This is a genomic window from Streptomyces sp. NPDC091272 (assembly GCF_044757485.1).
Lineage (GTDB): Bacteria > Actinomycetota > Actinomycetes > Streptomycetales > Streptomycetaceae > Streptomyces.
In genome coordinates, this window is sequence record NZ_JBIVVC010000015.1 from 27,408 (window position 1) to 82,613 (window position 55,206).

At 71.2% G+C, this 55,206-nt stretch carries 49 protein-coding genes and 1 tRNA gene (1 of these 50 cut by a window edge); 23 read left to right on the forward strand and 27 right to left on the reverse strand.

Going from position 1 to position 55,206, the window contains the following annotated elements; translation table 11 throughout:
* Nucleotides 1-181 precede the first annotated feature (181 nt).
* The 4 genes from ACIQM4_RS30820 to metH form a co-directional block, all read right to left on the reverse strand.
* Nucleotides 182-1,780: an ABC transporter substrate-binding protein gene (locus ACIQM4_RS30820; protein WP_401598324.1), complete on the reverse strand. Its 1,599-nt coding sequence runs from the start codon at nt 1,778-1,780 to the stop codon at nt 182-184.
* A 62-nt stretch (nt 1,781-1,842) separates the two neighbouring features.
* Nucleotides 1,843-3,447: an ABC transporter substrate-binding protein gene (locus ACIQM4_RS30825; protein ID WP_401598325.1), complete on the reverse strand. Its 1,605-nt coding sequence runs from the start codon at nt 3,445-3,447 to the stop codon at nt 1,843-1,845.
* A 441-nt stretch (nt 3,448-3,888) separates the two neighbouring features.
* Nucleotides 3,889-4,590: an HAD family hydrolase gene (locus ACIQM4_RS30830; RefSeq protein ID WP_401598327.1), complete on the reverse strand. Its 702-nt coding sequence runs from the start codon at nt 4,588-4,590 to the stop codon at nt 3,889-3,891.
* A 147-nt stretch (nt 4,591-4,737) separates the two neighbouring features.
* Nucleotides 4,738-8,250: a methionine synthase gene (metH, locus tag ACIQM4_RS30835; RefSeq protein WP_401598329.1), complete on the reverse strand. Its 3,513-nt coding sequence runs from the start codon at nt 8,248-8,250 to the stop codon at nt 4,738-4,740.
* 282 nt (nt 8,251-8,532) lie between these two features.
* Between metH and ACIQM4_RS30840 the strand changes: the two genes are divergently transcribed.
* The 6 genes from ACIQM4_RS30840 to ACIQM4_RS30865 all read left to right on the forward strand — a co-directional run bounded on the left by ACIQM4_RS30840 (nt 8,533) and on the right by ACIQM4_RS30865 (nt 15,592).
* Nucleotides 8,533-9,297 carry an IclR family transcriptional regulator gene (locus ACIQM4_RS30840; protein ID WP_401598331.1) on the forward strand — a complete coding sequence of 255 codons (765 nt, stop codon included), beginning with the start codon at nt 8,533-8,535 and terminating at the stop codon, nt 9,295-9,297.
* Nucleotides 9,298-9,510: 213 nt separating this feature from the next.
* The gene (locus tag ACIQM4_RS30845; protein WP_401598333.1) at nt 9,511-10,287 is read left to right on the forward strand and encodes an MIP/aquaporin family protein; all 777 of its coding nucleotides are present in this window, start codon (nt 9,511-9,513) and stop codon (nt 10,285-10,287) included.
* A gap of 50 nt (nt 10,288-10,337) precedes the next feature.
* Nucleotides 10,338-11,867 carry a glycerol kinase GlpK gene (glpK, locus tag ACIQM4_RS30850; protein ID WP_401598335.1) on the forward strand — a complete coding sequence of 510 codons (1,530 nt, stop codon included), beginning with the start codon at nt 10,338-10,340 and terminating at the stop codon, nt 11,865-11,867.
* Nucleotides 11,868-11,952: 85 nt separating this feature from the next.
* A complete protein-coding gene (locus tag ACIQM4_RS30855) occupies nt 11,953-13,563 on the forward strand; it encodes an FAD-dependent oxidoreductase (RefSeq protein WP_401598337.1) in 1,611 nt (536 codons plus the stop codon).
* Nucleotides 13,564-13,714: 151 nt separating this feature from the next.
* Nucleotides 13,715-14,386 (forward strand): FadR/GntR family transcriptional regulator, encoded by a 672-nt coding sequence (locus ACIQM4_RS30860; protein WP_401598513.1) that lies wholly within the window; start codon nt 13,715-13,717, stop codon nt 14,384-14,386.
* A 156-nt stretch (nt 14,387-14,542) separates the two neighbouring features.
* Nucleotides 14,543-15,592, forward strand: coding sequence for a PAC2 family protein (locus tag ACIQM4_RS30865; protein ID WP_401598339.1), 1,050 nt, complete (start codon nt 14,543-14,545; stop codon nt 15,590-15,592).
* Between the two features lie 308 nt (nt 15,593-15,900).
* Here the strand turns inward: ACIQM4_RS30865 and mshC are convergent, their stop codons facing one another.
* The 4 genes from mshC to ACIQM4_RS30885 form a co-directional block, all read right to left on the reverse strand.
* A complete protein-coding gene (mshC, locus tag ACIQM4_RS30870; protein ID WP_401598341.1) occupies nt 15,901-17,130 on the reverse strand; it encodes a cysteine--1-D-myo-inosityl 2-amino-2-deoxy-alpha-D-glucopyranoside ligase in 1,230 nt (409 codons plus the stop codon).
* A 116-nt stretch (nt 17,131-17,246) separates the two neighbouring features.
* Nucleotides 17,247-18,092 (reverse strand): SCO1664 family protein, encoded by an 846-nt coding sequence (locus ACIQM4_RS30875; RefSeq protein WP_401598343.1) that lies wholly within the window; start codon nt 18,090-18,092, stop codon nt 17,247-17,249.
* On the reverse strand, nt 18,056-18,646 hold the full coding sequence (locus tag ACIQM4_RS30880; protein WP_401598345.1) for a DUF3090 domain-containing protein: 591 nt from the start codon (nt 18,644-18,646) through the stop codon (nt 18,056-18,058). Before ACIQM4_RS30880 ends, ACIQM4_RS30875 begins: the two co-directional genes overlap by 37 nt.
* A 121-nt stretch (nt 18,647-18,767) precedes the next feature.
* Nucleotides 18,768-19,463: a histidine phosphatase family protein gene (locus ACIQM4_RS30885; RefSeq protein ID WP_401598347.1), complete on the reverse strand. Its 696-nt coding sequence runs from the start codon at nt 19,461-19,463 to the stop codon at nt 18,768-18,770.
* A 59-nt stretch (nt 19,464-19,522) separates the two neighbouring features.
* Between ACIQM4_RS30885 and corA the strand changes: the two genes are divergently transcribed.
* Nucleotides 19,523-20,515: a magnesium/cobalt transporter CorA gene (gene corA, locus ACIQM4_RS30890; RefSeq protein WP_401598349.1), complete on the forward strand. Its 993-nt coding sequence runs from the start codon at nt 19,523-19,525 to the stop codon at nt 20,513-20,515.
* Between the two features lie 73 nt (nt 20,516-20,588).
* Here the strand turns inward: corA and ACIQM4_RS30895 are convergent, their stop codons facing one another.
* Together ACIQM4_RS30895 and ACIQM4_RS30900 are read right to left on the reverse strand one after the other, a co-directional pair.
* Nucleotides 20,589-21,371 carry a ferritin-like domain-containing protein gene (locus ACIQM4_RS30895; RefSeq protein WP_401598351.1) on the reverse strand — a complete coding sequence of 261 codons (783 nt, stop codon included), beginning with the start codon at nt 21,369-21,371 and terminating at the stop codon, nt 20,589-20,591.
* A gap of 300 nt (nt 21,372-21,671) precedes the next feature.
* Nucleotides 21,672-22,721: an LLM class F420-dependent oxidoreductase gene (locus tag ACIQM4_RS30900; protein WP_401598353.1), complete on the reverse strand. Its 1,050-nt coding sequence runs from the start codon at nt 22,719-22,721 to the stop codon at nt 21,672-21,674.
* A gap of 129 nt (nt 22,722-22,850) precedes the next feature.
* Here ACIQM4_RS30900 and ACIQM4_RS30905 point away from each other — a divergent pair, with 129 nt between their 5' ends.
* Both ACIQM4_RS30905 and ACIQM4_RS30910 read left to right on the forward strand, forming a co-directional pair.
* Nucleotides 22,851-23,834: an aldo/keto reductase gene (locus tag ACIQM4_RS30905; protein ID WP_401598355.1), complete on the forward strand. Its 984-nt coding sequence runs from the start codon at nt 22,851-22,853 to the stop codon at nt 23,832-23,834.
* Nucleotides 23,831-26,317, forward strand: a complete 2,487-nt coding sequence (locus ACIQM4_RS30910; RefSeq protein ID WP_401598357.1) for a helix-hairpin-helix domain-containing protein — start codon at nt 23,831-23,833, stop codon at nt 26,315-26,317. The genes ACIQM4_RS30905 and ACIQM4_RS30910 overlap by 4 nt, the downstream gene beginning before the upstream one ends.
* 181 nt (nt 26,318-26,498) lie before the next feature.
* On the opposite strand, the gene ACIQM4_RS30915 is transcribed toward ACIQM4_RS30910, so the two are convergent.
* Nucleotides 26,499-27,146, reverse strand: coding sequence for a hypothetical protein (locus ACIQM4_RS30915; RefSeq protein ID WP_401598358.1), 648 nt, complete (start codon nt 27,144-27,146; stop codon nt 26,499-26,501).
* 47 nt (nt 27,147-27,193) lie between these two features.
* Between ACIQM4_RS30915 and ACIQM4_RS30920 the strand changes: the two genes are divergently transcribed.
* Complete coding sequence (locus ACIQM4_RS30920) at nt 27,194-27,382, forward strand: DUF5703 family protein (protein ID WP_030907692.1); 189 nt, start codon at nt 27,194-27,196, stop codon at nt 27,380-27,382.
* Nucleotides 27,383-27,501: 119 nt separating this feature from the next.
* Here the strand turns inward: ACIQM4_RS30920 and ACIQM4_RS30925 are convergent, their stop codons facing one another.
* The 3 genes from ACIQM4_RS30925 to ACIQM4_RS30935 form a co-directional block, all read right to left on the reverse strand.
* Nucleotides 27,502-28,299, reverse strand: a complete 798-nt coding sequence (locus tag ACIQM4_RS30925; protein ID WP_401598360.1) for a chaplin family protein — start codon at nt 28,297-28,299, stop codon at nt 27,502-27,504.
* A gap of 141 nt (nt 28,300-28,440) precedes the next feature.
* Nucleotides 28,441-28,674, reverse strand: coding sequence for a chaplin ChpH (chpH, locus tag ACIQM4_RS30930; protein WP_401598362.1), 234 nt, complete (start codon nt 28,672-28,674; stop codon nt 28,441-28,443).
* A gap of 167 nt (nt 28,675-28,841) precedes the next feature.
* Complete coding sequence (locus ACIQM4_RS30935; RefSeq protein WP_401598364.1) at nt 28,842-30,173, reverse strand: M20/M25/M40 family metallo-hydrolase; 1,332 nt, start codon at nt 30,171-30,173, stop codon at nt 28,842-28,844.
* A gap of 208 nt (nt 30,174-30,381) precedes the next feature.
* Between ACIQM4_RS30935 and ACIQM4_RS30940 the strand changes: the two genes are divergently transcribed.
* Nucleotides 30,382-30,469, forward strand: a tRNA-Leu gene (locus ACIQM4_RS30940).
* Nucleotides 30,470-30,590: 121 nt separating this feature from the next.
* Here ACIQM4_RS30940 and ACIQM4_RS30945 read toward each other — a convergent pair.
* From ACIQM4_RS30945 to ACIQM4_RS30980, 8 genes are all read right to left on the reverse strand, one after another.
* The gene (locus ACIQM4_RS30945) at nt 30,591-31,226 is read right to left on the reverse strand and encodes an MBL fold metallo-hydrolase (RefSeq protein ID WP_401598365.1); all 636 of its coding nucleotides are present in this window, start codon (nt 31,224-31,226) and stop codon (nt 30,591-30,593) included.
* On the reverse strand, nt 31,226-32,311 hold the full coding sequence (locus tag ACIQM4_RS30950; RefSeq protein WP_401598367.1) for an S-(hydroxymethyl)mycothiol dehydrogenase: 1,086 nt from the start codon (nt 32,309-32,311) through the stop codon (nt 31,226-31,228). Before ACIQM4_RS30950 ends, ACIQM4_RS30945 begins: the two co-directional genes overlap by 1 nt.
* Before the next feature lie 113 nt (nt 32,312-32,424).
* Complete coding sequence (locus ACIQM4_RS30955) at nt 32,425-33,900, reverse strand: amino acid permease (RefSeq protein WP_401598369.1); 1,476 nt, start codon at nt 33,898-33,900, stop codon at nt 32,425-32,427.
* The gene (locus ACIQM4_RS30960; RefSeq protein ID WP_401598371.1) at nt 33,893-34,708 is read right to left on the reverse strand and encodes a FadR/GntR family transcriptional regulator; all 816 of its coding nucleotides are present in this window, start codon (nt 34,706-34,708) and stop codon (nt 33,893-33,895) included. The genes ACIQM4_RS30955 and ACIQM4_RS30960 overlap by 8 nt, the downstream gene beginning before the upstream one ends.
* Before the next feature lie 180 nt (nt 34,709-34,888).
* Complete coding sequence (locus tag ACIQM4_RS30965; RefSeq protein WP_401598372.1) at nt 34,889-35,539, reverse strand: cytochrome b/b6 domain-containing protein; 651 nt, start codon at nt 35,537-35,539, stop codon at nt 34,889-34,891.
* Nucleotides 35,481-36,146: a molybdopterin-dependent oxidoreductase gene (locus tag ACIQM4_RS30970; protein WP_401598515.1), complete on the reverse strand. Its 666-nt coding sequence runs from the start codon at nt 36,144-36,146 to the stop codon at nt 35,481-35,483. The genes ACIQM4_RS30965 and ACIQM4_RS30970 overlap by 59 nt, the downstream gene beginning before the upstream one ends.
* 181 nt (nt 36,147-36,327) lie before the next feature.
* Nucleotides 36,328-37,917, reverse strand: coding sequence for an APC family permease (locus ACIQM4_RS30975; RefSeq protein WP_401598373.1), 1,590 nt, complete (start codon nt 37,915-37,917; stop codon nt 36,328-36,330).
* Nucleotides 37,918-38,051: 134 nt separating this feature from the next.
* The gene (locus ACIQM4_RS30980; RefSeq protein WP_401598374.1) at nt 38,052-38,999 is read right to left on the reverse strand and encodes a hypothetical protein; all 948 of its coding nucleotides are present in this window, start codon (nt 38,997-38,999) and stop codon (nt 38,052-38,054) included.
* A gap of 186 nt (nt 39,000-39,185) precedes the next feature.
* Here ACIQM4_RS30980 and ACIQM4_RS30985 point away from each other — a divergent pair, with 186 nt between their 5' ends.
* Complete coding sequence (locus ACIQM4_RS30985; protein ID WP_401598376.1) at nt 39,186-39,677, forward strand: ASCH domain-containing protein; 492 nt, start codon at nt 39,186-39,188, stop codon at nt 39,675-39,677.
* 174 nt (nt 39,678-39,851) lie between these two features.
* On the opposite strand, the gene ACIQM4_RS30990 is transcribed toward ACIQM4_RS30985, so the two are convergent.
* Nucleotides 39,852-41,528, reverse strand: a complete 1,677-nt coding sequence (locus ACIQM4_RS30990) for an FAD-binding dehydrogenase (protein WP_401598517.1) — start codon at nt 41,526-41,528, stop codon at nt 39,852-39,854.
* 181 nt (nt 41,529-41,709) lie between these two features.
* Between ACIQM4_RS30990 and ACIQM4_RS30995 the strand changes: the two genes are divergently transcribed.
* From ACIQM4_RS30995 to ACIQM4_RS31025, 7 genes are all read left to right on the forward strand, one after another.
* On the forward strand, nt 41,710-42,363 hold the full coding sequence (locus tag ACIQM4_RS30995; protein WP_401598378.1) for a TetR/AcrR family transcriptional regulator: 654 nt from the start codon (nt 41,710-41,712) through the stop codon (nt 42,361-42,363).
* Between the two features lie 14 nt (nt 42,364-42,377).
* Nucleotides 42,378-43,148: a glucose 1-dehydrogenase gene (locus ACIQM4_RS31000; RefSeq protein WP_401598380.1), complete on the forward strand. Its 771-nt coding sequence runs from the start codon at nt 42,378-42,380 to the stop codon at nt 43,146-43,148.
* Nucleotides 43,149-43,172: 24 nt separating this feature from the next.
* The gene (locus ACIQM4_RS31005) at nt 43,173-43,712 is read left to right on the forward strand and encodes an NUDIX hydrolase (RefSeq protein ID WP_401598382.1); all 540 of its coding nucleotides are present in this window, start codon (nt 43,173-43,175) and stop codon (nt 43,710-43,712) included.
* On the forward strand, nt 43,709-44,101 hold the full coding sequence (locus ACIQM4_RS31010) for a YidH family protein (protein ID WP_401598383.1): 393 nt from the start codon (nt 43,709-43,711) through the stop codon (nt 44,099-44,101). Before ACIQM4_RS31005 ends, ACIQM4_RS31010 begins: the two co-directional genes overlap by 4 nt.
* Nucleotides 44,098-44,433 carry a DUF202 domain-containing protein gene (locus ACIQM4_RS31015; RefSeq protein WP_401598384.1) on the forward strand — a complete coding sequence of 112 codons (336 nt, stop codon included), beginning with the start codon at nt 44,098-44,100 and terminating at the stop codon, nt 44,431-44,433. The genes ACIQM4_RS31010 and ACIQM4_RS31015 overlap by 4 nt, the downstream gene beginning before the upstream one ends.
* Nucleotides 44,434-44,634: 201 nt before the next feature.
* Nucleotides 44,635-45,699 (forward strand): phosphotransferase family protein, encoded by a 1,065-nt coding sequence (locus ACIQM4_RS31020; protein WP_401598386.1) that lies wholly within the window; start codon nt 44,635-44,637, stop codon nt 45,697-45,699.
* A gap of 5 nt (nt 45,700-45,704) precedes the next feature.
* Nucleotides 45,705-46,925 (forward strand): acyl-CoA dehydrogenase family protein, encoded by a 1,221-nt coding sequence (locus tag ACIQM4_RS31025; protein ID WP_401598387.1) that lies wholly within the window; start codon nt 45,705-45,707, stop codon nt 46,923-46,925.
* A gap of 98 nt (nt 46,926-47,023) precedes the next feature.
* Here ACIQM4_RS31025 and ACIQM4_RS31030 read toward each other — a convergent pair whose 3' ends face one another.
* The 3 genes from ACIQM4_RS31030 to ACIQM4_RS31040 are packed head-to-tail and all read right to left on the reverse strand — an operon-like array spanning nt 47,024 to nt 50,089.
* The gene (locus tag ACIQM4_RS31030) at nt 47,024-47,617 is read right to left on the reverse strand and encodes a TetR/AcrR family transcriptional regulator (RefSeq protein WP_401598388.1); all 594 of its coding nucleotides are present in this window, start codon (nt 47,615-47,617) and stop codon (nt 47,024-47,026) included.
* Nucleotides 47,618-47,657: 40 nt separating this feature from the next.
* Nucleotides 47,658-49,331 carry a class I adenylate-forming enzyme family protein gene (locus ACIQM4_RS31035; protein WP_401598390.1) on the reverse strand — a complete coding sequence of 558 codons (1,674 nt, stop codon included), beginning with the start codon at nt 49,329-49,331 and terminating at the stop codon, nt 47,658-47,660.
* Nucleotides 49,328-50,089 (reverse strand): SDR family oxidoreductase, encoded by a 762-nt coding sequence (locus ACIQM4_RS31040; protein WP_401598392.1) that lies wholly within the window; start codon nt 50,087-50,089, stop codon nt 49,328-49,330. The genes ACIQM4_RS31035 and ACIQM4_RS31040 overlap by 4 nt, the downstream gene beginning before the upstream one ends.
* 166 nt (nt 50,090-50,255) lie before the next feature.
* Here ACIQM4_RS31040 and ACIQM4_RS31045 point away from each other — a divergent pair, with 166 nt between their 5' ends.
* From ACIQM4_RS31045 to ACIQM4_RS31060, 4 genes are all read left to right on the forward strand, one after another.
* Nucleotides 50,256-51,512: an exo-beta-N-acetylmuramidase NamZ domain-containing protein gene (locus tag ACIQM4_RS31045; protein WP_401598394.1), complete on the forward strand. Its 1,257-nt coding sequence runs from the start codon at nt 50,256-50,258 to the stop codon at nt 51,510-51,512.
* A gap of 169 nt (nt 51,513-51,681) precedes the next feature.
* On the forward strand, nt 51,682-52,935 hold the full coding sequence (locus ACIQM4_RS31050) for an MFS transporter (RefSeq protein WP_401598519.1): 1,254 nt from the start codon (nt 51,682-51,684) through the stop codon (nt 52,933-52,935).
* Nucleotides 52,936-53,169: 234 nt separating this feature from the next.
* A complete protein-coding gene (locus tag ACIQM4_RS31055) occupies nt 53,170-53,781 on the forward strand; it encodes a hypothetical protein (protein WP_401598395.1) in 612 nt (203 codons plus the stop codon).
* Between the two features lie 153 nt (nt 53,782-53,934).
* Entirely contained in the window at nt 53,935-54,687 is a 753-nt protein-coding gene (locus tag ACIQM4_RS31060) for a 3-keto-5-aminohexanoate cleavage protein (protein WP_401598521.1), read from the forward strand.
* A 93-nt stretch (nt 54,688-54,780) separates the two neighbouring features.
* Here the strand turns inward: ACIQM4_RS31060 and soxR are convergent, their stop codons facing one another.
* A protein-coding gene (gene soxR, locus ACIQM4_RS31065; RefSeq protein WP_401598397.1) for a redox-sensitive transcriptional activator SoxR crosses the window boundary here: on the reverse strand, nt 54,781-55,206 show its 3' portion. It continues 39 nt past the right edge of the window; 426 of the gene's 465 nt are visible here — the last part of the coding sequence; the start codon falls outside the window, past its right edge; the stop codon is at nt 54,781-54,783.

Below are 55,206 nucleotides of genomic sequence, written 5' to 3' on the forward strand. Positions count from 1 at the left end.
CCCCGTGTGCGTTTTGCCGTTTGCCGTTTGCGGGTTGGGGCAGCCGTGGGCCGTTGGCCTTTGGCGGCCGCTTTGGGTGTTGGGGCCCCGCCGGATGATCCGGCGGGGCCCCTCCTCCGTGACTACGCGACTACGCGACTACGCGCACCTTCGCGCGCCCGCTCCACGCGCGGGCCGACGCTCAGGCCTTGCTGATCTCCCAGAAGCGGAAGACGGTCGAGCTGTCGAGGGTCCATTCCAGGCCCGCGACGTCGTTGTGGGCGACGGCGTACTGCTTGCCCTGCCACAGCGGGAGGATCGGTACGTCCTCGGCGACGATGTCCTGGAGCCGGCCGAACTCCTCGTTGGTGCTGCCACGGTCGGCGATGGCCGCCGCGCCGGGGAGGATGCGGTCGGTGATCTCGGGGTTCTCGTAGTGGTTGGAGAGGACGTTGCCCTTGCCGAAGAAGGGCTGGGTGAAGTTGTCGGGGTCCGGGTAGTCGGGGATCCAGCCCTTGACGTAGACGCCGTACTTCCCGGCGGCGATGTCCTTCTCGTACTGCTCCTGTCCGACGGACTTGACGTCGGCGTCGAAGAGGCCGCTGCGGTTGAGCTGCTGGGCCAGGGCCTGGAACTCCTGGACGGTGGCGGGGCCGTAGCGGGTGGGGGTGGCCCACAGGGTGAGCTTGACCTTGCCGGTGATGCCTTCTTCGCGCAGGGCCTGCTTGGCCTTCGCGGGCTGGGGCCGGCCGCCGTAACGGTTGAAGAAGGCGGTGTTGTGGCCGGCGACGCCGGCCGGGACGATCGAGTAGAGCGGCGTGGCGGTCGACCGGTAGACGTCGCGGACGAGGGCGCCCCGGTCGACGAGGTAGGCGATGGCGCGGCGGACGCCGGCCTTGCCCGCGACGGGGTCCTTCATGTTGAAGACCAGGTGGTGCACCTCGGCGCTGCTGCCTTCGACGGCTCCCAGGGGGTTGTCCCCGCTGATCGCGCTGGTCTCCGTGTCGGCGATCTCCTTGGCGTCGAGGCCGCGGTAGGCGAGGTCGATCTCGTTCTTGCGCAGCGACTCCCCCAGTGCCTTCTGGTCGCCGTGGAAGAGCTTGAGGGTCATGCCGGTGTTCTTGATCTTCGCGGTGCCGCGGTAGCCGCTGTTGACCGTGAAGACGGCCTGTCCCCCGTCGAAGGAGTCCAGCCGGTACGGTCCCGAGCCGATCGCCTTGTGGTCGGTGCGCAGCTTGTCGGCCGGGTATTCGCTGTGGTCGACGATGGAGCCCGCGCCGGAGGCGATCTTGCTGGGGAAGGTGGCGTCGGGGACCTTGAGGTGGAAGACGACGTGGTGGTCGTCGGGGGTGTCGATGCTCTTGATGGAGGAGAGCATGACGGCCGGTCCGGCGGCGTCGTTGATCTTCAGGGTGCGCTCGAAGGAGTACTTGACGTCCTTGGCGGTGAGCGCGTGGCCGTTGCTGAAGGTGAGGCCGCCGCGCAGGGTGCAGCGGTAGACGGTGCTGCCCGCGTCGAAGGCGCAGCTCTCGGCGGCCTCGGGGGCGGGTTCCGAGCTGCCCTTGGGGAAGGCCATGAGCGACTGGAAGACGTTGTTGAAGAGGAGCCAGGAGCCGGGGTCGTAGCCGGATGCCGGGTCGGTGGCCTTGATTTCGTCGGACATGCCCATGGTGACGGGTTTGCCGGTGCCGGTCGTGTTGCCGGGGTCGTCGCTGCTGCTGGTGTTGCCGCAGCCGACGAGGAGGCCGGCCGAGAGTCCGGCGGCGAGGGGGGCCGTCAGCCATGGCTTGCGTATCTGCACCGCTGTCTCAGATCTTTCGTGGGGGGCTTGGTCGTGCGCCGGGAAGGCCGTGGGTGGATCGGTCAGGCGACGCCGCGGGCGAGTTCCCAGAGCTGGAGGTCTGCGGCGAAGTTGACGGCCCATTCGGTGCCGGTGATGTCACTGCGGGCGGCGATGTACTGCTTGCCCTGCCACAGCGGGAGGATCGGTACGTCGTCGGCGACGAGGTCCTGGATCCGTTCGAAGGCGGGGGTGGCGGAGCCGCGCTGGGTCTGCCGACGGGACTGCGGGATCAGCTGGTTGCGGATCTCGTCGTTGACGTACGGGCTGTGCAGGAAGTTCTCCTCGTCCAGGAACGGCGCGACGTAGTTGTCGCCGTCCGTGAAGTCGGGGAACCAGCCCATGCCGTACACGGCGTACTTGCCGGCCTTCTGGTCGGGGCTGAAGGTGCTCCACTTGACGCCCTTGACGGAGACGTCGAAGAGCTTGGAGTCGTTGAGCTGCTTCTGCAGGACCTCGAACTCCTTCTTCGTCGCGGAGCCGTAGTGGTCGGTGGTGTACGTGAGGGTGAGCTTGACCGGCTTGGTGATGCCGGCGCCCCGGAGCAGTTTGGCGGCCTGCTGCGGGTCCGCCTTGGGGTACTTGTTGAAGAAGCTGTTCTTGTGACCGGTGATGGTCGTGGGGATCAAGGAGTACAGCGGCTCGGCGGTGGAGCCGTAGACCGACCTGGTGAGCGCGCTGCGGTCGACGATGTGCGCCATGGCCTGGCGCACCGCCTTGTTCTTGACCGCCGGGTCGGTGGTGTCGAAGCCCAGGTAGCGGATTTCGAGGCCGGGGAGCTCGACGAGCTTGACGTTCTGGTCCTGCGAGGCGGACATTCCGGCGATCTGCTCGGGCGTGATGGTGCGCGACATCATGTCGATCTCGCCGCTCTTGAGCGCCTTCTCCATGGTTTCGGAGTCGGCGAAGGAGCGGATCTCGACCTTGTCGTTCTTCAGCTCGATACCGCCCTTGTACAGGGGGTTCTTGGTGAAGACGGCCTTGGTGACGGACTGCCCCCTGGACTCGATGTCGACGGTGTAGGGGCCGGAGCCGGTCACCTCGAAGCCTGCCCTGACCTTGTCCGGGGCGTAGGCCTGGTTGTCGACGATCGAGCTGGCCGGGGTGGCGAGCTTGTACGGGAAGGTGGCGTCGGAGGTCTTGAGGTGGAAGACCACCTCGGCGTCGCCCTTGGCCTCGACCGCGTCGATGTTGGTGAGCAGGGAGACGGGGCCGTTCTTGTCCCTGATCTTCAGCGAGCGCTCGATGGAGAACTTCACGTCGGCGGCGTCCAGGGGCTTGCCGTCGGAGAACTTCAGCCCGGGGCGCAGCTTGCACCGGTAGCTGGTGTTCTCGGTGTCCGTGAAGGTGCACTCCCGGGCGGCCTCGGGGACGGGGCCGCCGCCGCCGCGCGGGACGCGCATCAGGGTCTGCAGGGACTGCCGCATGACGTTCCAGGCGCCGACGTCGTAGGCGTGGGCCGGGTCGAAGGGGGCCGGCCCTTCCGGGGTGGCCTCGAAGGTGTCCGTGGTGCCGACGACAATGGGCTTGTCGGCTGCGCCCCCGCTGTCCGAGCTGCCGCCGCAGGCGGCGAGTACGGGTGCGAGCAGGCCGACGAGCGCCGGCAGCACCAGAGTCTTGCGGTTCATCCTGGAAGTTCTCCCTCGACCGGCACTGCAATACATGCAGCTTTTGTACGAACACTTCGCCATTTTCCGCCTGTTGGGGCGGGCAGACCGGGCCGGATACCGAACCGCAGAGGGGCGCAGCGAAGTTCTCGCGTCGAGATTAGTGGGAATGTGGGGGCCGTCCGACCGGCGCGCGGCGAGGGTACCGGTACGCCGGAGTGCGGAATCTTTCGTACAGGACTTCACCAATCGGGACACAAGGGCATGTGAAACGGCCCACCGACCGGGGTTGTCGCGTGTGCGCACCCGGGCCGAGGGGCCGTCCCGTGACCAAACTCACCTCATGAATACTTGTACGGAGGTGTGAATTCCTAATAGGGAATCTCACGCCATACGCATGCTTCGCTCCCCTGTGTTCCCACTATCCGAAATATCGGCCAATAACCACGCTGGGTGTCCGGGTCAGTGCATTGCGGTAATCAGTGAGCGGAGAAAAGCGAGGTCGACCTCTTCGAGGGAGCCGACGACGACCCGGCCGTCCGCGGCGGCGATCGGCGCCACCGAAGGTACGGCGACCACCCGGCAGCCCGCCGCCTCCGCCGCCGCCACCCCGGTGGCGGTGTCCTCGACGACCGCGCATCTCGCGGGTTCGGCGCCGAGCCGTGCGGCGGCGTGGAGGTAGGGGTCGGGGTGCGGTTTGGTACGGGCGATCTCGTCGCCCGCGACCGTGAGGTCGAAGGTGTCCGGGCCGAACGATTCGAGGATCCGGTCGATGATGCGCCGGTGCGAGGCCGAGACGAGGGCGGTCGGGACGTCGTAGGCCCGGAGTTCGGCCAGCAGGCGGGCCGCCCCCGGCATCAGGGGTACGCCGCGGCCGATGCGTGCCTCGAAGCGGTCGTTCAGCAGCACGGTCACCTCGGGGAGGGTGATGTCGGCGCCGGTGGACTCGATGAGGAAGCCGGCGCTGCGGGTCATCGGCCCGCCGACGACCACGTCGCGCCAGGACTCGTCGAGTTGGTGCCCGAGGGCGGCGAAGACCTCCTTCTCGGCGTCCCACCAGAAGCCCTCGGTGTCCACGAGGGTTCCGTCCATGTCGAGGAGGACCGCCTGGAGCGCGGAGTCTTCTGCCGTCAAGGCACTGGGAGCGGGGACCGTACTGGTCATCCGGGCACACCTCCTGGGGACGAGAAGGCCGGTCGCCCTCTGCGGTGGAGAGAGCGACCGGCCTGCACTGGGCCGACCAGTGTACGTCCGGCCCGGTGAACACGCGTTCCCGTATGTGCGGACGGGTGATGAGCACGCCGAGGACGGTCAGCGCGCGTTGAAGTACTTCGCCTCCGGGTGATGGATGACGATCGCGTCGGTGGACTGCTCGGGGTGGAGCTGGAACTCCTCGGAGAGGTGCACGCCGATCCGCTCGGGCTCCAGGAGCTCGGCGATCTTGGCGCGGTCCTCCAGGTTCGGGCAGGCGCCGTAGCCGAGCGAGAAGCGCGCGCCGCGGTACTTCAGCGCGAACATGTCCTCGACGTCGGCGGGGTCCTCACCGGCGAAGCCGAGCTCGGAGCGGACCCGTGCGTGCCAGTACTCGGCCAGGGCCTCCGCCAACTGGACGGACAGGCCGTGCAGTTCGAGGTAGTCGCGGTAGGCGTTGGCCTCGAAGAGCTTGGCGGTCTCCTCGCCGATCCGCGAGCCGACGGTGACGACCTGGAGGCCGACCACGTCCACCTCGCCGGACTCCTCCGGACGGAAGAAGTCCGCCAGGCACAGCCGGCGGCCGCGGCGCTGGCGCGGGAAGGAGAAGCGGGTGCGCTCGGAACCGTCCTCGTGGAGCAGGATCAGGTCGTCGCCCTTGGAGACGCAGGGGAAGTAGCCGTGCACGACGGCCGCCTCCAGCAGGCCCTCGGTGTGCAGCTTGTCGAGCCAGCCGCGCAGGTGCGGGCGGCCCTCGCTCTCCACCAGTTCCTCGTACGACGGTCCGCCCTTGCGGGCTTCCTTGAGGCCCCACTGCCCCTTGAAGAGGGCCCCCTCGTCGAGCCAGGAGGCGTACTCCTTGAGCTGGATGCCCTTGACGACGCGGGTGCCCCAGAAGGGCGGCTCGGGGATCTTGTTGTCGGTGGCGGTGTCGGAGCGGACCGATCCCTCGGGCTCCTCCACCTCCAGGACGGCCGTGTTCTCCCGCTTGGGCACCCGGCGCTGCTTGAGCTCGGGGAGCACGGCGCCGGGCACCCCGCGCTTGACGCCGATGAGGGCGTCCATCAGGCGCAGGCCTTCGAAGGCGTCGCGGGCGTAGCGCACCTCGCCCTCGTAGATCTCGTGCAGGTCCTGTTCCACGTACGCCCTGGTCAGCGCGGCGCCACCGAGGATGACGGGGAAGTCGGCGGCCATCTTGCGCTGGTTGAGCTCCTCCAGGTTCTCCTTCATGATCACCGTGGACTTCACCAGCAGACCGGACATTCCGATGACGTCGGCGCGGTGTTCCTCGGCTGCCTCCAGGATCGCGGAGACGGGCTGCTTGATGCCGAGGTTGACGACGTTGTAGCCGTTGTTGGACAGGATGATGTCGACGAGGTTCTTGCCGATGTCGTGGACGTCACCGCGGACGGTGGCCAGCACGATGGTGCCCTTGCCGTCGGCGTCCGACTTCTCCATGTGCGGTTCGAGATGGGCCACTGCCGTCTTCATGACCTCGGCGGACTGGAGCACGAACGGCAGCTGCATCTGGCCGGAGCCGAACAGCTCACCGACCACCTTCATGCCTTCCAGCAGGGTGTCGTTGACGATGTCCAGGGCAGGCCGGGCGGTCAGCGCCTCGTCGAGATCGGCCTCCAGCCCGTTCTTCTCGCCGTCGATGATGCGGCGCTGCAGCCGCTCGTCCAGCGGGAGCGCCATCAGTTCCTCGGCCCGGCCCGCCTTCATCGACTTCATGTTGACGCCCTCGAAGAGCTCCATGAGCTTCTGCAGGGGGTCGTAGCCCTCGGCGCGGCGGTCGTGGATCAGGTCGAGTGCGACCTTGACCTGCTCCTCCTCAAGCCGGGCGATCGGCAGGATCTTGGAGGCGTGCACGATCGCGGAGTCGAGTCCGGCCTTGACGCACTCGTCGAGGAAGACGGAGTTGAGGATGACGCGGGCGGCCGGGTTGAGGCCGAAGGAGATGTTGGACAGGCCCAGGGTCGTCTGGACGTCGGGGTGGCGCCTCTTGAGCTCGCGGATCGCACCGATGGTGGCGATGCCGTCCCCCCGGGACTCCTCCTGGCCTGTGCAGATGGTGAAGGTCAGGACGTCGATGAGGATGTCCGACTCCTGCACCCCCCAGTTGCCGGTCAGATCCTCGATCAGCCGCTCGGCGATGGCCACCTTGTGCTCGACGGTACGGGCCTGGCCCTCCTCGTCGATGGTCAGCGCGATCAGGGCGGCGCCGTGCTCGGTGGCGAGGGCGGTGACCTTGGCGAAACGCGACTCGGGGCCGTCGCCGTCCTCGTAGTTGACCGAGTTGATGACCGCGCGCCCGCCGAGCATCTCCAGGCCTGCCTGGAGGACGGGGAGCTCGGTGGAGTCGAGGACGATGGGCAGGGTGGAGGCGGTGGCGAAGCGCCCGGCGAGTTCCTTCATGTCGGCGACGCCGTCGCGGCCCACGTAGTCGACGCAGAGGTCGAGCATGTGCGCGCCCTCGCGGATCTGGTCGCGGGCCATCTCCACGCAGTCGTCCCAGCGGGCGTCCAGCATGGCCTCGCGGAACTTCTTGGAGCCGTTGGCGTTCGTACGCTCCCCGATGGCCAGGTAGGAGGTGTCCTGGCGGAAGGGGACCGTCTGGTAGAGGGAGGCGGCGCCCGGCTCGGGGCGCGGCTCGCGGACCGTGGGGGTCAGGTCCCTGGTCCGTTCGACGACCTCGCGCAGGTGGGCGGGGGTGGTGCCGCAGCAGCCGCCGACGAGGGAGAGTCCGTAGTCCTTGACGAAGGCTTCCTGGGCGTCGGCGAGTCCTTCGGGGCCGAGCGGGAAGTGCGCGCCGTTCTTGGTCAGTACGGGCAGCCCGGCATTCGGCATGCACATCAGGGGCGTACGGGAGTGGCGGGCGAGGTAGCGCAGGTGCTCGCTCATCTCAGCGGGGCCGGTGGAGCAGTTGAGGCCGATGAAGTCGATGCCGAGGGGTTCCAGGGCGGTCAGGGCCGCGCCGATCTCGGAACCCAGGAGCATGACGCCGGTGGTCTCGAAGGCCAGGGAGCAGACCAGCGGCACGCTGACGCCGAGGGCGTCCATGGCGCGGCGGGCGCCGATGAGGGAGGACTTGGTCTGCAGGAGGTCCTGGGTGGTCTCGACGATCAGTGCGTCGGAGCCGCCGGCCAGGAGGCCCTCGGCGTTCTTCTGGTAGCCGTCGCGCAGGACGTCGTAGGTGGTGTGGCCGAGCGAGGGGAGCTTGGTGCCGGGGCCGATCGAGCCGAGCACCCAGCGCTGGCGGCCGTCCTGGGCCTGGAACTCGTCGGCGACCTCGCGGGCGATGCGCGCCCCGGACTCGGACAGCTCCACGATGCGGTGGGCGATGTCGTACTCGTTGGCGGCGGAGTGGTTGGCGCCGAAGGTGTTGGTCTCGACGCAGTCCACGCCGACCGCGAAGTACTCCTTGTGCACGTTGCGGACGATGTCGGGGCGCGTGATGTTGAGGACCTCGTTGCAGCCTTCGAGGTCCTGGAAGTCCTCAAGGGTGGGGTCCTGGGCCTGGAGCATCGTGCCCATCGCGCCGTCGGCCACCACTACGCGGGTGGCGAGCGCCTCGCGGAGGGCCTCGACTCGGGTGCGGGCGTCGGGGACGGAATTCGGCAACGAGGCCATGGATGTGCTCCCAGGGTTGCGACGGCTGTCGGCTTTGCGCCCGCCCAGGCGGCAGGCGCACCCGGTCAGGGTAGCGGGGCCGGTCCCCGGAGTGTGCAGGCGTCCCGGTCGGCGGACGGTGGCGCCGTGCCGGGGCGGCGGCGTCCGGTGGGGGGTCGGGCCGGGCGCCGGTGACAGGGGTCGGCAACGGCCGATACTGTTCAGCATTGCCGAACACAGCTCTTTTTGTCCGTGGGACTTCCGGTGTCCCACTTCCCAGCACCCAGTGGAGGTGATCGGGCGATGGCTCGCAATATCCAGTCGCTGGAGCGCGCGGCGGCCGTGCTGCGGCTGCTCGCGGGCGGCGAACGACGGCTGGGCCTGACGGAGGTGGCCGGTGCCCTCGGCCTGGCCAAGGGCACCGCGCACGGCATTCTGCGCACGCTGCAGCACGAGGGCTTCGTCGAGCAGGACCCGGCGTCCGGCCGCTACCAGCTGGGCGCGGAGCTGCTGCGGCTGGGCAACAGCTATCTGGACGTGCACGAGCTGCGGGCCCGCGCCCTGGTGTGGACGGACGACCTGGCGCGCTCCAGCGGCGAGAGCGTCTATCTGGGGGTGCTGCACCAGCAGGGCGTGCTGATCGTGCACCACGTCTTCCGGCCGGACGACAGCCGCCAGGTGCTGGAGGTGGGGGCCATGCAGCCGCTGCACAGCACCGCGCTGGGCAAGGTGCTCTCGGCGTACGACCCGGTGGCGCACACCGAGGCGGTGGAGGCGGGCCGGGAGCGGTTCACCCCGCGCACGCTGACGACGGCGGAGCAGTTCGAGGAGGTGCTCGATCTCACCCGGGCACGCGGCTGGGCGGCCGACGTGGAGGAGACCTGGGACGGCGTGGCGTCGATCGCGGCCCCGATCCACGACCGGCGGCGGATGCCGGTGGGCGCGGTCGGCGTCACGGGCGCCGTCGAACGGGTGCGTCCCGGCGGGGAGTTGAAGCCCGAGCTGGTGGCGGCGGTACGGGACTGCGCACGTGCGGTGTCGCGGGATCTGGGCGCCGGACGGTTCTGAGCGGCGCCGGCGGACGCGTCCGGGGCCGGCCGGGGCCGGGCGATCCCGGCTCGCGGAAACCCTTGACTCGCTGGTAACCGGGGTGAAAACTGCCGTTCATCGGTCGGCATTGTCGAACACCTGACGACATTGGAGTTAGGGTGGGACAAGCCGGGGAACCGACTGGGCCCTCAACGAGGGTCTGAACCTGGACGAAGGACAAAGGAGTCGCGGGTGTCCAGCCTCGACATCTTCACCGGCGAGACCATCGGTACCGCCGTACTCATCCTGCTGGGCGGTGGCGTGTGCGCGGCCGTCAGCCTGAAGCGCTCGAAGGCGCTCAACGCCGGCTGGGTCGCCGTCACCCTCGGGTGGGGCTTCGCCGTGATGACCGGCGCGTACATCTCCACCGGTCTCTCCGGCGCACACCTGAACCCCGCGGTGACCGTCGGCCTCGCGATCAAGGGCGACACCGAGTGGAGCAACCTTCCGGTCTACTTCGCCGGTCAGATCCTCGGCGCGATGATCGGTTCGCTGCTGGTGTGGGTCTCGTACTACGGACACTTCCGGGTGCACCTGGGCACGCCGGAGGCGGCGGAGCTGAAGGACGCGAACCCGGGCCAGGTGCACGGCGTGTTCTTCACCTCCCCCGAGGTCCGCAACCCCGTGCAGAACATGGCCACCGAGGTCATCGCCACCGTCGTGCTGGTGCTGGCGATCCTCACCCAGTCGAGCATTCCCGGTGTCTCCACCGGTGACCCCAAGGGCCCCGGTGTGATGGGCGCGCTGATCACCGCGTTCGTCGTCGTCGGCATCGGCCTGTCCCTCGGCGGGCCGACCGGCTACGCCATCAACCCGGTCCGTGACCTCGGTCCGCGCATCGTGCACGCTCTGCTCCCGCTGCCCAACAAGGGCGGCTCGGACTGGGGCTACGCCTGGATCCCCGTGCTCGGCCCTCTCGTCGGCGGCGCGCTCGCCGGCGGGATCTACCAGCTGGCTTTCGCCGCCTGATCCGGCAAGCTGCCGATCCGAACCACACCGAGACTTCTCAGGAGCACACCGTGAGCGACGCACACACCGCAGGACCGTTCATCGCGGCCATCGACCAGGGCACCACCTCCAGCCGCTGCATCGTCTTCGACAAGGACGGCCGGATCGTCTCCGTCGAGCAGAAGGAGCACGAGCAGATCTTCCCGAAGCCCGGCTGGGTCGAGCACGACGCGAACGAGATCTGGGAGAACGTCCAGGAGGTCGTCGCGGGGGCGGTCGTCAAGGCGGGCATCTCCGCGGCCGACGTCAAGGCGATCGGCATCACCAACCAGCGCGAGACCACGATGATGTGGGACAAGGCCACCGGTGAGCCCGTCCACAACGCCATCGTCTGGCAGGACACCCGCACCGACGCGCTGTGCAAGGAGCTCGGCCGCAACGTCGGCCAGGACCGCTTCCGCCGCGAGACCGGTCTGCCCCTGTCCAGCTACTTCGCCGGGCCCAAGATCCGCTGGCTGCTCGACAACGTCGAGGGGCTGCGCGAGCGTGCGGAGGCCGGCGAGATCCTCTTCGGCACCATGGACTCCTGGGTCATCTGGAACCTCACCGGCGGGGTGAACGGCGGCGTGCACGTCACGGACGTCACCAACGCCTCGCGCACCCTGCTGATGAACCTGCACAAGATGGCCTGGGACGACAAGATCCTTTCCTCCATGGACATCCCGGCCGCCGTCCTCCCGGAGATCAAGTCCTCCGCCGAGGTGTACGGGACCGCTGCCTCCGGTGTCCTGGCGGGCGTCCCGGTGGCGTCCGCGCTCGGCGACCAGCAGGCGGCCCTGTTCGGCCAGACCTGCTTCTCCGAGGGCGAGGCAAAGTCCACGTACGGCACCGGCACGTTCATGCTGATGAACACCGGCGAGGAGCCCGTCAACTCCTACAACGGCCTGCTGACCACCGTCGGCTACCGGATCGGCGACCAGAAGCCGGTCTACGCGCTGGAAGGTTCGATCGCCGTCACCGGGTCGCTGGTGCAGTGGATGCGCGACCAGATGGGCATGATCAAGACCGCGGCCGAGATCGAGACGCTGGCCTCCAGCGTCGAGGACAACGGCGGCGCGTACTTCGTGCCCGCGTTCTCCGGTCTGTTCGCCCCGTACTGGCGTTCCGACGCCCGCGGGGTCATCGCCGGTCTCACCCGGTACGTCACCCGGGCGCACATCGCGCGCGCCGTGCTGGAGGCGACCGCGTGGCAGACCCGTGAGATCACCGACGCCATGACCAAGGACTCCGGCGTAGAGCTGACGGCCCTCAAGGTCGACGGCGGCATGACCTCCAACAACCTGCTGATGCAGACCCTGTCGGACTTCCTGGACGCGCCCGTCGTCCGTCCGATGGTCGCCGAGACCACGTGTCTGGGCGCCGCCTACGCGGCCGGTCTCGCCGTTGGCTTCTGGTCGGGCACCGACGAACTGCGCGCCAACTGGCGCCGGGCCGCCGAGTGGACCCCCCGCATGGACGACGCGCAGCGCGACCGCGAGTACAAGAACTGGCTCAAGGCCGTCGAGCGCTCCATGGGCTGGCTCGACGAAGAAGAAGTCTAGAAGCGGCACCGCGGCGGACCGGACCGGGTCCGCCGCGGACCGCGCCACCTAGATCTGCACGAGAGATCTGAAGAGGAGCACGCACATGACCACCCTGCAGAGCGTCCCGGCCCCCGGGATGCGACCGGCCGACGGTTCCACAGCGAGCCGCGCCGAGACCCGGGAGCGGCTTTCCAAGGCGACGTACGACCTCCTGGTGATCGGCGGCGGCATCCTGGGCATCTCCACCGCCTGGCACGCCGCACAGTCCGGGCTGCGGGTGGCGCTGGTGGACGCCGGTGACTTCGCCGGCGCCACCTCTTCCGCCTCCTCCAAGCTGCTGCACGGCGGTCTGCGCTACCTGCAGACCGGTGCGGTCAAGCTGGTGGCGGAGAACCACTTCGAGCGGCGCGCGGTCTCCCGCGACGTGGCCCCGCACCTGGCCAACCCGCTGACCTTCTACCTCCCCGTCTACAAGGGCGGCCCGCACGGCGCGGCCAAGCTCGGGGCGGGCGTGTTCGCCTACTCCGCGCTCTCCGCCTTCGGCGACGGCGTCGGTCACGTCATCTCGCCCTCGCGTGCGGCGAAGGACGTGCCGGAGCTGAACACGGACAACCTGAAGGCCGTCGCGGTCTACGGCGACGACCAGATGAACGACTCCCGGATGGCGCTGATGACGGTCCGCGCGGCCGTCGAGGCCGGGGCGACCGTCCTCAACCACGCCGAGGTCAAGGGGCTGCGCTTCACGCACGGCCGGGTGACGGGCGCGGAGCTGGCGGACCGCACGGACGGCACCGAGTTCGGTGTCGACGCCCGACTGGTGCTCAACGCGACCGGCCCGTGGGTGGACCACCTGCGCAAGCTGGAGGACCCGGACTCGGCGCCCTCGATACGTCTCTCCAAGGGCGCGCACCTCGTCCTGAAGAGGACCTCGCCGTGGAACGCCGCGCTGGCCACGCCGATCGACAAGTACCGGATCACCTTCGCGCTGCCGTGGGAGGACCAGCTGCTGCTCGGCACCACCGACGAGGAGTACGAGGGCGACCCGGCGGACGTCGCCGTCAACGAGAAGGACATCACGCAGATCCTGGACGAGGCCGCGTTCTCGATCCGCGACCAGCAGCTGTCCCGGGACCTGATCACATACTCCTTCGCGGGTCTGCGGGTGCTGCCCGGCGGGCCGGGCGACACCTCGAAGGCCAAGCGGGAGACGGTCGTCACCGAGGGCCGCGGCGGCATGCTGTCGGTGGCGGGCGGCAAGTGGACGACCTTCCGGCACATCGGCCGCACCGTGATGAACAAGCTCGCCGCCCTGCCCGGCCACCCGCTGGGCGAGGACATGGAGCCGATCTCGCACCTGCCGAAGAAGCTGCCGCTGCCGGGCATCTCGAACCCGAACGCGGTCGCCCACCGGCTGCTGGTCGACGGCGGGACGCCAGGACCGCGGATGTCTCCCGAGACGGCCCGCCACCTGGCCACCCACTACGGCTCGCTGTCCTTCGACATCGCCCGTCTGGCGGCCGACGACCCGGCGCTGGCCGAGCGGATCCACCCGGACGCCCCGGAGATCTGGGCGCAGGTCGTGTACGCGCGCGACCACGAGTGGGCGGAGACCGCGGACGACGTGCTGCGCCGCCGCACCACCCTGACGATCCGGGGCCTGGCCACGGACGACGTACGGGCGAAGGTCGAGCGGGTGCTGAGCCGCGAGGCGTGAGCGGTACCCCTGCACGACGGCGGGCGGGCTCCTCGTGGGCCCGCCCGCCGTCGTACCCGGTCCCGACCGGAACCGTTACGGCGCCCACCGTCGCCGTGCGACGATAGGTCGGATGTCTGGCGGTGGGCCGGGCGGGGAGCTGGAGGTGCCCATGGCCGTCACCGACGAGGCCATCGAACGCATCAAGGCCATGATCGTCTCCGGGGCCCTGCGTCCCGGGGACCGGCTGCCCAAGGAGAGCGAGCTCGCCGCCGAGCTCGGCCTGTCGCGCAACTCCCTGCGCGAGGCGGTACGGGCGCTGTCGCTGATCCGGATCCTGGACGTGCGCCAGGGCGACGGCACCTACGTCACCAGCCTGGAGCCGCGGCTCCTCCTGGAGGCGATGAGCTTCGTGGTGGACCTCCACCGTGACGACACCGCCCTGGAGTTCCTGGCCGTACGCAGGATCCTGGAGCCCGCCGCGACGGCGATGGCCTGCGCGCGCATCGAGGAGGGCGAACTGGAGCTGCTGGAGGAGCGGCTGGCGGCACTGGGCCAGGACCCCTCGGCGCAGGAGCTGGCCGCGGCCGACCTGGAGTTCCACCGTGCGATCGCACGCGGCTCAGGGAACCCGGTGCTGTGCGCGCTGCTCGACGTACTGTCAGGACCGACCACCGGGACGCGGATCTGGAGCGGCGCCGACGGGAGGGACGCGATCGCACGGACGCTGCACGAGCACCGGGCCGTCCTGGAGGCGCTGCGGGCCCGTGACGCGGAGGCGGCGCGGTCGTGGGCGACGGTGCACATCGTGGGCCTGGAGCGGTCGCTCCGGCCGAGGCCGTAGCGCCGGGAACGCACCCGGACGACGGCGAAGATCCGACGTCTGCGATCTGGCCGATTTCGATTGATTCCGTGCCCGGAGGGCACGCTTCCCGCATGCGTAAGGTGGGGGAACTGGACGGGGGGAACGTCGGATGAAGACGGATGAAGGAGGCGCCGGGTGATCGAGCTCGACGGAGTTCCCGAGCTGGTCGACCCGGTCATGGTGGCCGCGTTCGAAGGCTGGAACGACGCTGGTGACGCCGCTTCGGCCGCGGTCGCGCACCTGGACCGGGAGTGGAAGGGCGAGGTGTTCGCGGCCCTCGACGCCGAGGACTACTACGACTTCCAGGTCAACCGGCCCACTGTCTTCCTGGAGAACGGCGTACGGAAGGTCACCTGGCCGACGACCCGGCTCTCGGTGATCCGCACCGGGGGTGAGAAGCCGCGCGACCTGGTGCTGGTGCGGGGTATCGAGCCGTCCATGCGGTGGCGCTCGTTCTGCAACGAGATCCTGGGCTTCGCGCACGAACTCGGTGTGGAGATGGTGGTGATCCTGGGCGCGCTGCTCGGTGACACCCCGCACACCCGGCCGGTTCCGGTCAGCGGGGTGACCTCCGACCCGGACCTGGCGCGGACGATGGACCTGGAGGAGACGCGGTACGAGGGGCCCACGGGCATCGTCGGCATCCTCCAGGAGGCGTGCACGCACGCGGGTGTGCCGGCGGTGAGCCTGTGGGCCGCGGTGCCGCACTACGTGTCGCAGCCGCCGAACCCGAAGGCGACCTTGGCCCTGCTGAACCGTCTTGAGGACCTCATCGGGCTGCGCATTCCGCTCGGCGAGCTGCCGGAGGACGCACGGGCCTGGCAGGTCGGGGTGGACCAGTTGGCCGCGGAGGACAGCGAGGTCGCGGAGTACGTGCAGTCGCTGGAGGAGGCGCGGGACACCGCCGACCTCCCGGAGGCTTCGGGAGAGGCGATCGCCCGCGAGTTCGAGCGGTATCTGCGACGGCGCGACCCGGGCGCGGGTCCCGGGGGCGCGGGCCCCAGCCACGCGACGGACGGCGGGGACGCCTCCGGCGGCAGCGCGTTCCTGCGGGACAGCGCGAGCGGCAGGACCAGGCCGCCGAAGAAGCCTCTGGCCGGTACGGACGAGGGACCCGACGGCGGGGACGAGGCAGGCGGCGAGGGAGGCGCGGCCTCGGGTGACAGCGGGGGCGGCGCGGAGTGAACCACCGGCGGCGTTGACGCCGTGAAGTGCGGGTTGAGGGGCGGTGCCTGGGCAGGCACCGCCCCTCGCCGCGCGCAGGGCAGTGCGGGTGCGTCACGGGGCTGGTGCACGTGCGCGGGTGCATCGCAGTGCACGTGCGGGGGCGTCGTGGCTGGTCGCGCAGTTCCCCGCGCCCCTGAATGCGTGCCCTCGCGTCATGAGGAGGCAAGGTGGGCGAGGGGCGGCCTGCGTGCAGGCCGCCCGCCACGACGGCACGCGCTTACGACCGCCGCCCCGTAGCACCCACCCGTAGCACCTGTGGCACTACCTCAGAGCGCGACGCCCAGCAGCGCGTCCACCGCGCGCGAGATCACGCCCGGTGCGCCTTCCTCAGCGCCGCCCTCGCCGGCCTGCCGCTCGGCCCAGCGGTCGACCGCGGCCAGGGCGGAGGGCGCGTCGAGGTCGTTCGCGAGCGCTTCGCGCATCTCCTCGACCGCCCCGTCCGCCGACGGTCCGTCCGGCCGCGACACCGCCGCGCGCCAGCGCTCCAGCCGGGCCACCGCGTCCGCCAGGACCTGATCGGTCCACTCCCAGTCGGAGCGGTAGTGGTGCGAGAGCAGGGCGAGCCGGATCGCCGCCGGGTCCACCCCGTCGCGGCGCAGCGCCGAGACGAAGACCAGGTTGCCCTTCGACTTCGACATCTTCTCGCCGTCGAGCCCCACCATGCCGGCGTGCACGTACGCCTTCGCGAAGGGGTGCTCGCCGGTCAGCGCCTGTGCGTGCGAAGCGCCCATCTCGTGGTGCGGGAAGGCCAGGTCGGAGCCGCCGCCCTGGACGTCGAAGCCCATGCCGAGGTGTTCCAGGGCGATGGCCACGCACTCGATGTGCCAGCCGGGGCGTCCGGCGCCCAGCGAGGCGCCGTCCCAGCTGGGCTCGCCGTCCCGGGCGGCCATCCACAGCATCGGGTCGAGGGGGTTCTTCTTGCCGGACCGCTCGGGGTCGCCGCCGCGCTCGGCGGAGAGGATCCGCATCGCCTCCGCGTCGAGCCCGGACACCTCACCGAAGTGTGGGTCGGCCTCGACGGAGAAGTAGATGTCGCCCTCCAGCTCGTACGCGGCGCCCGCGTCACGGAGCCGTTCGACGAGCGGCACGATGCCGGGGATGGCTTCGACGGCCCCTACGTACTGCTGCGGGGGCAGCATCCGCAGGGCGGTCATGTCCTCGCGGAAGAGTGCGGTCTCGCGCTCGGCGAGGCCGGTCCAGTCGACGCCGTCGCGGATCGCGCGTTCCAGGAGCGGGTCGTCGACGTCCGTGACGTTCTGGACGTAGTGGACCTGCCTCTTGGTGTCGAGCCACACGCGTTGGACGAGGTCGAACGCGTTGTAGGTCGCCGCGTGCCCCATATGGGTCGCGTCGTACGGCGTGATGCCGCACACGTAGATACGGGCGACGGGACCGGGGTCGAGGGTGATCAACCCGTTGGTCGCGGTGTCGTGGATCTGGAGGTCGCGGCCCTTGCCAGGCAGGGCGGGGACCTCAGAAGCGGGCCAGGCATGCATGCCACGAGCCTAACCGGACGCATGTTCCGGTTACGACCCGGACCGGGATCTTGACCGATTACGCCGTCTTGCGCGGTCGGTGCGGGGGCGGTCCGGGGAGCCCTGCGGACGACCGGTCAGATCGGCGGCCACGGGATCGCGGGCCAGTCCCCGCTCGGCGACGGGTGCACGCCCGTGGTGAGCAGCCCCGTGACCCGGTGGCGCAGCGCCGCCAGTTCCGCGGCCGTGACGAGTTCGGCCAGTCGGGTGGCGAGCGGGGCCTTCTCGCGCAGGTCCTCGTCGAGCCGCCGCAGCACGTCGACGGCCTCGGCGGGCAGCGGCTCCCCCGCCCAGCCCCACAGCAGGGTGCGCAGCTTGTCGTCGACGTGGAAGGTGACGCCGTGGTCGATGCCGTAGAGGCGGCCGTCGTCCGCGGGCAGCAGGTGTCCGCCCTTGCGGTCGCCGTTGTTGATCACGGCGTCGAGTACGGCGAGCCGTCGCAGCCGAGCGTCGTCGGCGTGCACGAGCAGGGCGGTGCGGCCCTCGGCGACCTCCGCGAGGACCACCGGTTTCCAGCCCTCCGCCGGCTCCTCGTCCGCCACGAGGGCGAGCAGGCCGCCGTCCTCGTCGTCCTCGCGGGCTTCGATCCACAGCTGGCACATGCCCTCGCCGTACGGCCCGTCGCGCAGCACGGTCGGCGGGACCAGGCCCCAGCCGGTGGCCTCGGAGATCTCGTACGAGGCGACCTCGCGGCGCGCCAGGTTGCCGTCGGGGAAGTCCCAGAGCGGCTGCTCGCCGGCCACCGGTTTGTACACGCACCGGGCGCTCTCGCCCTCGTACGAGATCTCGCAGTACAGCACCGCGTTGGAGGCCTCGCGGACCTGGCCGAGCACCTTGAGTTCGCCCTTGGCCAGGAGGGTGGGCGCGTCGGACGGCGAGGGCGGTGTCACAGCCCCCGCCGGTATCCGTTCTGGCGCGGGCATACGTGTCCCTCCGGGTCGAGCGGCAGGCTGCACAGCGGGCACGGCGGGCGGCCCGCGTTGACGACGTCAAGGGCGCGCTTGGCGAAGGCCCTGGCCTGGGCCCCGCTGAGCCGCACGCGGAGCATCGGCGGCCCGTTCTCCTCGTCCTGGAGCATCCGCTCCTCGGCCTCGGCGAGGTCCTCGTCGGTGTCGACCTCGAGTTCGACCAGGGCCTGCGCCTCGACGATCATGCGCTGGTCGTCACCGTCCCAGGCGAGGGCCATGGTGCCGACCCGGAACTCCTCCTCGACGGGCGCGTCAAGAGGGGCGGTGTCGTGCACGTCGGAGGGGGCCACGGCGGGGACCGGCGCGTTTCCGCCGGTGCGCCGCACCACCTCGTCGAGCAGTTCGTCGATGCGTTCGGCCAGCGCCTCCACCTGGGTCTTCTCCAGGGAGACGCTGGTGACGCGACCGGCCGCCGATGCCTGGAGGAAGAAGGTACGGCGGCCAGGCAGCCCGACCGTACCGGCCACGAAACGCTCCGGCGGGTCGTAGAGGAACACCTGACGGGACACGTCCTGATCTCCATCGGTTCGGGGGGCTGGGAAGGGCGGATGTCACAAGGCCGCGCGGCTTTCGACGGGGTGGTGTCCGACGGAACCGCTCACGGCGCGACCACCCTACTGTGCACGGCGATCACGGCGCCCCGGCGCCGCCCCCGACTGCCGCGTCGCCGTCGTCCTTGCCGTCCGGGGCGGCGGCCGGGGCGAGCCCCGAGAGGTCGCCGGTGTCGCCGAGCCGGACGAGAAAGGGCCGGAGCCTGGTGTAGCTGATCACGGTCAGGGAACACGGATCGACGTGAATGCGCTGGAAGAGGTCGAGATGCATACCGAGAGCGTCCGCGACGAGGGACTTGATGATGTCGCCGTGGGAGCACATGACGTAACGGGCGTCGCTGCCGTGCTCGGCGTCGATCACCTCGTTCCAGTGGCGCACCGCCTCCACCGCGCGTGTCTGCATGGCGCGCAGCGACTCCCCGCCGGGGAAGGCCGCCGCGGACGCGTGCCGCTGGACGACCTCCATGAGCGGGTGGTCGGAGAGTTCGCCGAGCTTGCGCCCGGACCACTCGCCGTAGTCACACTCGTTGATCCGCTCCTCGGTGTGCAGCGGCAGGCCGGGGCGGGCGTCGAGGAGCGGCTGCAGGGTCTCCCGGCAGCGCTGCAGCGGACTGCTCACGGCCGCCACGAGAGGCAGGTCCGCGAGCCGCTGCGGCAGCGCCGCGGCCTGCGCGGCGCCGCGTTCGTCGAGGGCGACGCCGGGCGTCCTTCCCGCGAGCAGCCCTGCGGTGTTGGCGGTGGAACGTCCGTGCCGTACGAGGATCAGCGTGGCCATGCCTCCCACCCTAGGCCGACGGCCGCACCGGGGTGCGCGGGGCCTGTGGTGAGGGGAGAATGCACGCCGTGATCGTCGACTGCGCCATCTACCGCGAGGGCCGCCGTACCGAGGGCCCTTCCGACTTCTCCGACGCGCTCGCCCAGGCGCGCTCCGCACAGGACCGCTTCCTGTGGATCGGTCTGCACGAGCCGACGGAGCAGGAGTTCGATCTGGTCACCTCCGAGTTCGGGCTGCACCCGCTGGCCGTGGAGGACTCGCTGTCCGCGCACCAGCGGCCGAAGCTGGAGGTGTACGAGGACTCGCTGTTCGCCGTGCTGAAGCCGGTCGTGTACGAGCCGGAGAGCGACACGGTGTCCTCGGGCGAGCTGATGGTCTTCGTCGGCGACTCGTTCGTGGTGACCGTCCGGCACGGCGAGGGTGCGCCGCTGGCCGCCGTACGCAAGCGGCTGGAGTCGGATCCGAAGCTGCTGGCGCACGGCCCGACGTCGGTGCTGTACGCGGTGAGCGACGCGGTGGTCGACCACTACCTGGAGGTGGCCGCGGAGCTGGCGACCGACATGGAGGAGCTGGAGGCGGAGGTCTTCTCGCCGCAGGGCGGCGACACCAAGGGCACCGCGGGCCGGATCTACACCTTCAAGCGGCAGGTGCTGGAGTTCCGCCGGGCGAGCGCGCCGCTGGCGCAGCCGATGCTGCGGCTGTCCAGCCCGGGTCTGCCGTTCGTGCAGGACCACGCACAGCCGTTCTTCCGGGACGTCAGCGATCACCTGACCCGTGCGAACGAGCAGGTGGAGGGCCTGGACCGGCTGCTCTCCGACATCCTGTCCGCGCACCTCGCCCAGATGGGCGTGCGGCAGAACGACGACATGCGGAAGATCTCGGCGTGGGCGGCGATGGCGGCCGTGCCGACGATGGTCGCGGGCATCTACGGCATGAACTTCGAGAACATGCCGGAGCTGACCTGGGGGTGGGCGTACTACGGGGTGCTGGTGTTCATGGTGGTGTGCGAGGTGGGTCTGTACCGGCTGTTCAAGAAGCGCGGCTGGCTCTGACCGGCCGCGGCTCCTGCCCGCGCAGGCGGCTCCCTCCCCGCGGGCCCGTCCCGGGTGGGAGGCCGTTCCGTCCTCAGGCCATTTCCTCGACGGCGGGCCCGTTCAGCGCTCCTCGGTGCTGCGGCATCCTGAGGGTGACCATCTTGCGCCAGCCGCCGAGCCTCTCGTACAGGTACATGGCACGGATGCCCGTGGCGAGCAGGGCGGACTTGTACGCGGGCCAGCCCAGGATCGTTCCCATCCGTGCCATCACGGCGAGGCTGACGTCCCGGTAGACGCCGATCTCCACGCGCACGCACTCGCGCAGGACCCGCTGGATGGTGCGGCCGTGGCCGAGGGCGGCGAGGCGCAGCAGCTCCTCGTGGCAGTAGGCGAGGTGGTTCTCCTCGTCGTGGCAGATCATCCGGATCGGGCGGCCCGCCTCGGGGTGGTCGCCGAAGTAGGTGACCAGCATGTCCATCTGGGCGGCGGCGCGCTGCTCGGTGACCCTGCTGTGCGCGAGGTAGACGACGATGTCCTGCTCGGTGAGGGTTTCGTCGGCGCGCAGTTTGCTGTGGGCCAGGCCGATGCCCGCGCGTTCCAGTAGGAGCGTGTAGTCGAGCGCGAGGGGCACCTCGACCTCTGTGAGGTCGCGTTTGCGCAACAGGGCCCGGAAGAGGCGGCCGTGCTTGTCCTCGTCGGCGCCGTGCCGGGTGATCTTCGGTGCGAGGTCACGCATGGTGTCGGGGACGAGTGCGGCGATCCGCCCGTTCTCCCAGCCGCCCTGTGCCTCGCCGCTGGCGGCGACCGAGCAGAACAGCCGGAACGTCTCGTCGTTGTCGAGGATCTCCTGGAAGATACTCCGCGCAGAGAGCATCACTGCCACCTCCGTACGCCCGTCCGGGCGCCTGTCCGTGCCGCACCCGGCCGCGCTCGGTGCGGCGCGCCCGATGTGTCGAGTGAAGTGCGGCCCGGACCGGGAGGCAACAGGTACGACGGACAGTTCGCCCGCATGGAGGAGCGTGCAATCCCTCATCGGGGCGTAACCCCCCGCCGTCTCAAGCGTTGTTCTGCGTGACGGCCGTGGCGGGGAAGACCCCCGAGCCCCCACCACGGCCGCAGACTTCAACTGCTTTGCCCCTCTTGCCGGTTGCGGGTCCCTTCCCCCGGCCGAGGGTTACGCGAGTCCCGCGCTCTCCAGTGCCTCCGTACCTGCCCGCAGTGCGGCGATCCGCTCGTCGAGCGTGAAGCCGGCGGGAGCCAGGGTCAGCGTGGTGACCCCGGCCGCGGCGTACGCCTGCATCCGCTCGGCGATGCGCCCGACGGGGCCGAGCAGCGTCGTCTGGTCGATCAGCTGGTGCGGGACGGCCGCCGCGGCGCCGTCCTTGTCGCCGGCCAGGTACTTGTCCTGGATCTCGGCGGCCTCCTTCTCGTAGCCCATCCGCCGGGCGAGGCTGTTGTAGAAGTTCTGCTTGCGGCTGCCCATGCCGCCGACGTACAGCGCGGTGTACGGGCGGAACATGTCGGCCAGCGCCGGGACGTCGTCGCCGACGGCGAGCGGCAGCGTCGGGCAGACGTCGAAGCCCTCCATGGTCTTGCCGGCCTTCTCGCGGCCGGCCCGCAGCGGGGCGATCGCCGTCTCCGCGAGGTGTTCGGCGGAGGGGAAGATGAGCAGCGCGCCGTCGGCGATCTCGCCGGTCTGCTCCAGGTTCTTGGGGCCGATGGCGGCGATGTAGAGCGGGATGGTCTCGCGCTCGGGGTGCACGGTGAGCTTGATGGGCTTGCCGGGGCCGTCGGGCAGCGGCAGCGTCCAGTGCTGCCCCTCGTAGGAGAGCCGCTCGCGGGACATGGCCTTGCGGACGATCTCCACGTACTCGCGGGTGCGGGCGAGCGGCTTGTCGAACTTCACGCCGTACCAGCCCTCGGAGACCTGCGGGCCCGAGACGCCGAGGCCCAGCCTGAAACGGCCGCCGGAGAGGGAGTCGAGGGTGGCCGCGGTCATCGCCGTCATCGCGGGCTGGCGGGCCGGGATCTGCATGATCGCGGAGCCGATGTCGATGCGCTCGGTCTGGGCCGCGACCCAGGAGAGCACGGTGGGTGCGTCCGAGCCGTAGGCCTCCGCGGCCCAGCAGACCGAGTAACCGAGCCGGTCCGCTTCCTTGGCGACGGCGAGGTTGTCGCCGTCCATGCCCGCACCCCAGTAGCCGAGGTTGATCCCGAGCCGCATACGTCGCTCCTCTTACTGATCAGTAACGTGCTGGTGCGGCGGAGCCTAGCGCGGGTGGGGGCGATCCGTCAGCGGCGGGTTGTCCACAGGCCTCCTTCGCGCGGACGTACGGCCAGTAATCTCGCGGCCATGGAGCAGAGGCACCTCGGCCGCACGGGCCTGCGCGTATCGAGAATCGGTCTCGGCACCCTCACCTGGGGCCGGGACACGGGCGAACACGACGCCGCCGACCTGTTGAAGACCTTCTGGGAGGCGGGCGGCACGCTCGTCGACACCGCCGACGTGTACGGGGACGGCGACGCGGAGTACGTACTGGGGCAGCTCGTGGAGTCCCTGGTGCCGCGCCGGGAGCTGGTGATCGCCACCAAGGCGGGCAGCGTGCCGGATCCGGACCGGCGTTTCGACTGTTCGCGCGGGCACCTGCTCGCGGCGCTCGACGCCTCGCTGGAACGCCTCGGGACGGACTACGTCGATGTGTGGCAGGTGCACGCCTTCGACCCGGGCACCCCGCTCGACGAGACGCTGCAGGCCCTCGACATCGCGGTGGCCAGCGGGCGGGCCCGCTACGCCGGGGTCTCCAACTTCAGCGGCTGGCAGCTCGCGAAGGCGGCCACCTGGCAGTTGGCCGCGCCCGGCACCCGGACCCGGCTGGCCAGCACGCAGATGGAGTACTCCCTGCTCCAGCGGGGCGTGGAACGCGAGGTGCTGCCCGCCGCACTGGATCTCGGGGTCGGTCTCCTGCCCTCGTCCCCGCTCGGCAGGGGGGTCCTGACGGGCAAGTACCGCCGCTCGACGCCGCCGGACTCGCGCGGCGCCTCCGAACATCTCGCCCCCTTCGTCGCGCCGTACCTCGACGAGGCGGCGGGACGTGTCGTGGACGCGGTCGCGACCGCCGCCGACGGCCTGGCGACGACCACGCTCCAGGTCGCGCTCGCGTGGGTGCGGGACCGGCCGGGAGTGGTGGCGCCGATCGTGGGGGCGCGCAACGCGCAGCAGCTCGCGGCGGCGTTGTCAGTGGAGGCGCTTAGTCTTCCTGACGAGATCTGCCGAGCGCTGGACGACGTGTCCGCGCCCGTGCACCGCTATCCCGACCAGGACTGGAGCACGCTGTGACCGCGCACCCCCGGGGGGAGACCCCCGTCCCCCCGGCCGACCCCGAGACCGCCGTCACGGCGGTGGACGGGACACCGGACGACGACACAGCCGCCGCGCCGCCGCCGCACCGGCAGGGCGCACAGCACGACACCGGGACGGTGGAGACGATGGACACGGACACGGACACGGACACGGCACCAGCCTCCGATGCGGACCCTGCGGACCCCGCGGACCCCGCGGACGACCGGGCCCAGGAGCCGGACGCGGATGCTTCGGACGCAGACGCTCCGGACGCACACACCCCGGACGCGGACGCTCCGGACCCAGACACCCCGGGCACGGACGCTTCGGACACGAACGCCCCGGACACAGAGGCCCCCGACGCGGACGTCTCCGCGGGAGACACCCCGACCGCCCCGCAACTCTCCGAGGCAGAGGCCGAGTTGGCCGCGCAGCGGGAGTTCCGGGCCAAGATCGAGCAGCGCAAGGCGGAGAAGAAGGCCGCCATCTCCGCCGGGGCCAAGCTGAGCGGTACCGCCGCCGATCTGCTTGCTGCCGTACGAGCCGTGGAAGGTGGCGCGAAGCCGTCTGCCGCGTTCGGGGCGGCCCCCGAGCCCGCACCGCCGCGTGCCGAGCCGCCGGCCGCCGCCGAGGCCGGTCCCCGGGCCGTACCGGCACAGGCCGCGCCCGCGCCGGCCACGCCCTCCGCGCAAGCCGTCGCGCCGCAGGCCGTCGCGGACGTGCGGGCCGTACTGGCCGCCGGTGGCGCCCCCGAGGCGCTGGGCCCCGCGGTCGCCAGGACGCTCGGCGAGCGGGCCCCCCAGGCATTGCGCGAGGACCCCTGGCTGCTGCTGTCCGTCCCCGGGGTGCTGCCCGAGCAGGCCGACGGGTTCGCCCGCGCCCTGCTCGGCGCGGAGTGCGGCCCCGCCGACGGGCGGCGGAGCGCTGCGCTCGTCAGCTGGCTGTTGGAGCGGGCCGCCCTCAAGGGGCACACGGCCGTCGCGACGGAGCAGATCTGCGAGGCGCTCGCCGGTCTCGGCGTGCCGGACCCGGCCGAAGCGGTGGCGCACGCGGTCGCCGAAGGTGTCGCGCTGGCCCTCCAGGACGGCGCCGAGCCCGAGGAGGAGGACGAGGGCGAGTACGCGTCGGACGACGACGCGGGCTCCGGGCCGGCCCCTGATCAGGACGAGGCCACCGAGGCGTCCGGGCCCGCGCCCGTACTGCTCGGCCTCGACCGGTACGCGATGGCGGAGGAGAGCCTGGCCGAGGGACTCGCCCGGCTGGTCAACTCCCCCGTGGCCGACGTCGGGGAGTGGGAGCGGCTGCCGGGCTCCGCCGGGGACCTGGTGCGCGCGGTGTCGGGTCACGGCCTGGTGGCCCACACGGGCGGCGAGGCCTCCCGTGCCGAACCGGCCGCGCTGCTGACCGCCGCCCACCGGCTCGGCCTGCGGGCGTACGCGGCCACGCACAGTGCGGACGGCCGGGACCGGCTGGCCGCGGATCTGCACGCCCGCGCCGCACAGGACGCCACCGACGACGACGCCCGCGCGGTCACCCTCTCCGGTCTGCTGGCCGGTACCGAGGGGCCGGGCCGGGACGCTGAGGGCGCCCTGGCCCTGGACCTGCTCGTGGTGCTCGACGCGCCCCAGGTGGACGTGGAGACCGGTGCGGTGCTCGTCGAGGCGCTGCCCGACGGGGCCAGGCTGGTCCTCAGCGGCGACCCCGGGGTGCTGCCCTCCGCGGGTGCGGGGCAGGTCTTCGTGGACGTGCTGAGCGCCCGTGCCTGCCCGCAGGTCGCCTCCCGCACCCCCGATCCCGGCCCGATCGGCGAGCTGGTGTCCGGTGTCGGCATCGGCGAGCTGAACCAGGTCGCGGCGCCCGGCAAGGAAGTGGTGATCGTGCCGGTGCGCGACGCGGGCGAGGCCGTGCACCGTACGGTCCAGCTGGTCGCGGACTCGGTGCCGCGCGCGTTCGGGATCGACGCCGGGCAGACCCAGGTGATCACCCCGGGCCACGGCGGCTCGGCGGGCACCCGGGCGCTGAACGCGGCACTCAAGCAACGCCTCAACCCCGGCCCCGGCCGCTTCGGCGGTTTCGACCCCGGCGACCGGATCGGCTACGCCCCGGTGCCGGGCCGGACCGTGCCGGGCACGGTGCGCGGCGCCGACGCGGACGGTCTGCACCTGGACTGCTCCGGCACGCCCGTCGTCGTACCGAAGGAACAGGTCGAGGCGTCGGTGCGGCACGCGTGGGCGCTGACCGCGCACCAGGCCGCCGGGATGCGCTGGCCCGCGGTGGTCGTGGTGCTGCCCGGTGACGCGGCGCAGGCCTTGAGCCGCCCGTGGGTGTACACCGCTTTCGGCCGCGGCGAACGGCATCTGTCCGTGGTGCACGGCGTGGACCAGGCACTGCCGCGCGCGGTGGCCGAGGTGGTGGCCCGGCCGCGCACGACCAGGCTGGCGGAGCTGCTGCGCCCGGCGCCTGCCGAGGACATGGCGTAACGCAGCACGCGGGCGCATCGGGAGGGCGCGGGCGACGGCGGCCCCGGGAGGGGTGCGGGCGACGGCCGCCCGCACCCCTCCCGGCGTGCCACGCCACGCGACCCGCGGCGCGGCGCGCTCCGGGCCCGTGCCGTGGCGCGCTCCGGTCCTTTGCCGCGACGCGCTCCGTGCCGTCGCGTTGTCAGACCTCTTCGAGGTCGTCCATCTCGTCGTCGTCGAAGACCGAGCTGACGTCGAAGCGGCACACCACGGTCTGCTGGTCGGCGTTCTCGAAGGGGGAGTTGAGCCACTCCCCCGGCTCCGGCAGTTCCTCCACCGCGGCGACCCAGAGGGTGGAGTCGCCCTCCTCCAGGCCGAACTCCTTGTGCCGGGAGGCCACCTCGTCCGGTTCGTACTCGCCGAAGAGCATGCCCAGCGCGGCCTGCACGCTGCTGCCGACGACTCCGGCGGCGACGGGCAGCCCGTGCGGCCCGGCGTCCGGGTCCAGGTCGGCGAGCCGCTGGGCCTGGGCGAGGAGCCGCTGCGGCTGGGCGACGGAGTAGTCGCGGCGGATCAGCACACTGAGTGCGTCGACGGGCCCCTGGTGTGCGGGTACGGCGTCCTCGGGGCTGGGGATCTCGAAGGGGGTGACCTCGTCGTACCGCTCGTAGAGCAGCTCGTCGTAGTCCTCCGCGGCCGCCGCCAGTTCGTTGAAGGCGTCGTAAACGGCGGGGTCGTCGTCTCCGGAGCGGCGCTCGACCGCTTCGAGGTGGCGGTCCAGCGCGGCCTTCACCGCCTCGGCGGCGGCGCGTACCTCGGCAGCGGTGGTGGGCTGAGCGGCATCAGACATAGTGCAGACGCTATCCGTAGACGACCTCTGCCCGCACAATAGATGCGATGCCGGAATACGAATTTGTCGACGTGTACGTCCCGCGCGGAGTCTCGCGCAAGGACGCGACCCGTCTGCTGACCGACCACGCCGAGTACGGACACTGGGAGCTGGACCGACTGAGTCTGCACCGCGACGGGAGCCGCCGGGTGCGGCTGCGCAGGCGGATCATCCGCCAGGTGCGCGCCACGTGGTGAGGGCGCCGGAGCGCGCGTGAACCCGTCGGCACCACACGCGGAGCGGGCCCCGCACGTACGGGACCCGCTTCGCGTACAGCTGTGTCCGGAACGGGTGTGAGGCCGCCGGGTACCGGTCGTTACGCCGCCGAGCGCGCCCGGCGGTAGAGCACGGCGCCCGTGAGGAGCAGGCCGGCGCCGGCGGGGATCACCGTGCCGAGCGAACCGGAGGCACCGGTCTGCGCCAGCGTCTCGGTGGCCTTGGGCTGGGCGACGGTCTGGGCCAGCGGGACGTTCGGGATCGCCCGGGTGGGCGGGGCCGCCGGGGTGTGCGGAACGGCGGGCGTGTGGGGCTTGCCCGGGGTGGGCGGCTCCTGCGGCTCGCCGGGGGTGTGCGGCTCGCCGGGGTTGCCCGGCTGGTGCGGCTTGCGCGGGGGCTGCGGCTCGTTGTCGCAGTCGTTGCCGAAGACCGGGTTGAGCAGGCCGACGACGCTGACGCTGTTGCCGCACGCGTTCACCGGGATGTCCACCGGCACCTTGATGTTGTTGCCCGAGCCGACACCGGGCGAGTTGCCGGTGTCGCCGTGGGCGGACGCGCCGCCACCGGTGTGGGTGTGTGTGCCCGTGCCCGGCGCCGCGGAGCCGGGGTGGCCGGGCCGGCCGGACCGGTCCGGGTGGCTCTTCTTGGCCGGTTCCGACTTGTTGACACAGGCGTTGCCGAACGCCGGGTTGAGAACCCCGACGACGCTGACGCTGTTGCCGCACGCGTTGACCGGGACGTGCACCGGGACCTGCACCGAGTTGCCGGACAGGACGCCCGGAGAGTTCGACGCGTTCCCGTCGGCACCCGAGTCGGCGTGCGCAGCGCCGCCGCTCAGAGCGAGCACGCCACCGGCGGCCGCGATGGTGATCAGACCTTTTGTGGTGACCTGACGCATTGGATCTTCCCTTGCCTCTGCCTTCCGGAATGCCCGCGGGCATCGTTGCCCACGAACAGAAATCCCGAGCGGCCCCGGAGTGCATGGCGCGCACTCCGGGGCCGCCCGGGAATCAGACCCTCAGGGGGTCGTGTCACAACGTCAGTGGTTGACGCAGTGGTTGCCGAAGGCGGGGTTCAGGAGACCGATCACGGAGACGGTGTTGCCACACACGTTCACCGGGATGTGGATCGGGGCCTGCACGACGTTGCCCGAGAGGACACCAGGGGAGTTGAGCGCAGCACCCTGGGCACCCGAGTCGGCAACGGCCATGCCCGCACCGGCGAGAACGAGGCCACCCGTAGCAGCCGCAGCAGCGACGACCTTCTTGATCATTTTGTTCCTCCTAGTTGAAAGGTGCGATCCCAGCCGCGGACCGCAACACCTGTAACGAAGAGAAACCGGTGGGGCTACGACCCCGTCACCCCATTCACTCTTTTCATTCACATAGCACGTGAGAACGAATACTTTCGGCGGTGCGTTTGCCCGGCCGGCATCGAGGCTCAGCAGCCGTCGATGAACCGGTCCAGCACCCGGGCGCCGAACTTGAGCCCGTCGACCGGCACCCGCTCGTCCACCCCGTGGAACATGCCCGCGAAGTCCAGCTCCGGGGGCAGCTTCAGGGGCGCGAAGCCGAAGCAGCGGATACCCAGGTCGTCGAAGTGCTTGGCGTCGGTACCTCCGGAGAGCATGTACGGAATGGCGCGGGCGATCGGGTCCTCGGCGCGCAGGGCGCTCTGCATGGCGTCCACGAGGTGACCGTCGAAGTCGGTCTCCAGCGCCTTGTCGCGGTGCGAACGGCTCTCGTCGATCCTGACCTTGGGGCCGAGGATGCGGGCCAGGTCGGCGTGGAACTCCTCCTCGTAGCCGGGCAGGAAGCGTCCGTCGACGTTCGCGCTCGCCTGGCCGGGGATGACGTTCACCTTGTAGCCGGCGTCGAGCATGGTGGGGGCCGCCGAGTTGCGCAGGGTGGCGCCCACCATCTTGGCGATGCCGCCGAGCTTGGCGAGGGTCTCGTCCATGTTCTCCGGGTCGAGCTCGGTGCCGAGCGCGTCGGAGAGCTCGTCGAGGAAGGACCGTACGGTCTTGGTGACCCGCACCGGCCACTCGTAGCGGCCGAGCCGCCCCACCGCCTCGCAGAGCTCGGTGATGGCGTTGTCCTTGTTGGTCATCGAGCCGTGGCCCGCGGTGCCGTCCACCGTGAGCCGCATCCAGTTCATGCCCTTCTGGGCGGTCTCCACCAGGTAGAGGCGCAGGTTCTCGTTCACCGTGAAGGAGAAGCCGCCGACCTCGCCGATGGCCTCCGTCACGCCCTCGAAGAGGTCGGGGTGGTTGTCGACCAGGTGCCGCGCGCCGTACGTACCGCCCGCCTCCTCGTCGGCGAGGAAGGCCAGCACGATGTCGCGCGGGGGCTTGCGGCCGCTACGCAGCCGGTCGCGCACGACCGCGAGGGTCATTGCGTCCATGTCCTTCATGTCGACCGCGCCGCGGCCCCACACACAGTCGTCGGCGATCTCGCCGGAGAACGGGTCGTGCCGCCAGTCCTCGGCGTTGGCCGGCACCACGTCGGTGTGGCCGTGGATCAGGAGCGCGGGCCGAGACGGGTCCTCGCCCTCGATGCGGGCCACGGTGGAGGCCCGGCCCGGGTGGGATTCGAAGATCCTGGGTTTGAGACCGACCTCGGCGAGCTTCTCCGCGACGTACTCGGCGGCCTCGCGCTCCCCCGGCCCGGAGTGGTCGCCGTAGTTGCTGGTGTCGATGCGGATGAGGTCCCGGCAGAGGTCGACGACCTCGTCCTCGCCGCTCACTGCCCGGGTCGTGTTCGACTCGCTCACGCTGCTTCCTCCCACTGCGTTGCTGGTGGTCCCCCTCATCCTCCCGCTCCCCGCCCCGCCGCCCAAGGGGGGCCCACCCGCGCAACGCGCCGTTCACGCAGGTGGGAGGGGACGAAAGGGGTGGTGATCGAGCACTCGAAACCCCTGGTATTGTTTTCCACGTCGGAACGGGACAGCACAGCACGGTCCCGCACACGGCAGACACCTTGTCCGGGTGGCGGAATGGCAGACGCGCTAGCTTGAGGTGCTAGTGCCCTTTATCGGGCGTGGGGGTTCAAGTCCCCCCTCGGACACCAAGAAGAAGGCCCCAGTCGATCTGGGGCCTTTTTTCGTGTGCGTCCGCGCGCACAGGTTCCTGGGGGCGCGGAAGGACGTGGCGCAGGGGCCGGTCCGGTGGCGGGCCGGCCCCTGCTCGCGTCAGTGGCCGCGGGCGATCCACTCGGCCAGGTGCGGGGTTTCCGCGCCGATGCTGGTGGGGTCGCCGTGGCCGGTGCGTACGGACGTCCCGGCGGGCAGCGTCAGCAGCCGGTCGCGGATCGAGGAGACGATCGTCGGGAAGTGCGAGAAGGACCGGCCGGTCGCTCCGGGGCCGCCCTGGAAGAGGGTGTCGCCGGTGAAGACCGTGGCGAGGGACTCCGCGTAGAGGCAGACCGCCCCCGGCGCGTGGCCCGGGGTGTGCAGGACCTTCAGCACCGTACCGGCGACGGCGATCTCCTGGCCGTCGGTCAGGGTGCCGTCCGGGGCGCGGTCGGGGTGGGTCTGCTTCCAGAGGGGCAGGTCGTCCTCGTGCAGCAGGATCGGCGCGCCCGTGGCGTCGGCGAGGGCCGGGGCGGCGTCGATGTGGTCGTTGTGCGCGTGGGTGCAGATGATGGCGCGCAGGGTCCGGTCGCCGAGGGCGGCGCGGATGGCGTCCGCGTCGTGGGCGGCGTCGATGACCACCGCCTCGGTGTCGTCGCCGACGATCCACACGTTGTTGTCGACGTCCCAGACACCGCCGTCCAGGGCGAACGTGCCGGAGGTGGTCAGGTGGTCGACGCGGGTGGGGCTGCTCATCAGAACTCCACCACCGAGCGCAGTACGTCGCCCTCGTGCATGCGCGCGAAGGCCTTCTCGACGTCGCCGAGGCCGATGGTCTCGGTGACGAAGGCGGCGAGGTCGATGCGGCCCTGCTGGTGCAGGTCGATCAGCATCGGGAAGTCCCGGGAGGGCAGGCAGTCGCCGTACCAGGAGGACTTGAGTGCGCCGCCGCGGCCGAAGACGTCCAGGAGCGGGAGTTCGAGGGTCATCTCGGGGGTGGGGACGCCGACGAGGACGACGGTGCCCGCGAGGTCGCGGGCGTAGAACGCCTGCTTGTACGTCTCGGGGCGGCCGACGGCCTCGATGACCACGTCGGCGCCGTTGCCGCCGGTGAGCTCGCGGACGGCTTCGACCGGGTCGGCGGAGGCGGAGTTCACCGTGTGGGTGGCGCCCATGGACTTGGCGGTGGCGAGCTTGCGGTCGTCGATGTCGACGGCGATGATCTTCGCCGCGCCGGCGAGGCGGGCGCCGACGATCGCGGCGTCGCCCACTCCCCCGCAGCCGATGACGGCGACCGAGTCGCCGCGGCCGACCTGGCCGGTGTTGATGGCGGCGCCGATGCCCGCCATGACGCCGCAGCCCAGGAGGCCGGCGACGGCCGGGGAGACCGACGGGTCGACCTTGGTGCACTGCCCGGCCGCGACGAGGGTCTTCTCGGCGAAGGCGCCGATGCCCAGGGCCGGGGAGAGCTCGGTGCCGTCGAGCAGGGTCATCTTCTGCTTGGCGTTGTGGGTGTCGAAGCAGTACTGCGGGCGGCCGCGCAGACAGGCCCGGCACTGGCCGCAGACCGCGCGCCAGTTCAGTACGACGAAGTCGCCTGGGGCGACGTCCGTGACGTCGTCGCCCACGGATTCGACGATGCCCGCCGCCTCGTGGCCGAGGAGGAAGGGGAAGTCGTCGTTGATGCCGCCCTGCTTGTAGTGGAGGTCCGTGTGGCAGACGCCACAGGCCTGGACCTTCACCACGGCCTCGCCGGGACCGGGGTCCGGGACCACGATCGTCTCGACGCGCACGGGCTCGTCCCTGCCCGGGGCGATCACTCCGCGTACCTGCTGTGCCATCTGGCGCTCTCCCTGACCTGGACGGGTGTGTGACCTCGTAATACGTCCGACGATACAAGCGTCGGCCGCCTCCCAGCAGGGAGACGGCCGACGCGTGCACGGGGTGGCGGGGGTCAGGGCCTGTCGGCCTGCTCCGCCCGCTCGGCCGCCAGGGTGTCCACCCGGCCGCGGACGACGAACCAGCCGCCGACGAGCGCCGCCGCGATGAACGGCAGGCAGTAGACGGTGGTCCGGCCGACGCCTTCGCCGTACCACATCAGGAACACGACGACCGCGAGGAAGGCGAGCGTCACGATCTGGGTGTACGGGGCCCAGGGCAGCTTGTACGAGGGCCGCTCCAGCAGGCCTTGCTTCGAGCGGCGGTAGAACAGCAGCGAGCAGATCATGATCATCGCCCAGGTGCCGAGGATGCCGATCGAGGCGAAGTTGAGGACGATCTCGAAGGCGTCGTCGGGGACGACGAAGTTCAGCGCGACGCCGAGGACACCGAAGCCGGCGGTGAGCAGGATGCCGCCGTAGGGGACCTGGCCCTTGTTCATCCGGCCGGTGAACTTCGGGGCGGAGCCGGCCAGGGACATCGAGCGCAGGATGCGGCCGGTGGAGTAGAGGCCCGAGTTGAGGCTGGAGAGGGCGGCGGTGAGCACCACGAGGTTCATGATGCCCGCGGCACCGGGGACGCCGATCTTGTCCATCACGGTGACGAACGGGCTCTGGCCGTCGCTGTAGGCCGTGTAGGGCAGCAGCAGCGCGAGCAGGACGACCGAGCCGACGTAGAAGATGCCGACCCGCCACATGATCGAGTTGATCGCCTTCGGCAGGATCTTCTCGGGGTTCTCGGTCTCGCCCGCGGCGACGCCGCACAGTTCCACCGAGGCGTACGCGAAGACGACGCCCTGGACGACGAGCAGCATCGGCAGCATGCCCATCGGGAAGAGGCCGCCGCCGTCGGAGATCGTGGAGAAGCCCGGGGTGTGGCCGTCGACCGGGGTGCCGGTGACCACCAGGTAGATGCCGATCAGCATGAAGGCGACCAGCGCCGCCACCTTGATGATCGCGAACCAGAACTCCATCTCGCCGAAGTACTTCACCGAGATGAGGTTGGCGGTGAGGACCACGGCGAGGGCTATGAGCGCCAGGATCCACTGCGGAACGTCGCTGAACATGGCCCAGAAGTGGGCGTAGGTCGCGGCCGCGGTGATGTCGGCGACGGCGGTGGTCGACCAGTTCAGGAAGTACAGCCAGCCCGCCGCGAAGGCGCCCTTCTCCCCCATGAACTCACGGGCGTAACTGACGAACGCGCCGGAGGAGGGCCGGTAGAGGACCAGCTCGCCGAGTGCCCGTACGACGAAGAACGCGAAGACGCCGCAGACGGCGTAGGCGATCGCCAGGGAGGGTCCCGCGCCGGCCAGCCGGCCGCCCGCGCCCAGGAACAGGCCGGTGCCGATGGCGCCGCCGATGGCGATCATGTTGATGTGGCGGGACTTGAGGTCCTTGCTGTAACCCTCGTCACCCGGGTCGACGTGAGGGGACGTCGAAGGGGTGGACGGCGGGGCGGTGTCGACGGCCGCAGTGCGGGTGCGGTCACTCATGTATCGCTTCGCCTTCGTGTGGGGGATGTGCGGTTCCGGGCCCCACGATCGAGTTGAGGGCGGTCTCGACGAGTTCGAGGTGGGCGGCCATGGCCTGCACGGCTGCCCCCTCGGACCCCTCGACGATCGCTTCGACCAGGGCCCGGTGCTCGGTGTCCGACTGGCGTCGCCGGTCCCCGAGTTGGTTCAGGAAGCTGGACTGCCGCGCGAGGGCGTCCCGTATCTCTTCGATGATCTTCAGGAAGACGGGGTTGCCCGAAGCCCTGGCGACGGTGAGGTGGAACAGGGTGTCCAGCGCCACCCAGCCGGCGGGGTCGCTCTCGCGTTCCATGCTCTCGATCAGCGTGCGCAGCTGACCGATGTCGTCCCGGGTGCGCCGTACGGCAGCGTACCCCGCCACGGGGATCTCCACGTGCCGACGTACTTCCAGCAGGTCACGGGCCGTGTAGGAGCCGAATACCGGGTTCCGGTTCGGCCCGCGGGATTCGACGTACGTACCCTTGCCGGCGCGGGACACGGTCATGCCCAGGGCCTGGAGCGTGCGCAGGGCCTCGCGGACCACGGATCGGCTGACGGCGAAGTGCCGTCCCAGCTGTGCCTCGGTGGGCAGCTTGTCGCCCACGGCCAGTTCGCCGGTCTCGATGGCTGCACGGAGGTGTGTGAGCACGACGTCGGTCGCGCTCACACGTCTCGGTACGGAGTCGGCGCCGGCCTCGGGGCCGGGCACGTCCGCGCCGGTCGCGCGGTCCTCACGGGCACCGCCGCCGGCTGCACCGCCGGGGGTTGTCCGGCTGTCTGACAAGGCCATGCGGAGAATGCTCGGGCGTGGTTACTGGCGCGTCAAGAGTGATCGAAGAGGAAAGCGCGGGCTGACGAATTTCTCACACGTAGTCATGGAAGCGGGCGCGGCGGGTAGGGCGAAGTCCGGATTGTTGGCATTGCTGACGGGATGGGCGCACGACCCGCATGCGGAGGGTGAGGGGCGCGGTCAGGGGCGCCAGTGCGGGTGTTCGTCCTCGGCCCAGGCCCGGTCGACCTCGCCGGTGCGCATGCCGCGGCGGGATTCCGGGTGGGTCAGCGCCATCCAGAGGTGCCCGGCGATGACGATGCCCATGCCGAGGGCGAGCCAGTCGTGGACGAAGGTGGCGCTCGTGCGCCAGGTCAGCGGTGCCAGGTGCGTGAACCACATCAGCAGGCCCGTACCGAGCATGACGAGCGCGGCGCCCGCGATCCAGCCCGCCCAGAGTTTCTGTCCCGCGTTGAACTTCCCGGCCGGTCGGTGGTGGTGCTGCCGCCGGCGGGCCGCCCGCAGCCAATCCCTGTCGTACGAGGTGAAGCGGCCCAGCAGCGAGAGGTCGGCGCGGAAGGCCCGGGAGGCCAGGCCCAGCACGTACGGGACGGGGAGCAGGACGCCCGTCCAGATGTGCACGGTGACCACCAGGTGACGGCGGCCCACCAGTTCGGCCAGGGACGGCAGGTAGAGGCAGGCCGCGGTGGCGACGCAGGTGAGCATCAGGATCGCGGTCGCACGGTGCACCAGGCGCTCGGCGCGCGTGAACCTCCTGACCCGGGCGGAGGGTTCAGACGGTGGGGGCGTCGGTGCGGCCGTTGGACCTGCCGACCCAGGCGTCGACGTCATATCCCAGTTCCTCCCAGTAGCCGGGGTGGACCCGGTCGGTGACGGTGATGCCGGAGAGCCATTTCGCCGACTTGTAGAAGTACATCGGGGCGACGTAGAGGCGCACCGGGCCGCCGTGCGCGTGCGAGACGTCCTTGTCCTGCATCCGCAGGGCCGCCAGCACGTCCTTGCGGCCCGCCTGCTGGAGGGTGAGGCTCTCGCTGTAGGTGCCGTCGAAGCAGGTGAAGCGGATCGCCCGTGCGCCCGGCCGCACGCCGGCCAGGGACAGGAGGTGCGAGAGCCGCACGCCCTCGAAGGGTGTCTCGGGGACCCGCCAGCCGGTGACGCACTGGACGTCGCGGACCGTCCTGGTCTGCGGCATCGCCCTGAGCTGCGCCAGGGTGTAGGTGGCGGGGCGGTCGACCAGGCCGTCGACGGTGAGGCGGTAGGTCAGGTCCGTCTTCTGCGGGGTGGAGGCGGACACCGAGTAGTAGCGGAAACCGCCGCTGCCGGGGAGGAGCCCGGTCAGACCGGTGGGGTCCTTGCCTGCGGCCGACCCGAGGAAGGAGTCGATGCCGTTCTGGACGTACGGGGCGGCGGCCACGCCTGCCGCACCGAGCCCGAGCATTCCCAGGACGAGACGACGGCCGACGGGCGCTCCGCGGGAACGGGACGCGGAGTCGTCCGGGCGGTGGTGGTCCGGGGGTGGGGGTTGAGGGGTCACACCCCCGATTCGAGCACTCGCGGCCGCCGGGGGCCAGGGGCCGCGAGCACTCGTCAGCGTTTCGTCAGATGTGGCGGGACGCGGATCAGCGTTGCGTCGGCCGGGACCCGGCCGCCTTGTCCAGCTGGAAGGCCTCGTTGCCGAGGCCGATCCGGGCGTGCACCTCGGGCTTCTTCGCCTTGAGCACCGCGCCGTACACCAGGCCGCCGACCGCGGTGACGGCGATGATGCCGGGCAGGATCCAGCTCAGCGCGGAACCGGACTGCGCTCCGACCAGGATGTCGAAGTCCTTGACGGTGTAGACGGCGATCGCCAGGAGGGCGACCCCGGCGAGACCGGAGCAGAGCAGCCGCCACTTCTGCGCCGCGCCCGCCCCGCGCCGTACGAAGAAGGCGATCACCGCGAACGACGCGACGGCCATCAGCAGGATGACCCCGAGCGCGCCGACGTTGCCCATCCAGGTGAACAGGTGCAGGACCGGGGTGGTCGGGTCGCCCACCGGCTTGTCGTCGGTGAGGGCGAACGCCAGGACGACCAGCAGCGAGACGGCCGACTGGAGGACCGAGCCGGTGGCGGGCGCGCCGCTCGCCTTGTTCGTGCGGCCGAAGGCGGCGGGCAGCAGGCCCTCGCGGCCCATCGCGAAGGAGTACCTGGCCACGACGTTGTGGAAGCTGAGGAGCGCGGCGAACATTCCGGTCACGAAGAGGATGTGCAGCACGTCGGTGAAGGCGCCGCCGAGCCGCTCCTGGACCAGGGTGAAGAGCATCCCCGGGCCTTCCTTGGTGGCGAGTTCGGAGACCTTGCCGGGGCCGGCGGCGACGCTGACCGCCCAGGAGCTGAGGGCCAGGAAGATCGCGGAGTAGGCGACGCCGAGGAACATCACACGGGAGACGATGACGTGCGGACGCTTGGTCTCCTCGGCGTACACCGGGGCCTGCTCGAAGCCCACGAACGCGGCGATGGAGAAGCAGAGCGCGGTGCCCAGCGCCACTCCGGGGCCGCTGAGGGTGCCCGGGTCGAACGCGGCGAGGGACAGTCCGGCCGACTTCGAGGGTTCGGCGACTGCCGAAACGTCGAAGATGACGACGAGCAGGCACTCGATGAGGAGCAGGACGCCGAGGACCTTCGCGTTGAGGTCGATCTTGAGCCAGCCGAGGAAGCCGACGAGGACGACGCAGACCAGGGCCGGGACCCACCAGGCGATGCTGAGGTCCAGGTAGGTGGCGAAGATGCCGGAGAGCTCGAAGCCGAGGATGCCGAAGATGCCGACCTGCATGGCGCTGTACGCGACGAGGGCGACCAGGGAGGCGCCGGCGCCCGCGGTGGCGCCGAGACCCCTCGCTATGTACGCGTAGAAGGCGCCCGCGTTGTGGACGTGCCTGCTCATCTCCGCGTACCCGACGCTGAACAGGAGGAGGACCGCGCCGAGGATGAGGAACAGCAGCGGCTGGCCGACCACTCCCATCACCCCGAAGATCGTGGGCATGACACCCGCGACGACCATCAGGGGGGCGCTCGCGGCGAGGACGGACAGCAGCAGGCCGAGCGTGCCGAGGCGGCCCGCGCGCAGGGCCCCCTCCTGCCCCTTGTAGGTGTTGATCCCGGCGTCGCCGCCGCCGTCGCCACCGCTGCCGGTCGCTCTGCTCGTGCGTGTGGATGAACTGCCCGTGGCCATCGCGGGGTTGTCCCTTCGGAGTGGAGGAGGGGGCTGTCATGGTCCGTGGTGCGGGTGGGACTTGTTACGGGTGGGACTTGCTACCGGGTGGAACTTTTTACCGGATGGGACTTTTTACGGGTGGGACTTGAGGGTCAGACGTCGCCGAGGGCGACGCCGCGGGCGGTGCGGAACGCCTGGTGCGGGTCCCGGTCGGGGTACGACCAGGGGGCCGTGGTGCGGTGCGGCCCGATCCGGTGGAACAGCGCCGCCGCCTCCGCGGTGCGGCCCTCGCAGTACTTCGCGTGGGCGAGGAAGTTGAGGTCGACGCGGGAGCGCGGGTGGTCCTCGCGCTCCCATTCCAGCCACCAGTCGAAGGCGGCCTTCATGGTCTGGCGGGCCCGGCGGCCGGTCCAGTGGCCGGAGCTCTCGGGGTCGGGCGGCACCTGCCCGGCGACGGCGAGCGCCCGGTAGCGCTCGGCGTGCGCGACCACCGGCAGGACGGCCAGCGGGGAGTCCGCGGGGGCCTGTTCGGCGGCCCAGGCGGCGAAGTCGTACACCTCGTGGAGGGGGTCCTGCCCTATGTCGGGGCGGCGCTCCGCGAGCCGCGCGATGATCAGGTGGTGGGCGTGGTGGTGCTCCGTGTGGCGCGCCCTTACCTGGTCGTACAGCTGGGTGACCTCTTCCTCGGTGCCGAGGTGACGGGCGAGCAGGAGCATCGCGAGCCACGGCGTCGGGTCGGCGGGGGCGCATCCGGCGGCGCGGCGGCAGGACTGCCGTGCGCGGTCGGGGCAGCCTTTGCCGAGCAGGGCGCGGTGGACCTCGGCGCACGCCAGGAGGGCGGCGGCGTCGGCGCTCTCGGGCTCGGCCAGCAGCCAGTCCTGGGCCCAGGCGTGGGTTCCCTTAGGTTCGGCGAGGACGAGGAGGCGGTGGCCGCGGCGGTCCCAGTCGTCGCCGGTGCGGGCCAGCAGGGAGCGCGCCCTGCTCCAGCGCCCCTGACCCAACTGCTCGCGCACTTCCACGAGTTCGGTGTCGTCGAGGGCCGGGTCACAGGGCGGCTCACCCCGGCGACGACGGCCGAGGAGCGGCGGAGGTGGGGCCATCCGCGGGGTACCTCCACGGCGCGATGAGCCAGCGTTTGATCACGCACAGCAAACCGGTACGGGTGGCTCCACGTCAAGGCCCGTCCGAATTCACGGGTGTCAACTCACCCGTCGGTTGCCGCAGTTGAAATCGGCCACGGGAAGGTATTCCCAGGTGAGGGATGGTTTTTCTCCTAGGATGGCGGCATGAGCGACGAATTGACGTCCACGCAAGCGGCTTCGGAAGGTACGGCCGCTGAGGGCGCGGCCACGCGGCGGGCGGCGCGGCCGGCGCTGCCGCCGTATCTCCTCGCCTTCCCCGGCCCGTTGCGCGACCAGCTGGTCGCCGCGGTGCTGTCCGGGGAGAAGGTGGCGACGACGGGGCTGCTGAGCGAGTACGAGGCGGAGGACGAGGAGTTCCCGCCGGTGGGTGAGCGGTCGGTGCTGATCGACTCGGCCGGGCGCGAGGTGGCGGTCCTCGAAGTGACCGGCGTACGGGTGCTGCGGCTGGGTGACGTGGACCTTCAGCACGCGCGCGACGAGGGCGAGGGGCACACCTCCGTCGCCGAGTGGCGCGCGGACCACGAGGCGTTCTGGCACGGCGAGGAGATGCGGGAGGCGATGGGCGACCCGGACTTCGTGGTGGACGATTCGACGATGGTGGTGGCGGAGAGGTTCAGGGTGGTGGAGAGGCTGTAGGGGCGGGGTGCGCGAGGTGGGCCGGTCGCGGGGGCGTGACACTCCGAGGGCGGGGGTGGGGAGGGAGCGGGGCAGCCCCGCTGCCCAAAGGGGCTGGGGCCGCGAGGCGTCCCGCTGCCCCAGGGGGCTGGGGCCGCGAGGCCCCGCTGCCCAAGGGAGCTGGCCCGCCCCGCGTCAGCTGACCGCTCGGGCCGCTGCCCGTCCTGCCGCGCGGCCCGAGAAGATGCAGCCGCCCAGGAAGGTGCCTTCCAGGGAGCGGTAGCCGTGGACGCCGCCGCCGCCGAAGCCCGCCGCCTCGCCCGCCGCGTAGACGCCGGGCAGCGGGCTGCCCTCCGGTGTGAGGACCCGGGAGGAGAGGTCGGTCTCCAGCCCGCCGAGGGACTTGCGGGTCAGGATGTGCAGGCGTACCGCAATCAGCGGGCCTGCCTTCGGGTCCAGGATCCGGTGCGGGGTCGCGGTGCGGATCAGTTTGTCGCCGAGGTACTTGCGGGCCCCGTGGATCGCGGTGACCTGGAGGTCCTTGGTAAAGGGGTTTGCGATCTCCCGGTCGCGCGCGACGAGTTGGCGGCGCAGGTCCGCCTCGTCGATCAGCGGTTCCCCGGTGAGGGCGTTCATGCCGCGCACCAGCGAGGCGAGGTCCTTCTCGACGACGAAGTCCGCACCGTTGTCCATGAACGCCTTGACGGGGGCCGGCACGGCCGCGCGGGCCCGGTCGACGACCCCGCGCACCGACTTGCCCGTCAGGTCGGGGTTCTGCTCCGACCCTGAGAGCGCGAACTCCTTGCCGATGATCTTCTGGTCGAGCACGAACCACGTGTGGTCATGGCCCGTCTTCATGATGTGGTCGAGCGTGCCGAGCGTGTCGAAACCGGGGAAGAGCGGGACGGGAAGCCGCTTGCCCCGGGCGTCGAGCCACACGGAGGAGGGGCCAGGCAGGATGCGGATGCCGTGCTTGGCCCAGACGGGGTTCCAGTTCTCGATGCCCTCGGTGTAGTGCCACATCCGGTCGCGGTTGATGTGGCTGGCACCGGCCGCCTCCGTGATGCCGAGCATCAGGCCGTCGACGTGTGCGGGGACGCCGGAGAGCATGTGGGCGGGCGGCGTGCCGAGGCGCTCGGGCCACTGGGCGCGGACCAGGTCGTGGTTTCCGCCGATGCCGCCCGAGGTGACGATCACCGCCTGGGCGCGGAGCGAGAACTCCCCGGTCACGGTGCGGCTGCTGGCGGTGCCGCGCTCGGCGGTGGACGGCTCCAGGATCTCCCCGATCACCGTGTCGACAGTGCCTGCGGTGCGGGACAGACCGGTGACCCGGTGGCGGAACCTGAACGTCACCAGGCCGCGCGCCACGCCCTCGCGGACCCGCCGGACGAACGGGGCGAGGAGCCCCGGGCCCGTACCCCAGGTGATGTGGAAGCGGGGGACGGAGTTGCCGTGGCCGCTCGCGTCGTAGCCGCCGCGCTCCGCCCAGCCGACTACGGGGAAGAAGCGGACGCCCTGCCGGTGCAGCCAGTGGCGCTTCTCCCCCGCCGCGAAGTCGACGTAGGCCTCGGCCCACCTGCGCGCCCAGGCGTCCTCCTCGCGGTCGAAGCCCGCGGTGCCCAGCCAGTCCTGGAGGGCGAGTTCGCGGCTGTCCTTGACGCGCATCCGGCGCTGTTCCGGCGAGTCCACGAGGAAGAGGCCGCCGAAGGACCAGTGGGCCTGTCCGCCCAGCGACTGCTCGGGCTCCTGGTCGAGGAGGATCACCTTGCGGCCGGCGTCGACCAGCTCGGCGGTGGCGACGAGGCCGGCCAGACCCGCACCGATGACGATGACGTCCGCGTCGTGGCCCGTGGCGGCTCCGTCGTGGCCCATGGCGGCCCCGTCGTGGCCCGTGGTGGCGTTCCCCTTGGCATCCATGGCCCGATCTTCGGTACGCGGGAGTAACTAGTCAACCGTTCGCCCGGCAGGGCTTCCCGGGCCTCGCATCCGCGGTTTTCTGCGGCAACCCCCTCGCGCGGATGCAATTAATAATGGCCAGCATTACAATGGGGACATGGCAAGGACCAGGACAGGGACAGCGGGGCCGGGCACCCGGGAGAAGCTCATCCGTGCGGCGGAGGAGATCTTCGCAGCTCAAGGGGTTGACGGGGCGCAGCTGCGCGACGTGGTGAAGCTGGCGGGGCAGAGCAACCCGTCGGCCGTGCAGTACCACTTCGGCTCGCGCGCCGGGCTCCTGGACGCCGTGATGGCGGGACGCCAGCAGCGCACCGAGCAGGTGCTCGCGCCGCTGCTGGACGGGTGCGGGGACTCCGTGCGGGACCTCGTCACCGCGCTTGTCGCGGCGGAGGCCTCCGAGCTGGCCACCGACCGGGGCAGGCGCTGTCTGCGCGTCTCGGCGCAGCTCAGCCATGAGAGCGGCGTCCGCTCCGGCATCCCGCACCCGACGCTTGCGGGCACCGCGTACTGGCGGCTCATCGAGCGCGTCGAGGCCGCTCTCGGGCGCGACGGGCTGCCGGAGCCGCTGCGGCGGGAGCGGCTCGACCTCGCCCTGACCCTGGTCGGCGCCGCGCTGGCGGACCGGGCCCGCCAGTACCTGGCCGGCGTCACCCCGCTCACCGGTCAGCACGTGTTCCTCGCCGACCTGGTGGAGACGACCACGGCGCTGCTCGGCGCGCCGCACACCCACGTACCGCACACCCCCTCATGAGAGAAGGCAGCACCATGGGCAACAACGACCTCACCGGCAGGACCGTCGTCGTCACCGGCGGCGCCCGAGGCCTCGGGGCCGAGGCCGCCAGGCAGGCGGTGGCCGCCGGCGCCAACGTCGTCATCACCGACGTCCTCGACGAGGAGGGCGCGGCCACCGCGGCCGAGCTCGGCGAGCGGGCCCGCTTCCAGCATCACGACGTGACGTCGGAGGAGGACTGGGCGCGGGTGACGGCGTACGCGGTCGCCGAGTTCGGCGGTGTCGACGGCCTGGTGAACAACGCCGGGATATCCACCGGCCAGTTCCTCGCGGACGAGTCGGTCGAACACTTCCGCAAGGTCCTCGACATCAACCTGACCGGTGTGTTCATCGGCATGAAGTCCGTCATCCCGGCGATGCGGGAGGCCGGCGGCGGGTCGATCGTCAACATCTCCTCCGCGGCGGGGCTGATGGGTCTGCCCCTGACCGCCGGTTACGGCGCGTCCAAGTGGGGCGTGCGCGGGCTGACGAAGATCGGCGCGGTCGAGCTGGGCACCGCGAGGATCCGGGTGAACTCCGTCCACCCGGGCATGACGTACACGCCGATGACGGCCGCCGTCGGCATCCGGCAGGGCGAGGGCAACTACCCCAACACCCCGATGGGCCGGGTGGGCGAGGCGCACGAGATCGCCGGCGCGGTCGTCTTCCTGCTGTCCGACGCCGCCTCGTACGTCACCGGCGCCGAGCTGGCCGTGGACGGCGGCTGGACGACCGGGCCGACGGTGAAGTACACCATGGGTCAGTAGCTGCGGGTGGGGTTGGATGGGCGTATGAGTTCTGTGAACCCCGTGCATCCGGTGAACCCCGCCGAAGAGATCCTGGACGTCGTCGACGAGCACGACCAGGTCGTCGGACAGGCCCCGCGCGGCGAGGTGTACGCGCGTGGCCTGCGCCACCGCTGCACCTTCGTCCTGGTGAAGGACGCGCGGGGGCGCACCTTCGTGCACCGGCGGACCGCGACCAAGCTCGTCTTCCCCTCCCTGTACGACATGTTCGTCGGGGGCGTCGTCGGCGCGGGCGAGTCCTACGACGAAGCGGCGCTGCGCGAGGCGGAGGAGGAACTGGGAGTGTCGGGGCTGCCCCGGCCGGTGCCCGTCTGCGAGTTCCTCTACGAGGGCGCGGGGCAGAGCTGGTGGAGCCACGTCTACGAGGTGCGCTGCGACCTGCCGGTGAACCCGCAGGCGGAGGAGGTCGCCTGGCACTCCTTCGTGACCGACGAGGAGCTGGCGCGGCGGCTGGGGACGGGGCCCGACGCCTGGGAGTGGGTGCCGGACGGACGGGCCGCGTACGAGCTGCTGGCCCGCCGGTGAGCGGCCGGCGGCAAGGGCTGCGGCTGTGGTGGGCGCCGCAGCGCGTCCAGGAGGAGGGTGAGACGCCCGACTACCGGTTCTCGCTGGCCAACGAGCGCACCTTCCTGGCCTGGGTGAGGACGGCGCTGGCGCTGGTCGGGGCGGGGTTCGCGGTCGACCAGTTTCTGCCGGACCTGCGCTGGGGGGTCCGGGTCGCGATGGCCCTCGCGCTGCTGGCCGCCGGGGCGCTGTGCGCGCTGCGCGCAGTCAACCACTGGGTGCGCTGCGAGCGGGCGATGCGGCGCGGCGATGACCTGCCGGTGACGCGCTTCCCCACCGTACTGAGCCTGCTGGTGGGCGTGGTGGCGGTCGCCATGGTGGTGGTGGTGCTGTTCGGGTGGGAGAGGTGAGTACGGGCGACGCGGCGGCGGGTGCGCAGGTTGGGCGCGATCCCGGTCTGCAGCCCGAGCGGACCCGGCTGGCGTGGCGGCGTACGACCTTGTCGTGCACGGCGGTCGCGGTGCTCGCGGGCAAGCAGGCCGTCCATGACGGGATCACGCCGGCCGGGGTGCTGGCCGGCGCGCTGAGCGCGCTGGTGTGGGTGGCGTTCCTGTTCGTCGCGCACCGGCGGATGCGGGAGCTGGACCGCCCCCGGCCCTCGGCGCTCAGTGTCGGGCGGGCGCTGGCAGGGGTGGGCTGCGTACTGGCGCTCGCGGGCTTCGCGGTGGCGGTGGTGCGGTGAGGCGGGGCGCGGGCGCCGCTCCTCCTGCTTGCGTCCCGCCTGCCGCCCGCGGTGCGGTGGTGGCGCAGCCGACGCTCCTCCCCCACGCCGCCCGCGGTGCGGCGGTGGTCACAGAGTGGTGCGGCCTCTGGACGGCATACCGACTGGTCGGCATCATGAGGCGCAACGTCCCGCACGTCCGTACGCGCCCGGAGGCACTCCATGAGCACCGTCCCCCCATCAGGGCCCCAGGCCACCGCCGCGCAGCCGCCCGGTCTCGACCCCGAGCGGCTGCGCGCGTACCTGGAGCGCGAGCGGCCGGGCCTGGTGGCCGGGCCGTTGACCGCGAGGCTGATCGAGGGCGGCCGGTCCAACCTGACGTACGACGTCGGTGACGGGACGAACCGATGGGTGGTGCGCCGGCCGCCGCTGGGGCACGTACTGGCGACCGCGCACGACATGAGGCGCGAGTTCCGGGTGATCAGCGGGCTGCATCCGACGAAGGTCCCGGTGCCGGAGCCGGTGCTGCTGTGCGAGGACGAGTCGGTGCTCGGATCGCCCTTTTACGTCATGGAGTTCGTGGCGGGGACGCCGTACCGGACGGCGGAGGAGCTCGCCGCGCTGGGTCCCGGGCGGACCAGGGAGGCGGTGCTGAACCTCGTCGACACGCTGGTGGAGCTGCACGCCGTGGACCCCGGGGAGGTGGGACTCGGCGACTTCGGCCGCCCCGAGGGGTTCCTGGACCGTCAGCTGCGGCGCTGGGGCAAGCAGTTGGACGCCTCCCGCAACCGGGAGCTGGCCGGTATCGACGAGCTGCACGCCGCGCTGGGCCGGGCGATGCCCGAATCCCCCGCAGCCACGGTCGTCCACGGTGACTACCGGCTCGACAACGTCCTGATCGGCGGCCCTGAGGACTCCATCCGCGCCGTCCTGGACTGGGAGATGTCCACGCTCGGCGACCCGTTGACCGATCTGGGGCTGCTGGTGATGTACGGGACGAAGCTGGATCTGCCCGGCTCCCCCATCTCCACGACGGCAGCGGCGGCGGGCCACCCCACGACGGACGAGCTCGTCGCGCGGTACGCGGACGCCTCGGGGCGGGACGTGTCGGCGGTGCACTGGTACACGGCGTTCGCCTGGTTCAAGCTCGCCGTGATCCTCGAAGGCATCCACTACCGCTACACCCTCGGGCAGACCGTCGGCGCCGGGTTCGACCGGATCGGCGAACTGGTGCCCGTCTTCATCCAGCACGGCACAACGACTCTCACGTCCCTCCGGAAGGGCTGATTCCCATGGACTTCGCATACGACGCACGCACCGAGGAGCTGCGCGGCAGACTGCTCGCCTTCATGGAAAGCCACGTCTACCCGGCGGAAGCGGTCGCGGACGAGCAGCGGGCGCAGCTCGCCTCGCCCTGGGACACGCCCCCCGTGGTCGAGGAGCTGAAGGCGCAGGCGCGGCGTGAGGGCCTGTGGAACCTCTTCCTGCCGGATGCCGGGTACGGGGCCGGGCTGACCAATCTCCAGTACGCGCCGCTCGCCGAGATCACCGGCCGTTCCCCGCAGTTGGCGCCGACCGCACTGAACTGCGCGGCGCCGGACACCGGCAACATGGAGCTGCTGGCGCAGTTCGCCACCGAGCAGCAGAAGAAGCAGTGGCTCGAACCGCTCCTGGCGGGCGAGATCCGGTCGGCGTTCGCCATGACCGAGCCCGAGGTGGCCTCGTCGGACGCGACGAACATCGAGACCAGGATCGAGCGGTCGGCCGACGGCGGCGAGTACGTCGTCACGGGCCGCAAGTGGTACATCTCCGGGGCGATGAACCCCGACTGCAAGATCTTCATCGTGATGGGCAAGACCGACCCGGACGGCACGGACGTACGCCGTCAGCAGTCGATGATCCTCGTACCGCGTGACACGCCCGGCGTCGAGATCCGCCGCGCGATGCAGGTCTACGGGTACGAGGACCACTACCACGGGGGTCACGCGGAGGTCGTGTTCGACGGTGTGCGGGTGCCGGCGGCGAACCTGGTCGGCGAGGAGGGCGGCGGCTTCGCCATCGCGCAGGCACGGCTCGGCCCCGGCCGGATCCACCACTGCATGCGGCTGATCGGCATGGCCGAGCGGGCCGTCGAGCTGATGTGCCGCCGGGCGGTGTCGCGCAGCGCCTTCGGCAAGACACTCGCCCAGCAGGGCGTCGTGCAGAACTGGATCGCGGACGCGCGGGTGACCGTGGAGCAACTGCGGCTGCTGGTCCTGAAGACGGCCTGGCTGATGGACACGGTCGGCAACCGGGGTGCGCACACCGAGATCCAGGCGATCAAGATCGCGACGCCGCGCGCGGTGCTCGACATCATCGACAACGCGGTGCAGCTGTACGGTGCGGGCGGCGTCAGCCAGGACTTCCCGCTGGCCGAGCTGTGGGCGGGCGCACGGACGCTGCGGCTGGCGGACGGACCCGACGAGGTGCACCAGAGGTCGCTGGCGCGACGGGAACTGAAGAAGTACCTCTGACCCCTCACGGCCCCTCACCGTCCGGATCCGGAGCCCGGCCCCACGGGGGGCCACCCCCCGTGGGGCCGGGCTCGGGACGGGCGGGGCCGGTCCGGCGGTTACGGTCGCAGGGCGCGCAGCAGCAGGTCCGCCAGGTGGTCCGCGACCTGCTGCGGAGCCAGTGGGCCGCCGGGGCGGTACCAGGTCGACAGGTGGTGGACCGAGCCGAAGTGGTAGTCGACCACCAGGTCGGCGGGGGTGGCCTTCGAGAAGACGCCGGCCTGCTGTCCCTCCTCCACCAGGGCGCGGAACCTCTCGTGGTAGCGCCGCCGCTCCGCCCGTACCTGCTTGTCCTTCTCCGGGGCCAAGTGGTGCATCGAGCGGAAGAAGATCGACGCGTCGTCGAGGTTCTCGATCGTGGTGACCACGACGTCCGCCGCCGCGTCCCGCAGCCGCTGTTCGACCGGGGCGTCCGCGTCGGCGAACGCGTCGAGGCGCTCCTGCTGGAGCCGCAGCACCCGTGCGTACACCTCGTGCAGCAGGTCGTCCTTGGAGCCGAAGTAGTGGTAGAGGGCGCCCTTGGTGACGCCCGCCGCCTCGACGATCTCCTGGACGGAGGTGCGGTCGTAGCCGCGCTCGGCGAAGAGCCGGGTGGCGGCGGCCAGCAACCGCTGGGGAACGGGGGTTCCGCTCGGGTCCGTCGCTCTGGCCATTGCCGCCACCTGCCTTGCCTGTCGTCGTATGTCCGTAGAACTACCGCGGGGAACGCAGTTCCCGCCGGAGGATCTTCCCACTTGTCGTCTTGGGCAGCTCGGGCAGGACCTCCACCTCGCGCGGGTACTTGTACGCGGCCAGCCGCTCCTTGCAGTACCCGATCAGGTCCTGTGCCCCGACGCCCGCGCCGGGCCGCAGACTGACGTACGCCTTGACGCTCTCGCCGCGGTAGGGGTCGGGAACCCCGACGACGGCCGCCTCGCGGACCTCGGGGTGGCTGTAGAGGACGTCCTCCACCTCACGGGGCCAGACCTTGAACCCGGACGCGTTGATCATGTCCTTCTTGCGGTCGACGACGTACAGCCAGCCGTCGGTGTCCATGAACCCGATGTCACCGGTGCGCAGCTCGCCGTCGGGGAAGGTCTCGGCGGTGGCCTCGGGCAGCCGCCAGTAGCCGGAGACGACCTGCGGGCCGCGCACCGCTATCTCGCCCTGTTCGCCGAAGGGCACGTCCGCGCCCTTCTCGTCGACGATACGGACCAGGGTGTCGGGGCCCGGCACGCCGACCGACAGCGTCCCGGACACCGGGTCGACGGGCGCCTCCTTCTCCGGCGGTACGGAGGCGCAGGGCGCGGTGCACTCGGTGAGCCCGTAACCGTTGCGGATGTACGGGCCGAGGGCCGCCCGGAACTGTTCCACCAGCGCGGGCGGCAGCGGGGCTCCTCCGGAGGAGATCACCTCGAAGGACGCGAAGTGCTCCCGGGTGACGCCCGGGGTGGCCGCCAGTGCCATGAACGCCGTCGAGGGGCCGACGGTGTACGCGGGCCGGTGCTCGGCGAAGGCGTCCAGGACCACCTGGGGGTGGAAGCGGTAGGCGAGGACGAGGGTGCCCGCGTTGGTCAGGCAGGCGGCCAGCTGGGCGACCATGCCGGTGATGTGGAAGAGCGGGGCGAGGGCGAAGTACGACGACCCCTCGGCGATGGGGTGGCCGCGGCGCTGCCGCTCGGCGTTGACCATGATGTTTCCGTGGGAGTTCATCGCCCCCTTCGGTGTGCCGCTGGTGCCCGACGTGTAACTGATCAACGCCGTGTCGGTGGGGCCCAGTTCCCGCCCGGAGGGTGATTCCAGTCCGGCGCGGGCGACCTCGATCAGGTCGTCGGCGTCAGCGGGCCGCGGCAGCCGCTCGAAGTTCAGCACCCGCGCGTCGTCCGTGCTCTGCAGGTCGAGCTCGCAGCCCGTCAGCACGATCCGTACCGAGGGGGCGGCGGCGGCCGTGTCGCGCAGGTAGGCCTCCCAGGCCCGGTCCGCGCAGACGAGGGCGGTGACCTCGGCGTCCTTGAGGGCGTGGCCGACCTCGGCGGACTTGTACATCGGGTTCAGCGGGACGACGGTGGCGCCCGCCTTCCAGGCACCGAGCAGGGCGATGACGAAGTGCGGCGAGTTCTGGAGCATGATCGCGACGCGGTCGCCGCGGCGCAGCCCCTTCGCCGCGAGATGCCCGGCCACCGAGTCGGAGAGCGCCTCCGTCTCGCCGTAGCTCAGCCCTCCGTCGAAGTAGGCGAGGGCGGTGCGGCCGGGGGCGCGTGCCACGCTCTCCCGGAAGGCGTGCACCAGGGTCGGCGCCGGGTGCACGGGGGCCAGCTGGGCCTCGCTGAGCTGGGCGAGCCACGGCTTGGCCGCATAGCTGGTAGCCGTGTGCGGGGAGTCACTCACTTGCCCGCCCCTTCCCACTTCTGCTGGAGATGGTTCATGCCGGACAGCCAGCGGTCCGGTTCCGTCGCCCGCGCCGTGTAGTAGTCCGCCACCTCGGGGTGCGGCAGGATCAGGAAACGGTCCGCCGCGATGCCTTCGAAGAGTGCGTCGGCGACGGCTTCCGGTTCGATCGCGGTCGGGGCGAGGACCAGGTCGCCCGCCGTCCCGGCGGAGGTCAGCATGTCCGTGCGGACGCCCTGCGGGCAGATCGCGTGGACCTTGACGCCCCTGTGCCGGTAGGTGAGCGAGAGCCACTCGGCGAAGGCGAGCGCGCCGTGCTTGGTGACGCTGTACGGGGCCGCGCCGATCATGGTGAGCAGGCCGGCGGCGGACACGGTGGAGACGAACCGGCCGTCGCCCCGCTCCAGCCACTCGGGCAGCAGGCTGCGTGCCGCCCGTACGTGGGCCATCACATTGACGTCCCAGGCGGTTTCCCAGAGGTCCTCGTCGAACGGGTCGCCCCCGCCGCCGACCCCGGCGTTGGCGCAGTACACGTCGATCGCGCCGCCGAGCGCCTCGCGCGCCTCGTCCACGATCCGTGAGGCGTCTCCCGGCACGGCGGTCGCGCCGATCCCGTCGGCGACCGCCTTGGCCTTCCCCGCGTCCAGGTCGTTGACCACGACCCGCGCGCCGCCGGCCGCGAACTTCCGGGCGAGCGCGGCCCCGATGCCGCCTCCCGCGCCCGTGACCACGACTCCCGCGCCTTGCACCGAATCCATCTGGGCTCCGCCTCTCCACGCCGACTGCTCAGCAGACTAACCAGTCGGTATGGAGTGGGGAAAGGGTTGTACGCACATGATCCGCAGCGCGCTCCGTTCCGCACCGGGAGGACAGGGGCTAGCGTGCGCGGACATGACAGACCGGCCGATCACGGAGGTTGTGCGGATGAGCTTGTCCAGGAGAGGGCTGCTGGCTGCGGGCGGCGGCACGGTGGGCGCGGCGCTCACCACCGGCCCGGCCGCCGCGGCTGCCCCGGCGCGCCACGGCGAAGGCCCCCGGGTCCGTACCGGGTTCGACCGTCTCGCGGCCGACGGCTACCGGCTGCTGAGCGGCGCGAAGGTCGGCATCGTCACCAACCCGACCGGCGTCACCTCCGACGTCCGGCACATCGTCGACGTGATGCACGCCGACGACCGGGTGAACCTCACCGCCGTCTTCGGGCCCGAGCACGGCTTCCGGGGCACCGCGCAGGCGGGCGGCTCCGAGGGGCGGTACGACGATCCGGCGACCGGGCTCCCGGTCTACGACACCTACCTCAAGAGCGGACAGCCGCTCGCCGACGTCTTCACTGCCTCCGGGGTGGACACCGTCGTCTTCGACATCCAGGACGCGGGCGCGCGGTTCTACACGTACATCTGGACGCTGTACGACTGCATGGTGGCGGCGGCGCTCGCGGGCAAGCGGTTCGTGGTGCTCGACCGGCCGAATCCGGTGACCGGGCGGACGGCGCTGGGGCCGGTGCTGGACCGGGCGTTCGCGACCTTCGTGGGGCGGGAGCCGATCGCGCAGGCGCACGGGATGACGGTGGCGGAGCTGGCGCTGCTGTTCAACGCGGAGTTCCTGACGAAGCCGGTGCCTCTCGACGTGGTGCGGATGACGGGGTGGCGGCGCGCCGACTTCTTCGACGCGACGGGGCTGCCGTGGGTGCCGCCGAGCCCGAACATGCCCACGGCGGGGACGGCGCTGGTGTACTCGGGCACGTGCCTCTTCGAGGGCACGAACCTCTCGGAGGGCCGCGGCACCACCTCCCCGTTCGAACTGCTGGGCGCCGAGGGCGTCGACCGGCGGTGGGCGGAGGCGGCGAACGCGGAGCGGCTGGCGGGGGTGCGGCTGCGGGAGGCCTACTTCGCCCCGACCTTCTCCAAGTTCCAGGGGAAGACGATCGGGGGCGTCCAACTGCACGTCCACGACCGGGAGTCGTTCGACCCGGTGCGTACCGGCATCGCCCTCCTGGTGACGGCGAGGCGGAGCTGGAGCGGCTTCGCGTGGCGGCCGGACAACTGGATCGACAAGCTCACCGGGAACACCCGGGTGCGCACGATGATCGACGCGGGGGCGGGGACGGACGAGGTGGTGGGCGCCTGGCAGGCGGACCTGGCGGCCTTCCGCAGAGTGCGGCGCGAGCACCTGCTGTACCGGTGAGGCCGCAGTGCCGGGACGCGGGGTCCCACATGGTGGGACCCCGCGTCCCGGCTATTGACTGCCCCGTACACCGACCGAGAACCTGCCGGTCGTGAACGACGAACCACGCACCACGAAGACAGCGTCACCGGCCGCCACCACCGAAGCGCCCCCCGACAGTCCGGAGAAGCTGCGCAGGGTGGCGGTGGCCAGTTTCATCGGCACCGCCATCGAGTTCTACGACTTCTACATCTACGGGACGGCGGCGGCTCTCGTCCTCAACGAGGCGTTCTTCCCGAACCTCACACCGCTCAACGCGACGCTCGCGTCCTTCTCGACGTATGCCGTCGCGTTCGCCGCCCGCCCGCTCGGCTCGGTGATCTTCGGTCACTTCGGCGACCGGGTGGGCCGCAAGTCGGTCCTGGTCGCCTCGCTGCTGCTGATGGGACTGTCGACCGCGCTGGTGGGTCTGCTGCCCGGATACGGCAGTTGGGGCATCTGGGCGCCGCTGCTGCTGGTCCTGCTCCGCTTCCTGCAGGGCATCGGCCTCGGCGGCGAGTGGGGCGGGGCCGCGCTGCTCGCGGTGGAGCACGCACCCAAGGGGCGGCGGGGCCTCTATGCGGCGTTCCCCCAACTCGGCCCGTCCATCGGCTTCTTCGCCGCGACCGGGATCTTCTGGCTGCTGTCGGCGGCGCTGGACGACGCGGCGTTCCGGAGCTGGGGGTGGCGGATTCCGTTCCTGCTGTCGTTCCTGCTGGTCGCGGTGGGGCTGTTCGTACGGCTGAAGATCAGTGAGACACCGGTGTTCCGGCGGGTGATGGAGCAGCAGGAGGCCAGCAAGGTCCCCACCCTGGAGGTCTTCCGCAAGTTCCCGCGGGAGCTGCTGCTCGGCGCGGGCGGCATGATCGTCGCGTACGGGCTGTTCTACACGGCCACGACGTACTGCCTCTCGTACGCGACGACGACCCTCGGGGTGCCGCGCAACACCATGCTCGGGCTGTCCATGGTGGCCTGTCTGTTCCTGGCGGCGGGCACCTGGATCGCGGCGACGCGCTCGGACGCGGGCGGCCGGCGCAAGCTGATCCTGGCGGGCTCGGGGCTGGCCGTGGTGTGGGGCCTGGTCATCTTCCCGCTGCTGGGCACCCGCCAGCCGGTGCTGATCGCGGTGGCGCTCGGCGGTGCGCTGTTCTGCATGGGCGTCGTGTACGGGCCGATGGGCGCGTACCTGCCGGAGCTGTTCGGCGCCCGGGTGCGGTACTCGGGCGCGTCCCTGGCGTACAACCTGGGCGGGGTGCTCGGTGGCGCCGTGGCCCCGCTGGTGGCCACCCGGCTGCAGGCGGGCCTCGGTTCGGCCTCGGTCGGCTGGTACGTGAGCGCGATGGCGGTCGTGTCACTGCTGTGCGTACTGGCACTGCCGGAGACGCGGGAGCGGGAGCTGGGCTGAGCACGGGCGCTCCTTCCCGTGCTTCACCTCTTCGCATGGGCACTCCGGCCCGTCCTTCACCCCTTCGAGTGAGGCGTTCGAGCGTCGGAAAGACGTGGAGAGACGGGAGGGTTCTGTGCGAATCGGGAGCAATCGATCCCTGATGGGGCCCATCGGATTTTCGATGGAGCCGAAACGGGCACTCGTACGTCCATTCATCGACGCCGAAGTACCAGCGACGGAGGTGGCAGTGCGATGGCCGGTTTTCGGAGTCTCGCAAGACAGGTTCGTGATCCGAGGTGTGATCTTGCGCTGAGGCGGTATTCGCTGCGCAAGTGCCTGGAGCGGTTCGCCCCTTACGGGCACCGGGCGACGTGGGACCACCTGTGCACCCGGCACGGGTTCGCCCAGGAGGACAGGGCGCCCGACCCGGCGCGGCTGGTGGCCGCGCTGGAGGAACTGGAGGAGGCGCGGGCCGTCTGGCTCGCCTACGAGGTGGAGTTCGCGCGGCGGCGCAAGCGCGAGAAGCACGACGGGCTGCGGCGGCCGGGCTCCTTCGACGACTGGCACCGGCGGACCTGGGGCGGTTTCGGGGTCGCGTGGTGCGACGATCCGGCGGTCCATCCGTCGGGGCCGATGGCCGACGTGCTGCGCCGGCTGATCTCCGCACTGGAGTCGGAGCCCGGCACGCACTGCCCGGTGTGTGCGTCGGGGCGGACCGTCTGGAAGCAGGACATGATCCATGAACCGTGGTTCGGGCCGGTGTGCGCGGGGTGCGGCATCCTGGTGCCCCAGCCCGTCCTGACGCCCGAGGCGCTGGCGGAGGCCAAGAGGGTACGGCGCAGGGAACTGGCGTCCGTGGCGTGAGCACGGGTGGGAGTCCGTGGGAGCCCTAGGAACCCGTGGGAGCCCGGGGAGCCCCTGGGGCCCCGGGAGGGTGGTCCGCAACATCCGTGCGAATGCTTGGAGCCTGGCTGATTGTCAGTGCCGCCTGTCACCATCGAATACATGGTCGAACCCTTGATACAGGTCTGTCTGAACGGTCAGCGCGGCCCCGGTGACGGCGGCGCCGTTCCGGTGTCGCCCGCCGCGATGGCCGAGTCCGCCGCCCGCGCGGTCGCGGCCGGCGCCGCGGAGGTGCACGTGCACCCCAAGACCCCCTGTGGGGACGACACGTTGTCGGCGCGGGTGCTCGCGACGACCCTGACGGCGATACGGGACGCGGTGGACGTGCCCGTCGGGGTGACGACCGGTGCCTGGACCGAGCCCGAGCCCAAACGGCGCATCGAGCGCATCGCCTCCTGGACGGTGTTGCCCGACCACGCCTCGGTGAACTGGCACGAGCCGGGCGCCGCGGAGGTCGCCGAGGCGCTGCTCGCGCGCGGTGTCGCGGTGGAGGCCGGACTGTGGTCGGGCACGGACGGGGCGGAGCGCTTCCTCAGCTCCCCGCCGTCGTCCGGACCGCTGCGGGTCCTCGTGGAGGTGACCGACCCCGACCCGCTCACCGCCGAGGACTCCGCGCTCCAGTTCCTGGCGGACCTCGCCCGCCGGGGCGCGGTGGGCAAGGAGGGGGATGTGTGCGGCGCCCCGATGCTGCTGCACGGCGAGGACGGCGGCGCCTGGCCGGTGCTCGCACTGGCGCGGCGGCTCGGCCTGGCCACCAGGATCGGCCTGGAGGACACACTGCTGCTCCCGGACGGCCGGCAGGCCGCCTCGAACGCCCAACTGGTGCGCGCGGCCAAGGACATCCGGTGGCCGGTGGAGGTGGCGTGACCGCGCGGCCGGAGCGGGCCGGCCCCGGGCGACGTGGACCTCTGACGATCCGCCCTCGGGCGTGGAGCCGTCGCGGCCGGGGCCGGGGCCGCTTCAGCCCCTGCGCTTCTCGCCCATCAGGCGGGAGCCGCTGATCGTGTCGCCGACCACGTCGTCCGGGTTGGACAGCACGCAGGTCTCCAGCGAGAGGCAGCCGCACCCGATGCAGTCGGTGAGGTGGTCCCGCAGGCGCCCCAACTGTTTGATGCGGGCGTCGAGTTCGGCGCGCCAGTTCTCGGAGAGCCTGGCCCAGTCCTCCCGGTTCGGAGTGCGCTCCTCCGGGAGTTCGGACAGGGCGTCCCTGATGGTGGCGAGCGGAATGCCGACCCGCTGCGCGGCGCGGACGAAAGCGACCCTGCGCAGCGCGTCGCGCTCGTAGCGGCGCTGGTTGCCGGAGGTGCGACGGCTACTGATCAGGCCCTTGGTCTCGTAGAAGTGCAGGGCCGAGACGGCTGCACCACTGCGCGCGGACAGCTGACC

What these genes read in the sequence shown, in the direction of transcription:
- ACIQM4_RS30995 (WP_401598378.1), top strand. Translation starts at nt 41,710, where the DNA reads ATGGCAAGGACCAGGACAGGGACAGCGGGGCCGGGCACCCGGGAGAAG.
- ACIQM4_RS30830 (WP_401598327.1), bottom strand. Translation starts at nt 4,590, where the DNA reads ATGACCAGTACGGTCCCCGCTCCCAGTGCCTTGACGGCAGAAGACTCC.
- ACIQM4_RS31055 (WP_401598395.1), top strand. Translation starts at nt 53,170, where the DNA reads ATGGCCGGTTTTCGGAGTCTCGCAAGACAGGTTCGTGATCCGAGGTGT.
- ACIQM4_RS30990 (WP_401598517.1), bottom strand. Translation starts at nt 41,528, where the DNA reads ATGGGCCACGACGGAGCCGCCACGGGCCACGACGCGGACGTCATCGTC.
- ACIQM4_RS30900 (WP_401598353.1), bottom strand. Translation starts at nt 22,721, where the DNA reads ATGCGGCTCGGGATCAACCTCGGCTACTGGGGTGCGGGCATGGACGGC.
- ACIQM4_RS30825 (WP_401598325.1), bottom strand. Translation starts at nt 3,447, where the DNA reads ATGAACCGCAAGACTCTGGTGCTGCCGGCGCTCGTCGGCCTGCTCGCA.
- ACIQM4_RS30985 (WP_401598376.1), top strand. Translation starts at nt 39,186, where the DNA reads ATGAGCGACGAATTGACGTCCACGCAAGCGGCTTCGGAAGGTACGGCC.
- ACIQM4_RS30920 (WP_030907692.1), top strand. Translation starts at nt 27,194, where the DNA reads ATGCCGGAATACGAATTTGTCGACGTGTACGTCCCGCGCGGAGTCTCG.
- ACIQM4_RS30945 (WP_401598365.1), bottom strand. Translation starts at nt 31,226, where the DNA reads ATGAGCAGCCCCACCCGCGTCGACCACCTGACCACCTCCGGCACGTTC.
- ACIQM4_RS30875 (WP_401598343.1), bottom strand. Translation starts at nt 18,092, where the DNA reads ATGCCCGCGCCAGAACGGATACCGGCGGGGGCTGTGACACCGCCCTCG.
- ACIQM4_RS31040 (WP_401598392.1), bottom strand. Translation starts at nt 50,089, where the DNA reads ATGGATTCGGTGCAAGGCGCGGGAGTCGTGGTCACGGGCGCGGGAGGC.
- ACIQM4_RS31045 (WP_401598394.1), top strand. Translation starts at nt 50,256, where the DNA reads ATGAGCTTGTCCAGGAGAGGGCTGCTGGCTGCGGGCGGCGGCACGGTG.
- ACIQM4_RS31005 (WP_401598382.1), top strand. Translation starts at nt 43,173, where the DNA reads ATGAGTTCTGTGAACCCCGTGCATCCGGTGAACCCCGCCGAAGAGATC.
- ACIQM4_RS31020 (WP_401598386.1), top strand. Translation starts at nt 44,635, where the DNA reads ATGAGCACCGTCCCCCCATCAGGGCCCCAGGCCACCGCCGCGCAGCCG.
- ACIQM4_RS31030 (WP_401598388.1), bottom strand. Translation starts at nt 47,617, where the DNA reads ATGGCCAGAGCGACGGACCCGAGCGGAACCCCCGTTCCCCAGCGGTTG.
- ACIQM4_RS31025 (WP_401598387.1), top strand. Translation starts at nt 45,705, where the DNA reads ATGGACTTCGCATACGACGCACGCACCGAGGAGCTGCGCGGCAGACTG.
- ACIQM4_RS30970 (WP_401598515.1), bottom strand. Translation starts at nt 36,146, where the DNA reads ATGCTCGGGCTCGGTGCGGCAGGCGTGGCCGCCGCCCCGTACGTCCAG.
- ACIQM4_RS30955 (WP_401598369.1), bottom strand. Translation starts at nt 33,900, where the DNA reads ATGAGTGACCGCACCCGCACTGCGGCCGTCGACACCGCCCCGCCGTCC.
- ACIQM4_RS31000 (WP_401598380.1), top strand. Translation starts at nt 42,378, where the DNA reads ATGGGCAACAACGACCTCACCGGCAGGACCGTCGTCGTCACCGGCGGC.
- ACIQM4_RS30975 (WP_401598373.1), bottom strand. Translation starts at nt 37,917, where the DNA reads ATGGCCACGGGCAGTTCATCCACACGCACGAGCAGAGCGACCGGCAGC.
- ACIQM4_RS30860 (WP_401598513.1), top strand. Translation starts at nt 13,715, where the DNA reads ATGGCCGTCACCGACGAGGCCATCGAACGCATCAAGGCCATGATCGTC.
- ACIQM4_RS30960 (WP_401598371.1), bottom strand. Translation starts at nt 34,708, where the DNA reads ATGGCCTTGTCAGACAGCCGGACAACCCCCGGCGGTGCAGCCGGCGGC.
- ACIQM4_RS30905 (WP_401598355.1), top strand. Translation starts at nt 22,851, where the DNA reads ATGGAGCAGAGGCACCTCGGCCGCACGGGCCTGCGCGTATCGAGAATC.
- chpH (WP_401598362.1), bottom strand. Translation starts at nt 28,674, where the DNA reads ATGATCAAGAAGGTCGTCGCTGCTGCGGCTGCTACGGGTGGCCTCGTT.
- ACIQM4_RS30965 (WP_401598372.1), bottom strand. Translation starts at nt 35,539, where the DNA reads ATGACGTCGACGCCTGGGTCGGCAGGTCCAACGGCCGCACCGACGCCC.
- mshC (WP_401598341.1), bottom strand. Translation starts at nt 17,130, where the DNA reads ATGCATGCCTGGCCCGCTTCTGAGGTCCCCGCCCTGCCTGGCAAGGGC.
- ACIQM4_RS30855 (WP_401598337.1), top strand. Translation starts at nt 11,953, where the DNA reads ATGACCACCCTGCAGAGCGTCCCGGCCCCCGGGATGCGACCGGCCGAC.
- metH (WP_401598329.1), bottom strand. Translation starts at nt 8,250, where the DNA reads ATGGCCTCGTTGCCGAATTCCGTCCCCGACGCCCGCACCCGAGTCGAG.
- ACIQM4_RS30885 (WP_401598347.1), bottom strand. Translation starts at nt 19,463, where the DNA reads ATGGCCACGCTGATCCTCGTACGGCACGGACGTTCCACCGCCAACACC.
- ACIQM4_RS30950 (WP_401598367.1), bottom strand. Translation starts at nt 32,311, where the DNA reads ATGGCACAGCAGGTACGCGGAGTGATCGCCCCGGGCAGGGACGAGCCC.
- corA (WP_401598349.1), top strand. Translation starts at nt 19,523, where the DNA reads ATGCACGCCGTGATCGTCGACTGCGCCATCTACCGCGAGGGCCGCCGT.
- ACIQM4_RS30895 (WP_401598351.1), bottom strand. Translation starts at nt 21,371, where the DNA reads ATGCTCTCTGCGCGGAGTATCTTCCAGGAGATCCTCGACAACGACGAG.
- ACIQM4_RS30840 (WP_401598331.1), top strand. Translation starts at nt 8,533, where the DNA reads ATGGCTCGCAATATCCAGTCGCTGGAGCGCGCGGCGGCCGTGCTGCGG.
- ACIQM4_RS30925 (WP_401598360.1), bottom strand. Translation starts at nt 28,299, where the DNA reads ATGCGTCAGGTCACCACAAAAGGTCTGATCACCATCGCGGCCGCCGGT.
- ACIQM4_RS30980 (WP_401598374.1), bottom strand. Translation starts at nt 38,999, where the DNA reads ATGGCCCCACCTCCGCCGCTCCTCGGCCGTCGTCGCCGGGGTGAGCCG.
- ACIQM4_RS30915 (WP_401598358.1), bottom strand. Translation starts at nt 27,146, where the DNA reads ATGTCTGATGCCGCTCAGCCCACCACCGCTGCCGAGGTACGCGCCGCC.